The organism is Acidovorax sp. BLS4 (genome assembly GCF_032929295.1).
Classification (GTDB): Bacteria; Pseudomonadota; Gammaproteobacteria; order Burkholderiales; family Burkholderiaceae_C; genus Paracidovorax.
On sequence record NZ_CP136797.1, the window covers coordinates 1,849,330 to 1,906,402 of the forward strand.

The window sequence follows — 57,073 nt, forward strand, 5'->3', positions numbered from 1 at the left end:
AATCCCGGTGGGCGCATTGGGCGCAGGCGTGGGGTCGGGAATGGCCACCGGCATGGGCGCCGGACGCGGGGCAGGCGCTTTTGGGGCTGGTTTTGGCGGAGGCGGCGGCGCCGGCTTGGGTGGCGGTGGAACGGGTGGAGCAGGGGGCGCTGGCGGCGTGATGAATTCGCTCAATACCTCGGCAGGCACGATGACCTCTGCGGCCTTGCGCAGCAGCCCCGACTGCAGTGCCCACAACCCGGCCACGTGCAGCAGCACGACGGAGCCTGCGATCACGGCGTTGCGGCTCACACCCCGAGAGGAGCCATATCGATCAAATTGGGACATAAAAATGATAGCTGCCAACGCCCACAGGACAAGCGCCAGAGGCCTAGAAGGCCAAGTTACTTACGGAAGATCCACCACACGGAGCCGATGACGAGAATCAGGCTGCCTGCGAGGGTTGAGAGCAGTTCCATGCTTTGCTTTCCAGGATGGAGTTGGCAAGCTGGATCGTCTGCGAGGCGATCTCTTTGTGCAGCGCGGCGACCGGATGCGAAACGCTGCATTGGGCCACGACATCCCGTGCGCAGCTTTCGCAACGGCCGCATTGGGTGGCCACGCCCAGCTCGAACTGGATCTCGTCGAAACTCATGCCAGCATGTGCATGGCGTGCAATTTCGCGGTCAGAAACCCGGTGGCAGACACAAACGATCATGGTGCAGGCAGTGTTGGCTGGCTGTTGACAATGGGGTATTATAAATGCGAATTCATCGCATTTGCAATCCTTTGGTTTTTTGCTTGTTGAAAAGCAGTGGATTGACACACCGGCAGCACATGGGTTCCCGGTGGCCCAGGCGAAAAAAAGCCGGCAGTGGTGCCGGCTTCGTTTTTCATTCGCCGCCTGCTGAAACTGCAGACGATGGAATGCTTACTTCACGTGCTTGCCGATCAGGCCAGCCATTTCGAACATGGAAACCTGGGGCTTGCCGAACACTTCCTTGAGCTTGGCGTCGGCATTGATCATGCGCTTGTTGCTGGCGTCTTGCAGGTCGTTGGCCTTGATGTAGACCCACAGCTTGCTGATGATCTCGGTACGGGGCAAGGGCGTGGAGCCCACGACGGCAGCCAGGGCAGGGCTGGGCGTAAGGGCTTTCATGAAAGCGGCGTTCGGGGTGCGCTTCTTCGCGGGAGCTGCGGCCTTGGCTTCGGAGGCCGGCGCTTTCTTTGCAGTTGCCATGTTGGGTTTTCCTTGTTGGAAGTGAAATATCGTCACCAGCGAAAACCTGCTTCTCCACTGGCCCGCAGATGCTACTGGGAAAAAAACGCGTTTCCAAGCGAGGCAGGGCTTTTTTTGCCTCCATTTGTTGCTTGGGTACCGCGCAAGCGCCACGGTGCTGACGCCCGTCACCGTCATTGCAATGGGATGCGCACGATCTTCGGTGGCGCATCGGCTGCGATCTCAGCGCGATCGCCGCGAGACAAAAATGGCCGCGACCGCGGACAGGATCAACGCGCAGGCGCCCCATTCGCCGGCGGTCAGATGCTCGCCAGCGATGGCGCTGCCGAGCAGCAAGGCGATGAGCGGGTTGACGAAGGCATAACTCGATGCCAGTGCCGGCGTCGCATGGCGCAGCAGATAAAGGTAGGCGCTGAATCCCACCAGCGAGCCCAGCGTCACCAGGTAGAGCCATGCCAGCAAGGCTTCGGGTCGCGGCGGCCACGCGGGCTTCTCGCCCAGCGCCAGGGAGACGGCCATCAGCACAGCGCCTCCGCACAGCATTTCGCTGGCGAAACCACTGGCCCCGTCGGCCAGCGGAAAGCGCGTGGTGGACAGCACAGACCCCAAAGACCAGCACAAGGTCGCCGCGAGGATGCAGACCATGCTGAGAGGGGATGCGGAAAAGCTGGCACCTTGCACCAGTACCAACACACCCAGGGCCCCCAGCAGCATGCCCACCGTCTCGCCACGGGTCGGGCGCCTTCCCCACAAGAGTCCCCATGCGGCGATCATCATCGGCACCACGGCCACGCAGGCCGCGATGAGGCCGGAGCCGACGTGCACGCTGGCGGTGGCCGTTAGCCCCATCCCGCCGCCCAGCATCAGAGCGCCGACGATGAGGGCATGCATCCATTGCCGCTTCGTCGGCAGCTTCGGTGCGCTGCCGCTTTGGGGCTTGCGCCACGCCACCCATGCCATCAGCAGTGTGCCTGCAGCGAGAAAGCGGGTTCCCATCTGGAAAAACGGTGGAAAGCTTTGGAGGGCCACCTGGATGGCCAGATAGGTCGAGCCCCAGATGAGGTAGCAGGCCAAAAGGGCCAGGAGCAGCACCGTGGGCAGGCTGCGTGCAGCAGGGCTGGCGGGGGAGGTGGAAAGTGAAGTCATGCCGCAAATGCTATGCAGGCTCAGCGTGCTTTTCCATGGTATTTGAAAGGCTGGAAACATAGATTGCCTTTGTTTCAATGGTTAAATAACGCCATGACCGAAGTTTCTCAATTGGATGCGCACGACGGCAGAATCCTCGCTGAATTGCAGCAGGATGCCCGCATTTCGATGGCCGAACTGGGCCGCCGGGTGCACCTCAGTCAGCCTGCAGTGACCGAGCGGGTTCGCAAACTGGAAGCCTCGGGGGTGATCCGGGGCTACGGCGTTCGTCTGGACTACGCCCGCTTGGGCTATGGCATTCGCGCCATCATCCGCGTGGGCCGGGCGGAATATGCCCGGGTGGTTCGACTGATCGAAGAGACGCCCGAGGTCTTGAATGCCTACAACGTCACGGGGGAAGACAGCTGGGTCTTGGAAATCGCAGTGATCGATGTCAGCCACCTGGATGCCGTGGTCACGGGGTTCTGCCTGCTGGCGGAAACCTCCACGTGCATCGTGCTCAACGCCCCTCGCGAGCATGCGCAGGTGTTGCCGGCGCGGCGCGACAGCATCAAGCCCCCCATCCGCAAAGTGACAGGGCGTTAGCCCCTGGAGCAGAAGGCGGAATCAATGTCGAGGTGATTGCGAGTCCATCGCTTTGGCATTGGCTTCGGATGAACGCTGGCGCACTGAAGATTTTTCAGGAAGCGTGGCCAGGACGACGCTGGCGATCGCAATACCGAAAGCGATCAGTTGAACCGGTGCAAGGCGCTCTCCGAGCACCAGCACCCCCACCAACGCCGCGCTGATGGGAAGCATCACCGTAAAGACGCCGCCTTGTGCGGCAGGCACCGCCTTGAGCCCCGTCATCCAAAGCCACACGGTCCACATGCTCGCGGCCAGTGCGTAGAAGACGAGCAACGTCCAAAGACCGGGTGTGAGGCTGGCAAAGTCAAAATGCCATGCTGCGTACAGTCCCATGGGGGTGGCCAGCGCGAATCCCCAAAGGTTGATCAACGAAGTGATTCGGCGCGGCCCCAGCGTGCCCGTCAGTTTCTTGCCGATGACCGAATAGGCTGCCTCGCATAGAACGGCGCCCAGCAAGAGCAATTGCCCAAGCCAAACCAGGTTGGGAGCGTTTTCGCCCTCAGGCCGGGAATTTGATTGGGTGTGATGCTCTGAATTTGATAGCGAAAAGAGCGCGATGCCGACGACGGCGCACCCGACCGCGATCCAGGTCCTCGTAGAGACCTTTTCCTTCAGGAAGAACCAGCTCATGACTGCCACTGCGGCAGGTATTCCGGCCATCGTCACCCCTGCCGATACGGCGCTGGTGAGACTCACACCCGAGATCATGCAAAGGGTGAAGAGGAAGTTACCCAGAAAAGACTCGAGAAACAGCAGGCGCCGCACCTGCGGTGTCATCGGGCCCTCATCCGCCGGTTTCTTGAGCCAGTGGAGCATTCCCAATCCCCCAATGCCGAACCGCATCCAAGCCAGTAGGAAGACCGGCAGCGCGGCCGCCAGTGGCTTGGACAAGGCGACATAGCTGCCCACGAGCGACATGCTCAATGCAAGGCAGAGATAGGCGATGGGGCGGCTTGGCATGTTCGCGTGTTGGCTAGACTTTGCGGGTAGTACCCTGGAGCGCGCCATCATGCCCGACGAAACCCTTCATCCTTTTTCACGCTACGTTTTTGTCTATGGCACCTTGCGCCGTGGCGGCAGCAATGACATCACCCGCTTGACGCCTCGCGCGGCCTTTCTGGGGGAGGCCACCGTCTGCGGAACGCTGTACGACCTCGGTGCCTATCCCGGCATTGCGCTGCATTTGGCGGACGTGCGGGAGCCGGGCGATTTTTCGGTGCACGGGGAGGTCTATGCGATTTCGCCCGAACTGGAGATCCAGTTGGACGAAATCGAGGGGCTGCTGCCCGAACCCAATGGCGAGTACGAAAAACGCGAGATCTCGGTCTCCGTCGGGGGGCAGGAGCTGGAATGCCTGGTGTATGAAATCAACTCCGAATACTTGCAGAACGCAACCCGGATCGTGCATGGCGACTGGATGACCGATCGCCGGACCTGATTTTTTGTATCGCAAAATTTGATTTTCACATTGCAAAAATACATGATGCTGCGCTGCGGAAAAATTTCTTGATATGAGAAATTAAATTTCGCAATAAGAGATGGTGTGAATAAGTTGTTGATTTAAAACAATAAATTTTATCTCTTATATAAGACATAAGAGCTTGATCAAGTCTTGTACAAGACTTAAAGTGATCTCCAAGGGCGGCCTCTTGCAGCCCGGCTCATCAACCAACCCACGGAGTGACTTATGCCGCAATCCTTCAATGAACAGCTCAGCCGCGAACAGCAAATTGCCGCCCTCGAAAAAGACTGGGCACAGAACCCGCGTTGGAAGGGCATCAAGCGCGGTTACAGCGCTGCGGATGTCGTACGTCTTCGGGGCTCCTTCCAGGTGGAATACACGCTGGCACGGCGTGGCGCCGAAAAACTGTGGGGTTTGGTCAACAACGAGCCTTATGTGAACTGCCTGGGCGCGCTCACGGGGGGCCAGGCCATGCAGCAAGTCAAGGCCGGCATCAAGGCGATCTACCTGTCGGGCTGGCAGGTCGCGGCAGACAACAATGAATACGCGGCGATGTATCCCGACCAGTCGCTGTATCCCGTCGATTCGGTGCCGAAGGTGGTGGAGCGCATCAACAACGCTTTCACCCGCGCCGATGAAATTCAGTGGTCCAAAGGGGCCAATCCTGGCGACGCAGGCTTTGTCGACTACTACGCGCCCATCGTGGCCGACGCGGAGGCAGGCTTCGGCGGCGTGTTGAACGCTTACGAGTTGATGAAGGCCATGATCCGCGCGGGGGCCGGCGGTGTGCATTTCGAAGATCAGTTGGCGTCTGTGAAGAAGTGTGGCCACATGGGCGGCAAGGTGCTGGTTCCCACCCAGGAGGCAGTGCAGAAGTTGATTGCTGCACGCATGGCTGCAGACGTCTACGGCGTGCCGACCCTGGTGATCGCGCGGACCGATGCGGAGGCCGCCGACCTGATCACCAGCGATTACGACGCCAATGACAAGCCGTTCCTGACGGGTGAGCGCACGGCCGAAGGTTTCTACAAGACCAAGAAGGGCTTGGATCAGGCCATCAGCCGCGCCGTTGCGTATGCGGATTACGCGGATCTGGTGTGGTGCGAGACGGGCACGCCGGACTTGGAGTTCGCGAAGAAGTTTGCGGATGCCGTGCATGCCAAGCATCCCGGCAAACTGTTGGCGTACAACTGTTCGCCATCATTCAACTGGAAGAAGAACCTCGACGATGCCACCATCGCCAAGTTCCAGCGCGAATTGGGTGCCATGGGCTACAAGTACCAGTTCATCACGCTGGCCGGCATCCACAGCATGTGGTTCAACATGTTCGATCTGGCGCAGGATTATGTGAAGCGCGGCATGTCGGCCTATGTCGAGAAGGTGCAGGAGCCTGAATTCGCGGCACGCGAGCGTGGCTACACCTTCGTGTCGCACCAGCAAGAAGTGGGCACCGGTTACTTCGACGACGTGACCACGGTGATCCAGGGTGGCAAATCCAGCGTGACGGCACTCACGGGTTCGACCGAAGAAGAGCAGTTCCACTGACCTGGCGCTGTCGATGGGTCTGGGGCGTCAAGGCCCCAGGCTTTTTCCATTGGGGGCAGGTTAGAATTCCGCGACCACCCATCAGCACAAGAGCGAGAAAGGCACATCTGGTTATGACACCGCGAACTACAACGGAGATGTTGACCGGCCTTTAAGGCTGCCTGTTCGCGCCTGCACAGATTTGCACTCTTCTTCCAAAAGCGCGGACTTCGTTCCGCGCTTTTTGCTTTGTGGCACCGCGCGCCACCCCCTCGACAAGGATTCTTCAATGATTCAGATCACGCTCCCCGACAATTCTCAACGCGAATATCCTGGCCCGGTGACGGTGGCAGAGGTGGCCCAGTCCATCGGTCCAGGACTGGCCAAGATGACGGTGGCAGGCAAAGTGGATGGGCGCCTGGTGGATGCCAGCGATGTGATCGACCACGATGCCCGCCTGCAAATCATCACGCCGCGCGATGAGGAAGGCGTGGAGATCATCCGCCACTCCTGCGCTCACTTGGTCGGCCACGCCGTGAAGCAACTCTATCCGACGGCCCGGATGGTCATTGGCCCCGTCATCGACGAAGGCTTTTACTACGACATCGCCTATGAGCGCCCCTTCACGCCCGACGACATCGCTGCCATCGAGCAGCGCATGAAGGAGCTGATTGCGCAGGACTACGACGTGATCAAGAAGATGACCCCGCGGGACGAGGTGATCGAGGTGTTCAAGGCGCGTGGGGAAGACTACAAGCTGCGCCTTGTGGAGGACATGCCCGAAGAGAAGGCCATGGGTCTGTACTACCACCAGGAGTACGTGGACATGTGCCGTGGCCCCCACGTACCCAACACGCGATTCCTGAAGGTCTTCAAGCTGACCCGGGTGTCCGGTGCGTACTGGCGTGGCGATGCCAAGAACGAGCAATTGCAACGCGTCTACGGTACCGCGTGGGCCGACAAGAAAGACTTGGATGCATATGTCAAACGCATCGAGGAGGCCGAGAAGCGCGATCACCGTCGCCTCGGCAGAGAGCTGGACCTGTTCCACATCGACGAGCACTCGCCCGGTACCGTTTTCTGGCACCCCAAAGGTTGGACGATCTGGCAGGGCGTCGAACAGTACATGCGTCAGGTGTATCGCGACAACGGCTATCAGGAGGTGAAAGGCCCGCAAATCCTGGACAAGCACCTGTGGGAAAAAACGGGGCACTGGGACAAGTACCGCGAGAACATGTTCACGACGGAGAGCGAAAAGCACGACTACGCGCTCAAACCGATGAACTGCCCTGGGCACATCCTGATCTTCAACCAAGGCGTGAAGAGCTATCGCGATCTGCCTTTGCGCTTCGGCGAGTTCGGTCAGTGCCATCGCAATGAGCCGACGGGCGGCCTGCATGGAATCATGCGGGTGCGTGCGTTCACCCAGGATGATGGACACATCTTCTGCACCGAAGAACAGATCCAGCAGGAGTGCATCAACTTCACGACGCTGCTGCAAAAGGTCTATAAAGACTTCGGCTTCACCGACATCATCTACAAAGTCGCCACGCGTCCCGAAAAGCGCATCGGCTCCGAAGAAAGCTGGGACAAGGCAGAGAGTGCACTGATTGAAAGCCTGAAAGCCTCTGGTTGCGACTATCAAATCGCCGTTGGTGACGGCGCTTTCTACGGCCCCAAGCTGGAGTACACCTTGCGCGATGCTATTGGCCGTCACTGGCAATGCGGCACCATTCAGGTCGATCCTTCCATGCCTGAGCGGCTGGGTGCCGAATACGTGGGAGAAGATGGTGCCCGGCATCGCCCCATCGTTTTGCACCGTGCCATCGTTGGCAGCCTGGAACGCTTCATCGGAATTCTGATCGAACAGCACGCAGGCGCGTTGCCAGTCTGGTTGGCTCCAGTGCAGGTGGCCGTGCTGAACATCACGGGTGCACAGGACGATTACTGTCGTGAAATCGCCGCAAAGCTTCAAAAAGCACTGCCGAATCAAGACCTTAGGGTGGCGCTTGACCTGCGTAACGAAAAGATTACGTATAAAATACGAGAGCATTCGTTGCAAAAGCTGCCTTACATCATCGTCGCCGGTGAGAAAGAAAAGGCAGCAGGAGCTGTCGCAGTGCGCGCCCGGGGCAATCGAGACCTCGGTGTGATGTCCCTCGAAGCGTTCGTAGCGCTCATCGCCCAGGACATCGCTTCTAAAGCTTGATTTGGTGTCAAACTTGGCTTTAGCCCGCGTGAGCTGTGCGGTACTCGCTACGTTATCCGTAGCATTTTGATTGAAGGAAAATAGCCATCGCTACTGAATTTCGTGATCGTCGCCAGCGCGAAGAGCGCAAGCACCGCCTGAACCGTGAAATCATGGCCCCTGAGGTTCGCCTCTCTGGCCCTGAGAACGAGCCGCTCGGGGTCGTGAGCCTCATGGAAGCCCTCCGCATGGCGGGCGAGCTGGATGTGGACTTGGTGGAGATTGCCGCCACGGCCAACCCTCCCGTGTGTCGCCTGATGGACTATGGCAAGTTCAAGTATCAGGAGCAAAAACGCGCGGCAGAGGCCAAGGCCAAGCAGACGGTCATCGAGATCAAGGAAATCAAATTCCGTCCCGGTACGGATGATGGTGACTACAACATCAAAATGCGCAACATTCGCCGCTTCCTGGCGGAGGGTGACAAATGCAAGATCACCTTGCGCTTTCGCGGCCGGGAGATCACCCATCAGGAATTGGGCTTGGCCTTGCTCAATCGCATTCGCGATGATTTGGGTGACACCATCCTGATCGAGCAGTTTCCCAAGCTCGAAGGCCGGCAAATGATCATGATGATCGCGCCGGGCAAGAAAAAGCCCGCTGGCAAACCTGCAGCGGAAGGCGCTACCACCACTGCTTGAGGTGGCTGGTGGGCCAAGTGGTTAAGTGAATTGACCGGGCCAGCCTCAAGGCTGGCTCGGGCATAGGGGCCGCGCAAGCGGCACCGAACGGCAGGCCAAGGCTTGCCGTCAAAAAGTGACTCGGGGCCAACAAGGTTGCGGATCGGTTCGCAAACGCCTCGCGAGCACAAACAAAAGGAGCATTCACATGCCCAAAATGAAGACCAAGAGCAGCGCGAAAAAACGTTTCCGCGTTCGTCCCGGTGGCACCGTCAAGCGCGGTCAAGCCTTCAAGCGTCACATCTTGACGAAGAAGACCACCAAGAATAAGCGCCATCTGCGTGGTGCAGTTTCTGTGCATGAGACCAATATGGGCTCCATTGCACAAATGCTGCCTGGTGCTGGCCTTTAACAACGACGAACAAGGAGTACTCACATGCCTCGCGTCAAACGTGGTGTAACGGCCCGTGCCCGTCACAAGAAAGTTCTGGCCCTTGCAAAGGGTTTCCGTGGTCGCCGCGGTAATGTTTTCCGTATCGCCAAACAGGCGGTAATGAAGGCTGGGCAGTATGCCTACCGTGACCGCCGCACCAAGAAGCGCGTGTTCCGCCAACTGTGGATCGCCCGTATCAACGCCGCTTCGCGCGAATTGGGTCTGACCTACAGCCAATTCACGAACGGCCTGAAGAAGGCTGCCATTGAGATCGACCGCAAGATGCTGGCCGACCTCGCGGTGCACGACAAGGCTGCCTTCGGCAGCATCGTGGAGCAAGTCAAGGCCAAGCTGGCTGCTGCTTGAGTTCACGACTGGTAGCTATCTTATTGATAGCTGCTTGCGCAATAAACGCAAGGGCTAGGGCTTGAAAAGGCACTAGCCCTTGTTCATTTCCAAGAGACGATGAGAGCTGGTATGAACGAGTTGGACTCCCTGGTCGAAAGCGCGCGGAACCTGTTCGCGCAAGCCGTCACCCCTGCCGATCTGGAAAATGCCAAGGCGCAGTTTCTGGGCAAGTCGGGGCGAGTGACCGAGCTCATGAAAGGCATGGCCCAGCTGTCTGTTGAGGAAAAGAAATCTCGCGGTGCCGCCATCAATGTTGCCAAGCAGGCCATTGAAGCGTCCCTGAACGCAAGCCGAAAAGCGTTGGCAGATGCCGAGCTGGAAGCACAATTGCAGGCGGAATCGTTGGATGTCACCTTGCCCGGTCGTCAACGGGGGCAAGGTGGGTTGCATCCCGTGTCCTTGACCCTGGAGCGCATCGAGGGCATTTTCGGCTCGATGGGTTTTGACGTGGCCGAGGGGCCCGAGATTGAGTCCGACTGGTTCAATTTCACGGCGTTGAATACGCCTGAAGACCATCCGGCGCGCTCCATGCACGACACGTTCTATGTCGAGGGCGGCACAGCCACCGCTCCGAACTTGTTGCGCACCCATACCAGCCCCATGCAGATCCGCCATGCCGTTCAGCATGTCAAAAAACATCGCGCCTTGATCGACTCGGGCCAGGCCATGCCGGAGATCCGCGTCATTGCCCCGGGCCGTACATACCGGGTGGACAGCGATGCCACGCACTCACCCATGTTCCACCAATGCGAAGGCCTGTGGATCGGCGAGAACGTGAGCTTCAAGGATCTGAAGGTCGTCTTCACCGACTTCTGCCGTACTTTCTTTGAAAGCGATGATTTGGTCTTGCGCTTTCGGCCCAGCTTTTTCCCTTTCACCGAGCCCAGTGCCGAAATAGACATCCAGTTCCAGACGGGCCCTTTGGCCGGGCGTTGGCTTGAAGTGGCGGGCTCCGGACAGGTGCATCCGAACGTGGTCCGGAACATGGGCCTCGATCCAGAAAAATACATCGGCTTTGCGTTCGGCATGGGGCCTGACCGGCTGACGATGCTGCGCTATGGGGTCAATGATTTGCGCCTCTTCTTTGATGGCGACATTCGTTTTCTTTCGCAGTTCCAGTAAACCGCACGCCGCGTTCCACACAGGCGGCCCACCTAACGAGGGCTGCTGCGCTCAAGAATCACCGAAGACTGAATATGCAATTTCCAGAATCCTGGCTGCGCGAGTTCTGCAATCCTCCACTTTCGACCAAAGAATTGGCCGAGACACTGACCATGGCAGGGCTCGAAGTGGAAGAGCTGCAGCCTGTGGCGCCTCCTTTCACGAAGATCGTGGTGGGAGAAATCAAGGAGGCGGTGCAGCATCCAAATGCTGATCGCCTGCGCGTTTGCCAGGTCGATACGGGGCAGGGTGCTTTGCTCAACATCGTGTGTGGTGCGCCCAATGCACGCGTCGGTATCAAAGTGCCTTGCGCGCTTGTCGGTGCGGAGTTGCCTCCCGGGGAGGATGGCAAACCGTTCTTGATCAAGGTGGGCAAGCTTCGCGGTGTGGAAAGCCAGGGCATGCTGTGCTCCGCCAGGGAGTTGAAGCTCTCGGAAGACCATGGAGGCCTTTTGGAATTGGCGGCCGATGCTCCGCTCGGGCAGGACATTCGGACTCATCTGAACCTGGACGACACCCTGTTCACCCTCAAGCTCACGCCCAATCTGGCACATGCCTTGAGCGTTTACGGCATCGCGCGTGAAGTCTCTGCCCTGACTGGAGCGCCGCTGAAGCCGCTGCAGTTTCCGGCGGTACCGGTGGGTCATGGCGACGTTTTGCCAGTCAAGATCAGCGCCTCGGATCTGTGTGGGCGATTCTCGGGACGTATCGTTCGCAACATCAACACGCAGGCTGCGACTCCGCAGTGGATGCTGGACCGGCTTGCACGTTGCGGGCAGCGAAGCGTCTCCCCGTTGGTCGATATTTCCAACTATGTGATGTTCGAGCTGGGCCGCCCCTCTCACATTTTCGATCTGGACAAAATTCACGGCCCCCTGGATGTGCGTTGGGCGCGTGCGGGCGAAGAACTCAAATTGCTGAATGGCAACACCGTCGCCCTCGATGAAAAGGTGGGCGTCATTGCGGATGCAAGCCAGGTCGAATCGTTGGCGGGCATCATGGGGGGAGATGCGACGGCCGTGTCGAACGACACCCGCCATATCTACATCGAAGCGGCTTTCTGGTGGCCCAAGGCCGTGGCTGGCCGCTCGCGCCGCTATAACTTCTCAACCGATGCCGGACATCGTTTCGAACGTGGAGTGGATCCGAGCCAGACCGTGGAACACATTGAGCGCATCACCCAGTTGGTGATTGACATCTGCGGCACGCCTGAGACCGTTTGCGGGCCGATGGACGACCAGCGTCCGAACGTGCCTGAAGCCAAGCCCGTCACGCTCCGCGTTGCCAGGGCCGTCAAGGTGATCGGCATGCCATTGACGCAAGAGCAGTGTGCCGATGCGCTGAAGCGCCTGGGACTGCCGGTGATTTCCGGCGAGGGCACATTGACGGTGCTGCCGCCGCCCTATCGATTCGATCTCGCGATCGAGGAAGATATCATCGAGGAAGTGGCTCGCATGGTGGGCTACCAGCAATTGCCTACCACGCCGCCGCTGGCGCCCATCACGCCCAAGCTGCGTGCCGAAGAGCGTCGGGGGCCTTTTGCCGTGCGTCGTGCATTGGCGGGGCTTGGATACCAGGAAACCATCAATTTCAGCTTTGTGGAAGAGCATTGGGAGCACGAACTGGCGGGCAATCCACAGCCCATCCGGTTGTTGAATCCCATTGCCAGTCAGATGAGCGTGATGCGCTCTTCGCTATTGGGCTCCTTGCTGCAGGTCTTGAAGTTCAACCTGGATCGCAAGGCGTCGCGCGTGCGGGTTTTCGAGTTGGGCCGGGTCTTTCTGCGCGATGCGTCCGTTGCGGAGTCTGATACCACGGTAGAAGGTTTTCATCAGCCCATGCGCGTGGCTGGACTTGCATATGGCGCATCCGACGTCCTCCAATGGGGACGCAAAGAGCAAGGGGTGGATTTCTTCGATGCCAAAGGCGATGTCGAGGCGCTGCTTGCTCCCCTGAAGCCCGTTTTTGAGCCTGCAACGCACCCTGCCATGCACCCTGGCCGTTGTGCCCGCGTGCTGCTGAATGGCCAAGCCATTGGGTTCATTGGAGAGCTGCATCCTCGGTGGCGCCAGTCCTGGGAGCTTCCCCAGGCCCCAGTCATGTTTGAGCTGGAACTCGATGCGGTCATGCAGCGGCAGGTCCCTCATTTTCATGCAGTGGCCAAGCATCAAGCGGTAGAGCGGGATCTGGCCGTAGTGGTTGCCGAGCGGATCACGCACGCCGATGTGATGGCAGCCATTCAGGCTGCCGTGCCTCCCACACGGCTTCGCGCGGCGGTGCTGTTTGATGTGTTCCGGCCCAAGCCTTTGCGTGATGGCGAAGCCTCTGTTGGTGGTCTCGCCAGCGGTGAAAAGAGCTTGGCCGTGCGCCTGACGCTGGGGGCTGATGGCGCCACGCTGACGGATGCTGAAATCGAAGCGACGATTCAGTCGGTGGTCGAACAACTGTCGAGCCGTACCGGTGCGAGGTTGCGGTGATGCCGATGCTGAACGGGAGCGCTGACGTGATGGAATTTGCGGTAGAAAGCCTGGAAACCCCTGCGTTGACGAAGGCGCAGCTGGCGGACCTTCTGTTCGACCACATTGGTCTGAATAAACGCGAATCGAAAGACATGATCGATGCTTTTTTCGATCTGATTGCGCAGCGCCTGGTGGACGGTCAAGACGTGAAGCTGTCGGGCTTCGGTAACTTTCAGATCCGTACCAAAGCCCCGAGGCCGGGGCGAAATCCCCGCACGGGCGAGGCGATTCCGATTCAGGCCCGCCGTGTCGTGACTTTCCATGCCAGCAGCAAGCTCAAGGAGCAGATCCAGAACGCGGGCGCTGCTGGCTGAAGCGCTGTCTCTTTCCCGCCTGCCACTGAACGGAAGTGGCTGGCGCCTTTGTTCCGGCTGCAGTACGCTGCTTGTTTATTCGCTAGAAACCGCGTCCCATGGGCACACCGCTTCCTCCCATCCCGGCCAAACGGTATTTCACCATTGGAGAGGTGGCCGCGCTCTGTGGCGTCAAACCGCACGTACTGCGCTATTGGGAGCAGGAGTTCACGCAGCTTCGGCCCATGAAGCGCAGGGGAAATCGCCGCTACTACCAGCACCACGAGGTGCTCATGATCCGTCGTATCCGGGACCTTCTGTACGAGCAAGGCTTCACGATCAGCGGAGCGCGCAATCGCCTGCAAGAGGGCGATTCGTTGTCGCCGGAGTTGGATGGCAGCTCCTCTTTTGCTCTGCAAGCGTCACATGGGGCCGACTTGTCGAGCCCATCGGCGACTTTGTCCTCGATTGCGCTTTTGGATACACAGATCCTGCGGCGGGAATTATTTGAAATTCGTGCGCTGCTTTCCTTGAACTGAGTTTTTTGTGCATATAATCTAAGTCTTGTCGGCGTGTAGCGCAGCCTGGTAGCGCACTTGCATGGGGTGCAAGGGGTCGCGAGTTCGAATCCCGCCACGCCGACCATTTATAAAAAAATCAACGGGCTATCGCCAAAAGCGGTAGCCCGTTTTTTCTTTGTCTTGCAGCATGCACTGGCTGCATGGGCTTTGCGGGATCTCACAGCCCCAAAGCCCACCTCTCCATTTTTCCTTTGCACCTGCGTTCACCGTTTCTGATTCAGTAGCCGCTGGAGCGCTCTATGGCCTCATGCGGGCAAAGGGCACGCCAGGAAGCCTGCCTGGGCTTTGAGCCGCTCCCATACCTTTGCGAAGGATTCATCAACCAAGCCGTAGAAAGCTCGCGAAACGTTCAGCAATGCCGGCGTCGCTTCGCAATACGCTTGGCCCCCTACAAAAAAGGGAGGGCATGGATGAACGATCGGGTGATATGGCCGGCGAGCATGGGCGCGCTGAACCGTTTCGAGGCGCATGGCTGGAGGGTGCACGCGACACAGGAGGTTTCATACGAAGTGCGACAGATCGATGGCATCTTCAGGCTCGATGCCCTCGAATTGATCACCTGCGGCAGGGCACAGCCTGGTTTGCGCCAAGCCCTCGTGATCGATGCGCACGTGGACCAACTTTATGGCGAAGAGATGCGCGCCTACTATGCTCACCATGGAGTAGACGTTTCCATCCTGAGCCTTTCCGTTTCGGAAGAAACGAAAGACCTGGATATGGCCATGACAATCGCTCGCCACCTCGAATCGGCAGGGGTGCTGCGCCGTTCTGAGCCCGTGGTTGCCATTGGCGGTGGTGTGTTGCTGGACCTCGTCGGTTTCGCGGCGGGGCTGTATCGGCGAGGAATTCCCTACGTCAAGGTTCCTACCAACGCGATGGCGCTGTGGGATGCCGCGGTCGGTATCAAGACCGCCGTGAATGCAATGGATCGTCGCAACCGCCTGGGTTCATACCATGCGCCTACCGTTGCCTTGCTGGATCGCAGCTTTTTGTCGACGGTGGAGTCCCGCGAGCTCTCCAATGGGATGGGAGAGTTGCTCAAGCTCGCGGTGATCAAGAGCCCTCGGTTGTTCGACCTGCTGGAGCGGCACTCCGAGATGCTGCTGCTGACCCGCTTTCAGGATGCGATCGTCGCTCCAGAGGTCATCGGTCTGGCGGTGGAGGGCATGCTGGAAGAGTTGGCTCCCAACCTGTGGGAGCTCACGCTGGACCGATGCGTCGATTTCGGACACTCGTTTGCTCCGCTGATCGAGATGAAAGCGCTGCCAGAATTGCTGCATGGCGAGGCTGTCGCTTTGGATGTGCTGTTTTCTTGCCGCCTGGCACGGGCGAGAGGGCTCCTTGCAGACCAGGATGTACGTCGGGTCGTGCGTGTCATGAAGTCCATGCAATTGCCTTTGCGGCATCGCTTTTTCGAGCAGCCCGGCCTGCTGCAGGAGGCGCTGGCCGACACGATGCGTCATCGCGATGGCCGGCAGCGACTGCCACTGCCCGACGGGATCGGCGCATGCCGCTTTGTAAATGATGTGGACGCCGATGCCATCCGCATTGCTGCCGAGGAGATGGCGCATGCAGATGCCTGAAACCGGTCTTTCGCGGCTGAGCGCCAGTCAGGCGCAGCAATTGGTGCAGAGCGCGCTGATCACAGGCCTGGACGAAGGCCTGGCCGTTTCGGCGGCGGCAGTGGACAGCTCGGGACACCTTCTGGCGTTTGCCCGTGCGGACGATGCCTTTCTGGGATCGATCGACGCGTCGATTGCGAAGGCGCGGACAGCGGTTTATTTCCGCAGGGACACCGCCGCGATGCAGCAGGCGCTGGAACAGGGCAAGACGGCCTATCTCGCCCTGGCCGACGTCCTGCCCCTGGAAGGCGGTGTTCCGCTGCTGGTGGGAGGAACCTTGGTGGGCGGACTCGGAATCAGCGGTGCCGCGTCTGCCCAGGATGGCGTGCTGGCCCGGGCCATCGCATCGTTGCTGAACTCGTTGTCAGGTTGGACCCCATGAACGCTTTCAAGGACAGGGTGGTGCTGGTGACAGGCGGAGGCACGGGCATCGGGAGGGCGACGGCGCTTGCTTTCGCCAAGCAGGGCGCCCAGGTGGCCATCGCGGGCCGCACGGTGTCTTCTTGCGCTGAGACCGCCAAGATGATTCTGGACGCCGGCGGCATCGGCTTCGCGGTGGCCTGCGATGTCGGCAGCGAGAACGACGTGATGAACCTGATGGACGAAGTCGAGCGCCGTCTTGGCGTGGTGGATATCGCCTTCCTCAATGCGGGCGTTGGAACGGCATCGGCCATCGTGGACCAAGACATCGATGCGTTTGAAGCAGTGATGCGCACCAATTGCACCGGGCTCATGCTGTGCATGAAGCATTTGCTCAGACCGATGTACGAGCGGCGCTCGGGCTGCATCGTCAACAACCTTTCCGTGCATGCCCATCGCACGATTCTGGAAGGCACGGGCGCGTACACCGCTTCCAAACATGCAGCGCTTGCGCTGACGAAGGCGGCCGCAGTCGAGGCGGCGCCTTATGGCGTGCGCGTGAATGCCGTGTCCCCCGGGCCGATCTCCACGGAGATGCTGGCCCGCTCCAGTGCTGTCTCCGGCGGGCTGGAGGGATGGGCCGAGCGCCTGCCCATGAAGCGCGTCGGCGAGTCGCATGAGGTCGCACAAGCCGTGCTTTGGCTCAGCAGTCCCCAGGCATCATTTTTGACGGGCGCAGTGGTTCCCGTGGACGGCGGCTTTCTCGCACTTTGATGCCCGAACATGACATGGATTGCCTTGGGCCTGCTGGCCGGGTTGGTGCTGGGAACCTACGACTTTTTGACCAAACTCGCCCTCAGGGAAAAAACGGTCCTGGAGGTGGTGCTGTGGTCGTCCGTTCTCGGGGCGCTGATCTGGGCCCCTTTCTTTTTCCTTCCGGCTGCCTGGGCCGACACACTGCAGCCCCTGGGCTTGCACCCTGCAGCGTTGACCCGGGCCGAGCAGCTGGCGTTGCTGCCCAAATCGGCAATGATGGTGGTCACGTGGATTCTTTCGTATTACTCGGTCAAATCCTTGCCGTTATCGATCTCCGCGGGCGTGCGCGCTTCCGGGCCGCTTTGGACGGCGGTAGGCGCCATCGTTTTCCTGTCCGAGCAACTCAACTGGTGGCAATGGATGGGGCTCGCTGTCTCCATGGGTTCCTACTATCTGTTCTCCCTGATCGGGCAAAAAGAGGGCATCCGGTTTCAGCGCAACGGGTGGGTGTTTTGCATGCTCGCGGCCACGTTGCTGTCTTCGGCCAACGCCCTTTACGACAAGCACATTCTGGCAACCCTGCATTTGGATCTGGCCGCCGTCCAGGCGTACTCGGCCATTCAGCGTGGCGGCATGGCGCTGCTTTTATTGCCTTGGGTTTTTGGGGCCATGGAATGCCGAAGCCTGCTGTCCCGAAATTGGGCGGTCCCTGCGATTGCTGCCGCATACGTATTGGCCGAGTTCATTTATCTCACGGCCGTGCAGGCCGAGGGTGCGCTGATCTCGGTGATATCGGTGCTTCGGCGCACCAATCTCATCATGGTGTTCGCCTTGAGCGCGCTGTTCTTTGCAGAGCGATTCATCCGCCAAAAAATGCTGGCGATTTCAGGTGTGTTGATCGGCATCGTGCTCACCATCGTTCATTAGCCGTCTTGCACCAAGGCACGGATCCAATGGATCACCGTGCTGCCGTGGCGAGAGATCAGGGCCCGCTCCGATGCGAGCAGGAAATAAGCTTGCTCCGACGGAATGGCGATGTCGGAGATCCGCACCAAACTGCCGTTTTGCAGAAGGCCTTTCACCAGAGAACGCCGACCCAGTGCGATCCCTTGCAGATTGAGGGCTGCATCCAGCATGAAGCCTGTGTCGGAATAGGTCAGCGTGCGCTGCGCCGGCGAAATCTGTATGCCGGCCTTCTTCAGCCAGGGTTCCCAGGGCTGCCTGCTATGGGACAGGAACACCGCGCGTTTGAACAGAGCCTCGATGCCGGGTGCATCGCACCGTTTCAGATAGGCGGGAGCTGCCACTGGAAACCACTCGTCCTCCAGCAGCGGTTCGCAATGGTGGGCCTGGGGGCGGGCTTTGGCGAACCGGATGGCAATGTCTGCCTCTCCCTGATCGACGTCCACCTTGCATGTCGTTGGCGACACCTCGATGGAGACGGCCGGGTGCAGGCGCTGGAATTCGGTGAGGGCTGGAACCAGCCGAAAGCGCGCAAAAGAAGGCAACACGCTGATCCGGATCACGCTTCGCTCCTGTGTGAAGCCGGAGAAGGCCTCCTCAAGCGTCTCCAATGCGTCTTTCATCTGCTGGTGCAAATACTCGCCTTCAGGGGTCATTGCGACCGAGCGGGTCGTTCGTGTGAACAGGCTATTGCCCAGCAATCGCTCCAGTTCACGAATCCGATGGCTGACGGAACTGTGGGAAATATTCAGCTCGTCTGCCGCTTTGTTGAAGCTGCGCATGCGTGCCACAGCGTCGAACGCAAGAATCAAATGGATGGGGGGTATCTTTCGCATGGACGCGGATAAGGAAAATTCGAAGGAAAGATTCCATATCGGGATCGATCTGGGCGGGACGAAAATCGAAGGCATCGTACTCGACCATCAATATCGAGAATGTCGGCGAATCCGAATGGAGACCCGGGCCAGCGATGGCTATCTTCAGGTGCTGCAGCGCATTATTGAAATGCACTGCCAATTGGCCACTGTGGTTTTGGGGGCAGAAACGACATTGGGAATCTGCACCCCTGGGTCCATTTCGAAAACCACCGGTTTGCTGAAAAATTGCAATGCAACCGAGCTGAACGGCCATCCTCTGCACGCGGATCTGCGCCAGCGGCTGGGCCGCCCCTTCAACATGGAAAACGATGCCAACTGCTTCGCGATGGCCGAAGCCCGTCATGGCGCAGGCAGCGGGCACGGTTGCGTGCTCGGGCTGGTGCTCGGCACGGGGGTGGGTGCAGGCATCGTGGTGAATGATCGTTTGTGGGGCGGGCGCCATGGCATCGCCGGTGAATGGGGCCATATGTCCATTGATCCGGACGGGCCTGCCTGCTACTGCGGCCGCCAGGGATGTGTCGAGCGCTACCTGAGCGGAACCGCGCTGGAGGCCCGCTACCAGCAGTCCACCGGGAAGTCTGCCGATGCGGCCCGCATCGTTGAAATGGCGCGCCATGGCGATGGCGCGGCCGTCGAATTGCTGGACCGATTTCTCAGCCAATTTGCCGGCGCGGTCGCCAATGTGGTCGCCGTGCTGGACCCGGATGTGATCGTCATCGGCGGGGGGCTTGCCAGCATGGATGAACTGTATGAGGAGGGCGCTCTTCGGCTGCAGCGCATGGTCTTCAACGATGAGTTCCACACCCCCGTGCTGCGCAACAGGCTGGGCAATTCGGCGGGTGTGATCGGCGCTGCCATGGTCGGGGTCTGACGTGCGTGTCCTGACGATTGGCGGTGCCACGCTCGACATCGTGGTTGCAGGGGTGGACGTGGTGCGAGGCCCCGGAGCCAAACACGACGTGGCCAGCGTGCGATGGTCCAGCGGGGGCGGTGCCGTGAACGCGGCGCTCGGATTTGCGGCCTTTCACGCACAGGTCACTGCCTGCTGCGCTGTCGGCGCGGATGTGGAAGGGCGATGGCTGCGCGACACGTTGGACCGGCAAGGCATCACGGTGGAACGTGTGCAGACCATCCCCGGATGCCCCACGGGAAAGGCCGTGATCCACCTGGACCCGCAGGGCGATGCCACCGTGTTCGCGCAGCGCGGTGCCAGTACCCGACTGTCGTTGGCGGATGCCTCTGCAATGCTCATGCAAGCCGAGCTTGTCTATGTGTCCGCGTTGTCCGATGCCGCCACCGACGAGTTGAACCACGCGTTGGCGGGCCTGCCGTCCCGGCCTTTCCAACTGGTGGTCAATCCGGGCGCACGTTCACTGCGCCAATCGCCCGACTCCTTGGAACGGTTGCTAAACGCGGCAGACCTGGTCTGCCTGAACGCGATCGAAGCGCAGTGGCTGGCCGCCCACCGAGGACTGGCCTGCACCCCGGAGCTGGGTGCCGACGAGGCTGTGGCGCTTGCCACGGCCCTGGCACGCCCACAGGGACAGGGGGTGCTGGTCACCCTCGGCGCTGGCGGTGCGGCGTTCTTCGATGGGCTGCACGGCCACCACCACCCTGCAGCGCGCACCACCGTCGTGTCCACACTGGGTGCAGGAGATGCCTATGCGTCGGCGTTCGCCTTTCACTGGTTTTCGGGGAATGGGGCCCGCGCCTCGCTGGAGGCGGCCAATCGCCGTGCGGTGGAGGTGCTTGGCGTCGCGGCTGCGAATCTCGCCATCTTGGTCATGTAGGGGCCAACGGGGTGTCAGCACTTCGGTGCCGCATGCAATAAAAAAGCCACCCGAGGGTGGCTTTTTTATTCCTGACTGGGAATCAGGACTGTCTTTGGCGGAGAGGGCGGGATTCGAACCCGCGGTGGGGATTAGCCCACACACGCTTTCCAGGCGTGCGACTTAAACCACTCATCCACCTCTCCGAAGCCCGCGATTGTAGCAGTGGTTTTGGCTCGTTTTTGGAAAAACCGTTGAAGCGCCGTTCAAGGCGCGCGTTGGGTCGTTTGAACCATCTTCATGGCGGAGCCGATCAGGGCGGACACTTCGCTCATGTTGCTGGGCACGATCAGCGTGGTGGTCGCATCGGCGGCCACCTTGCCGTACGCGTCCACGGCGCGCTCGGCCACCTTCAGCTGCACGGCCTGTTCGCCGCCCGGCTGGCGGATGGCCGCGGCGACTCGTTCGATGGCCTGGGCGGTGGCTTCGGCCACGGCTGTGATGGAGGCGGCCTCGCCCTGGGCGTTGTTGATCTGCGCCTGCTTTTCGCCCTCCGACCGTGCGATGAACGCTTCGCGCTCGCCGGTGGCGATGTTGATCTGCTCCTGGCGGCGGCCTTCCGAAGCGGCGATCAGGGCGCGCTTTTCGCGCTCGGCCGTGATCTGCGCCTGCATGGAGCGCAGGATTTCGGCCGGCGGCGTGAGATCCTTGATTTCGTAGCGCAGCACCTTCACGCCCCAATTCAACGCGGCCTCGTCGATCGCCTGGACCACCTGGGCGTTGATGATGTCGCGCTCTTCGAAGGTCTTGTCGAGTTCGAGCTTGCCGATCACGCTGCGCAGCGACGTTTGGGCCAGTTGGGTGACGGCCATGATGTAGTTGCTGGAGCCGTAGCTGGCGCGCATGGGGTCGGTCACCTGGAAGTAGAGGATGCCGTCCACCTGCAGCTGGGTGTTGTCGCGCGTGATGCAGACCTGGCTGGGCACGTCGAGCGGAATTTCCTTGAGGCTGTGCTTGTAGGCCACGCGGTCGACGAATGGCACGAGGAAGTTCAGCCCCGGCGTGAGGGTGCCGGCATATTTGCCCAGCCGCTCCTTGACCCAGGCGTTCTGTTGGGGAACCACCTTCACCGAGCGAGCGATGAAGATGCCGGCGATGACGACGATGACGAGGGCAATGATTTCCATGGGGTCCTTTGCGATGGTGAAGATTGGGGTGGGTGCTTGGCGTTGCGTTGTGGCGGTGCGTGAGGGGTCCGGCCTCAGAGCTTGTCGACCAGCAGCCGGTTGCCGATGACTTCCGCCACGCGGTGCATGCCGGAGGAGGGGGCATTGCCGGGGCGCAGGACCACCGTCCATTGGGCGCCTCGGTAGCGCACCTGCGCGGTGCCGTCGGCGTTCCAGATCTCCACGTTCACGGACTCGCCCACATCCATGTTCACGTCGCGGTTGCTCGATGCGGGCTGGGCGCCCGGGTTCTTTTTACGGAACACATAGCAGCCCACCACGCCCGCGGACCCGACCGCGGCCGCGGCCAGCAGCTGCGCCGCGACCGAGCCGCCCGCGTGGGCCGCAAGGGCGCCGGCGGCCAGGCCGATGGCCAGCATGAGCAGGTAGAACGTGCCCGTGAACAGCTCCACGGCGACGGCCCCTCCCGCCATCAGCCACCAGAGGGTGGATTGCTCTATCACTGCGCGCTCCTCGTTGTGTTTAGTGCACCACATTCTGGGTCAAAAGACCGGACCGTCAAAGGCGTGACAACGTTATTCCTTACACTTCGCGCCTGTTTCGTTTTTTGGGCCCGCTCGCTCGGAGGCTGCGCATGAAATTCCGCTTTCCCATCGTCATCATCGACGAGGACTATCGTTCCGAGAACACGTCGGGCCTGGGCATCCGCGCGCTGGCGCAGGCCATCGAGTCGGAGGGCTTCGAGGTGCTGGGTGTCACGAGCTACGGCGACCTGTCGCAGTTCGCGCAGCAGCAAAGCCGCGCGAGCGCGTTCATCCTGTCGATCGACGACGAGGAGTTCACCCTCGGCTCGGGCCTGGACCCCATCGTGCTGAGCCTGCGCACCTTCATCGCCGAGGTGCGCCGCAAGAACTCCGACGTGCCGATCTACGTGCACGGCGAGACCAAGACCAGCCGCCACCTGCCCAACGACATCCTGCGGGAACTGCACGGCTTCATCCACATGTTCGAGGACACGCCGGAGTTCGTGGCCCGCCACATCATCCGCGAAGCCAAGAGCTACCTGGAGAGCGTGCAGCCGCCGTTCTTCAAGGCGCTGCTGGACTATGCCGAAGACGGCTCGTACAGCTGGCACTGCCCCGGCCACTCCGGCGGCGTGGCGTTCCTCAAGAGCCCCGTGGGACAGATGTTCCACCAGTTCTTCGGCGAGAACATGCTGCGCGCCGACGTGTGCAATGCGGTCGAGGAACTGGGCCAGCTGCTGGACCACAACGGCGCCATCGGCGAGAGCGAGCGCAATGCCGCGCGCATCTTCAATGCGGACCACTGCTTCTTCGTGACCAATGGCACCAGCACGTCCAACAAGATGGTGTGGCACCACACGGTGGCGCCCGGCGATGTGGTGGTGGTGGACCGCAACTGCCACAAGTCCATCCTGCACAGCATCATCATGACGGGCGCCATTCCGGTGTTCATGAAGCCCACGCGCAACCACTTCGGCATCATCGGCCCGATCCCCCAGTCGGAGTTCGAGCCCGAGGCGATCCAGGCCAAGATCCGCGCCAATCCGCTGCTCAAGGGTGTGGATGCCAAGGCCGTCAAGCCGCGCGTTCTCACGCTCACGCAGTCCACCTACGACGGCGTGCTCTACAACACCGAAACCATCAAGGGCATGCTCGACGGCTACGTGGACAACCTGCATTTCGACGAGGCCTGGTTGCCGCACGCGGCTTTCCATCCGTTCTACGGCAGCTACCACGCGATGGGCAAGAAGCGCGCGCGGCCCAAGCACTCGGTGGTGTATGCCACGCAGTCCATCCACAAGCTGCTGGCCGGCATCAGCCAGGCCAGCCATGTGCTGGTGCAGGACTCGCAGACGGTCAAGCTCGACCGGCCGCTGTTCAACGAGGCGTACCTGATGCACACCTCGACCTCGCCGCAGTACAGCATCATCGCCAGCTGCGACGTGGCCGCCGCGATGATGGAGCCGCCCGGCGGCACGGCGCTGGTGGAGGAAAGCCTGCTTGAAGCCCTGGACTTCCGCCGCGCGATGCGCAAGGTGGAAGAGGAGTTCGGCAAGGACGACTGGTGGTTCAAGGTGTGGGGCCCGGACAAGCTCGTGGACGAGGGCCTGGGCCGCGCCGAGGACTGGGTCATCCGCAGCGACGGCAAGGGCAAGAAGAACCACGCCAGCAAGTGGCACGGCTTCGGCCAGCTGGCCGACGGCTTCAACATGCTGGACCCGATCAAGTCCACCATCGTCACGCCCGGCCTGAACCTGGACGGCAAGTTCGACGAGAACGGCATTCCCGCCTCCATCGTGACCAAGTACCTGGCCGAGCACGGCGTGGTGGTGGAGAAGACGGGGCTCTACAGCTTCTTCATCATGTTCACCATCGGCATCACCAAGGGCCGCTGGAACACGCTGCTGACGGCGCTGCAGCAGTTCAAGGACGACTACGAGAAGAACCAGCCGATGTGGCGCATCCTTCCGGAGTTCTGCCAGCAGCACAAGCGCTACGAGCGCATGGGCCTGCGGGACCTGTGCCAGCACGTGCACCAGCTCTATGCCAAGTACGACATCGCGCGCCTGACCACCGAGATGTACCTGTCGGACCTGACGCCGTCGATGAAGCCCAGCGACGCCTATGCGCACATCGCGCACCGCAAGACCGAGCGCGTGGAGATCGATGCGCTGGAAGGCCGCATCACGACCAGCCTGATCACGCCGTACCCACCCGGCATTCCGCTGCTCATTCCGGGCGAGGTCTTCAACAAGAAGATCGTGGACTACCTCAAGTTCTCGCGCGAATTCTCCAAGCTGTGCCCGGGCTTCGAGACCGACATCCACGGCCTGGTGGAGATCGAGGACGACAACGGCAACGTGCGCTACTACGCCGACTGCGTAGCCGCCGCACCGCAGCCGACGTCCGCTCGCAAGAGCCGCAAGAACGCGCCTGCCGCCGAAGACATCGTGCAGGTGGGCAGCGACGGACCGTTCGGCCGCAAGGTCTGATCGCCGCGCAAGGCCGTGGGCCTTGACTCCGAAAGCCCGGCTGCGCGACAGCGCCTCCGGGCTTTTTGTATGGGAATGTCACGGGATTGAATCCAGGCGGCTTCCTGCACCGTATCAGTGTTCAGCCGCGCGAATTTTCGGGCGGCATCCACCCACTGACACAACGGAGATTTCCATGACCTTTCGCATGAATGCCCGCCTGGCCGCCGCCAGCCTCACGCTCGCCCTGTCTGCCGCTGCGATGCCCGCTTTCGCGCAGGTGACCGTCGGTGGCGCGCCGATGTACCCGACCAAGGACATCATCGACAACGCGGTGAACTCCAAGGACCACACCACGCTGGTCGCCGCCGTGAAGGCCGCCGGCCTGGTGGACACGCTGAAGGGCCCCGGTCCGTTCACGGTGTTCGCGCCCACCAACGCCGCCTTCGCCGCACTGCCTGCCGGCACGGTGGACACGCTGTTGAAACCCGAGAACAAGGCCACGCTGACCAAGGTGCTGACTTACCACGTGGTGGCGGGCAAGGTCGATGCGGCGGCGCTGTCCAAGATGATTGCCGACGGCAAGGGCTCGGCCAGCCTGAAGACCGTCGCCGGTGGCACGCTGACGGCCAAGGCCAGCGGCTCCTCGATTGCGCTGACGGATGAAAAGGGCGGCATGTCCAACGTGACCATCGCCGATGTGTACCAGTCCAACGGCGTGATCCACGTCGTGGACAAGGTGCTGCTGCCCAAGTAAGCCGCGCCGGGCGGTCCGCATCGCTGGCACCCGATGGCGCCAGCCGATGCGGGCCTTGCCCCAAGGCATCCAGGAAAGCCGCAAGGGCACCCCGGAGGGGCCTTGCGGCTTTTCCGTGGGAGCCCGGCGCCAGGCCTGCTAGGGTGCGGCGGCGTGCATGTCCTCGCGCACGCGCAGGAAGCTGGCGAAGCGCGGCAGGCCGCCCTCGTGCGTGCCGCGAAAGCGGTAGGTCACCCAACTGCCCAGGGGCGGTGGATGCGCCCGGTCCGCATCGGTGAAGCCGGCGCCGAGCCGAAAGCGCTGGCCGCCGTGCATCTCCACCAGCAAGGCGCCCATGCGGCCCCGGTGCCGGCCTTTGCCGGGCACGTAGCCCACGACCCGCGCCTCGGTGTCTTCATGGGTCTTGAGTTTGATGAGATCGTCGCTGCGGCCGGCCTGGTAGAGCGACGCCCCACGGTGCAGCATCAGCCCTTCGCCCCCGTCGCGCACCGTGCGGTGCAGCAGGGCCTGCAACCGGGCGTCGGTGGCGATGCGCTGCTGGGGAACGGCCTGCACCCAGGGCTGGCCGATGCCGGCCACGGCGGCCTGCAATGCCGGCAGGCGCTCGTCGAACGGGCCGCCCTGCGCGGGCAGGTCGAACACCATGAACTGCAGGTGGCGCCAGGCCGCATCGTCAGGCCGCTGCTGCCGCACGGTGGACTGTGCCTGGGCGAAGCGGCCCCGGCCGGCCCACAACTCGCCATCCATCGGCATCGCGGGCCAGCCCTGGGTGAACCAGGCGGGCGCATTCACCCGCTCGCCACCGCGCGTGCGCAACTGGTGGCCGTCCCAGTAGCCGCGCACCCCGTCGTACTTTTCGCTCACCCAGTAGTCCGCCAGCGGCAGTCCGGTGCGGTAGACGTTGGCCAGCAGCAGGGGCGGCGGCGAGGCGGTCGATACCGTTGCTGGGGGTTGCGCCCAGGCCGGCAGCGCGCCGCAGACCAGCAGGACGGTGATGGCGATGCGGCGAAGCATGGGATTATCTTGCTATTGATTTAATAGCGTGATGCCCTAGAGAAATATGCGCTGGCGGCCGATTCGGCTTGAATCTCAGGACAGCTCGGCGCTTTCCCGGCTGATGCCGCCCGTCTGGCTGAAGCCGCCGTCCACGTACATGATCTCGGCCGTCACGCCGCTGGCCAGGTCCGACAGCAGGAAGGCGGCGGCATTGCCCACGTCTTCGATGGTCACGTTGCGGCGCAGGGGCGAGGCGCCGGCGACCACGCCCAGCAGCTTGCCGAAGTCCTTGATGCCGCTGGCCGCCAGGGTCTTGATGGGACCGGCGCTGATGCCGTTGGCGCGCATGCCGCGCGGGCCCAGCGATTCGGCCAGGTAGCGCACACTGGCCTCCAGACTGGCCTTGGCCAGGCCCATGGTGTTGTAGTTGGGCACCGTGCGCAACGCGCCCAGGTAGCTCAGGGTGACCACGGACGATTTTTCGTTGAGGTAGGGCAGGGCGGCCTTGGCCATGGCGGGAAAGCTGTAGGCGCTGATGTCGTGCGCGATGCGGAATGATTCGCGCGACAGCCCTTCGAGGAAGTCGCCGGCGATCGCCTCGCGCGGGGCGAAGCCGATGCTGTGCACGAAGCCGTCGAACTTCGGCCAGGTCTGCGACAGGTCGGCGAACATGCGGTCGATCTGCTCGTCGCTGCCCACGTCGCAATCGAAGATGAGCTTGGAGTCGAACTCGGCGGCGAAGTCGGTGATGCGGTCCTTGAAGCGCTCGCCGACGTAACTGAAGGCAAGTTCTGCGCCTTGCGCGTGGCAGGCGCGGGCGATGCCGTAGGCGATCGAGCGGTTGGACAACACGCCGGTGATAAGCAGCTTCTTGCCGGTCAGAAAACCCATGTTTCTTCTCCTGTGGAATGCGGGGGATTGGGGGCGTGGCGGCGGCGCGTGCGCCGCTGACGGCCCACCGGGGCATGTGACATGCGACCCGTCGGGGCGCCGCCAGCGTAGTGCAGAATTGTCGCATGCGTCTTTGGCCGATCTTGTTGCTGTGGGGGAGTGCGATGCCCGTGTGGGCGGGACACGCCTATGCGCTGTGGGGCGAGCCCCGGATGCCTGCGGGCTTCGACCACTTCGGGTACGTCAACCCCGACGCGCCCAAGGGCGGCGAGCTGCGGCTGGTGAGCAACCTGCGCGTCTCCACCTTCGACAAATACAACCCGTTCACCATCAAGGGCAATTCCCCGGCCTACCTGTCGGACCTGATGTTCGATACGTTGCTCACCGGCTCGCTCGACGAGACCGCCACCGGCTACGGCTTGCTGGCGCAGGACGTGGAGGTGGCCGCCGATGGCCTCTCGGTGGTGTTCCGCCTGCGGCCCGAAGCGCGCTTTCACAACGGCAAGCCGGTGTTGGCGCAGGACGTGAAGTTCAGCTACGACACGCTGATGGGCCCCTACACCTCGCCGGCCTACAAGACGGCGCTGTTCGACGTGGCGGGCATCGACGTGATCGACGACCGCACGGTGCGCTACCGCTTCAAGCACCCCAACCGCGAGCTGCCGCTCACGGTGGGCGGGCTGCCGGTCTTCAGCCGCGACTGGGGCGTGGAGAACGGCAAGGCCAAGCGCTTCGATCAGGTGGTGATGGACATCCCGATCGGTAGCGGTCCCTACAAGATCGGGCCGGTGCGCTTCGGCAAGGACATCACCTACGTGCGCGATCCCGGCTACTGGGCGCGCGATCTCAACGTGCGCAAGGGCACCGCCAATTTCGACCGCATCCTGGTGAAGATCTACCGCGACAACACCGCGCGGCTGGAGGCGCTCAAGGCGGGCGAGTTTGACCTCATGCGCTTTTTCAGCGCGGGCGACTGGGCGCGCCGCGTCACGGGGCGCAAGTTCGATACCGGCGAGCTGGTCAAGGGCAACTTCGAGCACAAGCTGCCTTCGGGCTTCCAGAGCTACGTGCTCAACACGCGCCGGCCGCTGCTGCAGGATGCCCGCGTGCGCGAAGCGCTGGGACTGGCCTACGACTTCGAGTGGATGAGCCGCCAGCTGTTCTACGGCGCCTACCAGCGCATCAACGGCCTGTTCGGCAACACCCTGTGCGAGACCCGCGGCACGCCCACGCCCGAGGAGCTGGCGCTGATGGAGCCCTGGCGCCAGAGCCTTCCCGCCAGCGCCTTCGGCCCCATGACCACGCCGCCGCGCACTGAGGGCGTCACCACGCTGCGCGACAACCTGCGCCGTGCCCAGGCCCTTTTGAAAGAGGCGGGCTGGGAGGTCCGGGACGGCGCGCTGCGCAACGCGCAGGGCCAGGCCATGGTGCTGGAGTACCTGGACAGCAGCGAAGGCGGCGTGCGGTCGCTGTCGTCGTGGATCCGCAACCTGCAAAAGCTCGGCATCACGCTGAACTTCCGGGCGGTGGATTTCGCTCTGTACCAGCAGCGCCTGAGCAAGTTCGACTTCGACATCACCACCATCGCGTACCAGGGCACCAACAATCCGGGCCAGGAACTGGCCGACATGTTCGGCTCGCAGGCGGCGGACACGGAAGACTCGGGCAACTTCCCCGGCGTGAAGAGCAAGGCCGTGGACGCGATGATCCGCAGCATCGTGTCGGCCAAGACGCTGGACGAATTGCTGCCCGCCTGCCATGCCCTGGAGCGCGTCATCGCGCACGGGCACTACCTGATTCCCCAGTACACCGCGCCTTCGCACCGCATGGTCTACAACGCCTGGCGCCTGGAGCGGCCGGCCACGCTGCCGCCGTATTCCACGGGCGAGGCCTGGGCCATCGACACGTGGTGGGCGCGCATGCCGCCCCAGACGGCGCCGGACCCCGCACGGCGCTGATCCGCCCGCAGCCCCGGCCCACCGTCCAGACCCCGCTCACTTTCCGACCCCCACCGCCGCCATGTTCGCCTACATCCTCAAGCGCGTGCTGCTCATGCTGCCCACCCTGCTGGGCGTGCTGCTGCTGACCTTCGTGGTGATCCAGTTCGTACCGGGCGGGCCCGTCGAGCAGTACCTGGCCGAGTCCAAGGCCGGGATGGGACGCGGCGGCGGCGGGGCCGAAGGCGGCGGCCTGGCCTACCGGGGCGCGCAGGGCGTGGACCCGAAGCGGCTGGAGCAGATCAAGGCGCTCTACGGTTTCGACAAGCCGGCGCACGAGCGCTTTTTCCAGATGCTCGGGCAGTTCGCGCGGTTCGACCTGGGCCGCAGCTTCTTTCAGAACAAGGACGTGTGGCAACTCGTGAAGGAAAAGCTGCCCGTGTCGATCAGCCTGGGCTTGTGGACCTTCTTCATCAGCTACCTCGTGGCCGTGCCGCTCGGCGTGGCCAAGGCGGTGCGGGCGGGCTCGCGCTTCGACTTCGTCACCACGCTCATCGTGCTGGTGGGCTATGCCATCCCGGGCTTCGTGCTGGGCGTGGCGCTGCTGGTGATCTTCGGCGGGCAGCTGCAGTGGTTTCCGCTGCGGGGGCTCACCTCGGCGAACTGGGACGAGATGACCTGGGGCGCGCGCATCGTGGACTACCTTTGGCACATCACGCTGCCGGTCACGGCCATGGTGCTGGGCAGCTTTGCGGTGACGGCCATGCTGACCAAGAACGCCTTTCTCGAAGAGATCCGCAAGCAATACGTGCTCACGGCCCGCGCCAAGGGGCTGTCGGAGCGGCAGGTGCTGTGGAAGCACGTGTTCCGCAATGCCCTCATTCCCATCATCACGGGCTTTCCTGCAGCGTTCATCGGGGCGTTCTTCGCCGGCTCGCTGCTGATCGAGACGCTGTTCTCGCTCGACGGCCTGGGCTTGCTGAGCTACGAAAGCGTGATCCGGCGCGACTACCCCGTGGTGCTGGGCACGCTCTATCTCTTCACCCTCATCGGGCTGGTGACCAAGCTGGTGAGCGATCTTTGCTACGTATGGGTGGACCCGCGTGTCAAGTTTGACTAACCCCCCCGAGCCGGCCGATGGCCGCCCCCCGCGCGGCGCGGTGCCCGTGGCTCCGTCGCTCTCGCCCGGCCGCCGTGCGTGGAGGCGCTTCAAGCGCAATCGGCTGGGCTACTGGAGCCTGATCCTGTTCAGCGCGCTGGTGGCCCTGAGCTTGGTGGCCGAGCTGATCAGCAACGACCGTCCCCTGATCGTGCGCTACGAAGGGCAGACCTACCTGCCCATGCTGCACGACTATTCCGAAAAGACCTTCGGCGGCGATTTCGACACCCCCACCGATTACCTGGACCCGTTCATCCGGGAGCGCCTGCAGCAGGGCAGCAACTGGGCGCTATACACGCTGAACCCCTACGGCCCGGACACGCTGAACTATTTCGCGAAGTCGCCCAACCCGTCCGGCCCCACATCGCAGAACTGGCTGGGCACGGACGACCGGGGCCGCGACCTGCTCGCGCAGCTGATCTACGGCTTTCGCGTGAGCGTGCTGTTCGGCATCGCGCTCACGGTGGTGGGCGTGCTGCTGGGCGTCATCACCGGTGCGATCCAGGGGTTTTTCGGCGGCAAGACCGACCTGGCGTTCCAGCGCTTTATCGAGATCTGGGGTTCGATGCCCGAGCTGTACCTGCTCATCATCTTCAGCGCCGTGTTCGCGCCCAGCGTCGGGCTGCTGCTGGTGCTGCTGTCGCTGTTCGGCTGGATGGGCCTGTCGGACTATGTGCGCGCGGAGTTCCTGCGCAACCGGCAGCTCGACTACGTGAAGGCCGCCCGCGCGCTGGGCGTGCCCAACGGGCAGATCATCTGGCGCCACATCCTGCCCAACAGCATGACGCCGGTGGTGACCTTTCTGCCGTTTCGCATGAGCGCGGCCATCCTGGCGCTCGCCTCGCTCGACTTCCTGGGCCTGGGCGTGCCGCCTGGCACGCCGTCGCTGGGCGAGTTGCTCAACCAGGGCAAGAACAACATCGACGCCTGGTGGATTTCGCTGTTCACGTTCGCGGCGCTGGTGGTCACGCTGCTGCTGCTCACCTTCATGGGCGACGCGCTGCGCGATGCGCTCGACCCCCGCAAGGCAGACCATTCATGAGCGACGCACGCATGCGCGGCACCGCGCCGATTCCACACTCTGCTGCTTCATCGTCTTCGGCCGGCACTTCGCCTGCCGCCTCGTCGGCGCCGCTGCTGCAGGTGCAGGACCTGCACGTGCGCTTCGGCGACAAAGAGGTGGTGCGCGGGGTCGGCTTCGACATCGCGGCGGGCGAGAAGCTCGCGCTGGTGGGTGAATCGGGCTCGGGCAAAACCATCACCGCGCTGTCGATCCTGCGGCTGGCGGGCGATGCGCACATCACCGGCCGGGCGCTGATGGACGGGCAGGACCTGCTGGCCCTGTCCGAGCGCGAGATGCGCGGTGTGCGCGGCGGCGACATCGCCATGGTGTTCCAGGAGCCCATGACGGCGCTCAACCCGCTCATGGCGGTGGGGGACCAGGTGGCCGAGGTGCTGCAGCTCAAGCAGGCACTCTCGCGCGCCCAGGCCCGCCAGGCGGCCGTCGAACTGCTGGCCAGCACCGGCATTCCCGAGCCGGCCCGGCGTGCGGACGCGTTCCCGCACCAGCTGTCGGGCGGGCAGCGCCAGCGCGCGATGATCGCCATGGCCCTGGCCAGCCGCCCGCGCCTGCTGCTGGCCGACGAGCCCACCACCGCGCTGGACGTGACGCTGCGCGGCCAGATCCTCGATCTGCTGTCCGACCTGCAGCGCCAGACCGGCATGGCCGTGCTGCTCATCACCCACGACCTGCACCTGGTGCGCAAGTTCGCGGACCGCGTGGCGGTCATGGAGCACGGGGTGCTGGTGGAGTCCGGCGCCGTGTCGGACGTGTTCCGCTCGCCGCAGCACGCGTACACGCAGCGGCTCATCGGCAGCGTGCCGCGCCGCGACGTGCTGGAGCCGGAGGCCTCGGCCACGGCGGTGCCCGCCGCGCAGGCGCGCGCGCTGCGCGTGGCCTATGCCACGCCGCTGCCCGGCATCCGCGGCTGGTTTCGCCGCGGGGAGTTCGTGGCGGTGAAGGGGGCCGACTTTTCCATCGCGCCAGCCCGCACGCTCGGCGTGGTGGGCGAATCGGGTTCGGGCAAGTCCACGCTGGCGCAGGCGCTGCTGGGGCTGCTGCCGTACCAGGGCGACCTGCGGATCGCAGGGCAGGGCTGGCAGCTGCCGGCCCAGCGCAATACCCCGGCCAATCAGGCCTTGCGCCGGCAGGTGCAGGTGGTGTTCCAGGACCCGTTTTCGTCGCTGTCGCCGCGCCTGACGGTCGAGGAGATCGTGGGCGAGGGCCTGCGGGTGCACGAGCCCGGACTGCCGCCCGCCGACCGCCGCGCGCGCGTGGAGTCGGCGCTGGAGGACGTGGGACTGACCGACGCGCAGTTCCCGGGTCTGCTGGCGCGCTATCCGCACGAGTTTTCCGGAGGGCAGCGCCAACGGCTGGCAATTGCCCGTGCGCTCATCCTGAGCCCCCGGTTGCTGGTGCTGGACGAGCCCACCAGCGCGCTCGACGTCACCATCCAGCAGCAGGTGCTGGCACTGCTACAGCGCCTGCAGAAGGAGCGCTCGCTCAGCTACCTGCTCATCACGCACGACGTGGCCGTCATCCGCGCGATGGCGCACGACGTGATCGTGATGAAGGACGGCGAGGTGCTGGAGTCGGGCCCGGTGCAGGCGGTGCTGGATGCGCCCCGGCACCCCTACACCCAGCGGCTGGTGTCCGCTGCCGGGCTGGAAGGGGTGGGTTGAGCCGATTTTGGGTGTTTTCGGCCCCATGCCGGCGTATCGATTGTCCTGTTTGCTATCAATTAAATAGCAAATCGCCGGCTTGAGGCGTTGGGGTGCGCCGCGCGTTCGTGCGGTCTGTCTGGGCGCCGTGTGCGGCGATCAGGCGAAGGTATCGACCTGCGTGCCCAGCGTGGTGGAGGCGGCGGGCGGGGTCTTCTTCTGGTCGGCCGACTGCTGCTGCTCCATGGCCTTTTCCATGGCCTTTTGCTGCTGCTCCTGCTGCTGGGCCTGCTGGATGGCTGCGATCTGCTGCTGCACGAGCTGGATCTGGTTCTGCAGTGCCTGCAGCCTCTGCTGCTTGGCTTTGGCGTCGTTGGGGTCGGATGCCTGGCTGGCTTCTGCCGACGCCTGCTTGAGATCGGCCGTGAGGTCCTTGAGCTGCTTCTGAAGCGCCGCGATGTCACCGCTCGATTGGCCCGAAGAGCGGCTCCCCGAAACGCTGGTGGAGGAGGTGCTGGAGGCGGAGGAGATGGACAGGGACATGAGGGAGGTATCGGCTGATTGGGGATGGAACTGTAGGCCTTGCCGGCGTTTATTCCGTCATTTCTTGTCCGCCGGCACGATGGTGGGCTCCTGGTCGGGCCCGGCATACAGCCGGAAATGCCCCCGCCCCGCGCGCTTGGCCGCGTACATCGCCATGTCGGCGCTGCGCGACAGCTCCTCGAAATTGCGGCCATGCTGCGGAAACAGCGCGATGCCGCCGCTCAGGCCGATCTGCCGGACCTCGCCCTGCAGATCGAACGGCGGTTCGCACGCGGCCATGATCTTTTGCGACACCAGGCAGGCCTGGTCGGCGTTGTCCAGCTTGGGCAGCAGCACGACGAACTCGTCGCCCCCCTGGCGGCACACCGTGTCGGAATGCCGCACGGCGCCCTTGAAGCGGCGGGCGACCTGCACCAGCAGCAGGTCGCCGGCATCGTGGCCGAGGGTGTCGTTCACCTGCTTGAACCCATCCAGGTCGATGTACATCAGCGCCAGGCTGCGGTCATCCCGCAGGGCGTGCGCGATGGCCTGCTGGGCGCGGTCCTGCAGCAGCACGCGGTTGGGCAGGTCGGTCAGCACGTCGTACTGCGCGAGGTGGGCCATGCGGCGCGACATCTCCATGGCCTCGGTCACGTCGCGCAACACCATCACCGTACCGGTGACGTGCCCGTGCCGGTCGGTGATGGGGCTGACCGATTTCTCGATGTCGATGCGCCGTCCGTCGCGGCACTGGAGCACCACGCCGCGTTTCGAGGGCTGGGCCCGGCCTTCGGCCAGCGCCTTGCGGGTGGGGCTCAAGCCGCTGTCGCTGCCGGCCTCCTGCAGCGGCACGACGTCGTCGATGTCCGATCCCGCGGCATGAAAGGCCTGCCAGCCGGTCATCTTTTCGGCCACCGGGTTGATGTAGGTGACGCAGCCCTCGGCATCGGTGCAGATGACCGCATCGCCAATGGACTGCAGCGTCAGGCGGATCAGCTCCTTTTCCTCGAACAGCAGGTCTTCCATGCGCTTTCGGTCGGTCAGGTCGTCGATCTGCACGAAGATGCCCTGCACCTCGTCGCCTTCCTTGTCCGGGATGTACGACACCAGCGTGTGGCGCACCTCGCCGGAGGGCAGGGGCATGGTCCGCTCGAAGACCTGCTTGTGGCCCTTGAGCGCCTGCCGGATGTGCGTCAACGCGTGTTCGTAGGTTCCCCGGTCGAGCACGTCCAGCAGTTTCACGTTGGGCATGCGCTCGCGCGAGACGCCCAGCCAGTCCATGTACGCCTGGTTGGCGAAGCGGTTGTGCTGGTCCTTGTCCCAGTAGCTCACCATGGAAGGCAGGTTGTCCAGGATGGTGCGCGTGTCGTGCTCGGCCTGCTTGAGCTGGGCCGCGATGGCCTGGCGGCGCTGCAACTCCCGCGCGAAGAGGGCGGACAGGCCCAGGCAGGCCGCCATCAACAGCACTGCGAACGCGCCCAGCACCTTGGCGCTGGCGCGCCACTTGGCCAGGATGGTGTCCGCCGACTGCCCGACGCTCACCGCCAGCGGGTAGTTGCCGATGCGGCGGAAGGTGTGCAGCCGCTCGGTGCGGTCCTGCGGGTCCTGCGCCGTGTAGCTGCCGCTGTCGACCGTTTGCAGCCGGGCCAGCAGGCTGGCGTCGTCCATCGGCTGGCCGACATCCCCTTCGGCGTAGGGAAATCGCGCGACGGTGGTGCCGTCGCGGGTGCTCCACAGCTCCACGCGGCTCATCGGCCCGACATCGATGGAGGCGAACAGCTCCTTGAAATAATTGATTCGCACGGTGCCCACCACGACGCCGCCGAAGCTGCCGTCGCCGCGGAAATACGCGCGGCTGATGGGCAGGCTGTACGAGCCCGAGACCCGGCCGCGGATGGGATGCCCGATGTAGAGCCCCTCGCGTTGGCTGGTCTGGTGCACCTGGAAGTAATCGCGGTCGGCCAGGTTGAGGTTCAGGGGCTCCAGGCTGGTGGAGCGCGTTATCAAGTTGCCCTTGTCATCCAGCACCGCGACCGCGCCCAGGCCGGGCGTGTGCAGGGAGTGGTCGAACAGGAAGGTGTTGCGCATCTGCGGGGTGAGGCTCGGAAGGCCGGGGTCCGACAGGCTCTTGGCCACCCCGACCAGCGAGTAGTCGAAGCCGTTCAGGGTGCGCTGGATGTTCTGCTCGATGGTGCGTGCCAGGCTGCTGTTGGTGTGCAGCGCGTACGACCAGGCGTCGTCGCGGATCGTGAGGATCGCCCGCACGAAGAGCGCACCAATGCCTGCCGACAGCACGAGGGCCAGCAGGACGATGCGACGGGGCGAAATCTGGGGCATGGCGCAAGGCGGCCGGCACGCAGGCCGGCGGATGCTGCGCGATTACTTTATCGGGGAATCGGTGGGTTGGGAGAACAAATCCCAGGTGGCGATGAAGAGTGCTGCGATCACCGGGCCGATGACGAAACCGGTCAGCCCGAACAGCGCCATGCCGCCCAGGGTGGAGATGAGGACGATGTAGTCCGGCATCTTCGTGTCCTTGCCCACCAGCACCGGGCGCAGGGCGTTGTCCACCAGCCCGATCACGCAGACGCAGAAGGCCACCAGCACCGAACCCTGCCAGATGGCGCCGGTTGCGAAGAAATAAATGGCCACCGGGCCCCAGATCAGGCCCGCGCCGATGGCGGGCAGCAGCGACAGGAAGGCCATCAGCACGCCCCAGAGGATGGGGCCCTGGATACCGAGGATCCAGAAGATCACCCCGCCCAGCGCACCCTGCACGGCGGCCACCACGATGTTGCCCTTGACGGTGGCGCGGATCACCGTGGTGAACTTGCTGGCCAGTTGCCGCTTGTGTTCCTCGTCGAGGGGCACTGCCTGTCGGATGCGGTTGACCAGCGAACTGCCGTCACGCACCAGGAAGAACAGCAGGTACAGCATGATGCCGAAGCTCACGATGAACTGCAGCGTGTTCTGGCCCACGTCCAGCGCCTTGGTGGCCAGGAACTGGCCGGCCTGCACCGACACGGACGAAAGCTTGGCCTCCACCTCGGCGGCCGAGGTCAGGTTGAAGCGGTCCAGCAGGCCCAGCAGCCAGGAGGGCAGGGCGCTCAGCACCTGCTGCACGTAGGCGCCGAAGTTGAGCTGCCCCGACTTCATGCGTTCGTAGATGAGCCCTGCCTCCTGGACCAGCGAAATGCTGATGAAGGTCATGGGCAGGATCACGATCACCAGGCACAGTCCGAGGGTGCACAGGGCGGCCAGGTTGCGCCGCCCCCGCATGCGCCGCAGCAGCCGCCGGTGCAGCGGCGTGAACAGGATCGCCAGGATGACGCCCCAGAAAACCGCCCCGTGGAACGGCCACAGGATGGCGAAGAACGCGACAGTGACCGCGATGAGAAGAAGCAACAGCGTGCGGCTCTGAAGGGTGGGTGAATTCATAGAGGCGGGGTACGGATAATGACGAAATGTAAGCGACCGCCATGACACGGCGGCGAAGGAACACGCGCTTACGCCGTGTAGGGCTCGCTCCTGGGCGTTCGGTGGCACAATGGCGCCCGCACCCCCGGCCCTTCCCCAGCCACAGTCGCATCCGCCAATCGGTTCAGCCGTGTCGCGGAAGGTTTCACCCACCAGCTAATGCTTCCCTCAGGGAAGCGGAGGTCAGCGGAATATGAGCGATACGACATCCGTATACCAAGCCTACCAAGGCAACACCTATCTTTTCGGCGGCAATGCGCCCTATGTCGAAGAGATGTACGAGAACTATCTCGTCAACCCCGGCAGCGTGCCCGACACGTGGCGCGAATACTTCGATGCCCTGCAGCACGTGCCTGCCGTCGATGGCTCGAACGCCAAGGACGTGCCCCACCTGCCCGTGGTCAATGCCTTCGCCGAGCGCGCCAAGCAAGGCGGCACGAAGGTCGTCGGTGCCACCGGCGCCGACTCCGAAATGGGCCGCAAGCGCACCGCTGTCCAGCAACTGATCTCGGCCTACCGCAATGTCGGCCAGCGCTGGGCCGATCTGGACCCCCTGAAGCGCACCGAGCGCCCTGAGATTCCGGAACTCGAAGCCTCCTTCTACGGCTTCAGCGACGCCGATCAGGAAACGGTGTTCAACACGAGCAACACCTTCTTCGGCAAGGAAGCCATGCCGCTGCGCGAGCTGATCAACGCGCTGCGCGAAACGTACTGCGGCTCGATCGGGGTCGAATACATGTATGCCACCGACCAGAACCAGAAGCGCTGGTGGCAGGAAAAGCTCGAGACCATCCGCAGCAAGCCCAGCTTCGGTCCCGACAAGAAAAAGCACATCCTGGACCGCCTCACGGCCGCTGAAGGCCTGGAGCGCTTCCTGCACACCAAGTACGTCGGCCAAAAGCGCTTCTCGCTCGAAGGCGGCGAAAGCTTCATCGCCGCCATGGATGAACTCATCCAGGCCGCCGGCACCAAGGGCGTGCAGGAAATCGTGATCGGCATGGCCCACCGCGGCCGCCTGAACGTTTTGGTGAACACGCTGGGCAAGATGCCCAAGGACCTGTTCGCCGAGTTCGACCACACCGCTCCGGAAGACCTGCCGGCAGGCGACGTGAAGTACCACCAAGGCTTCAGTTCCGACGTCAGCACCCCTGGCGGCCCGGTGCACCTGTCGCTGGCCTTCAACCCCTCCCACCTGGAAATCGTGAACCCCGTCGTGGAAGGTTCGGTGCGCGCCCGCATGGACCGCCGCGCCGACCCGCATGGCAAGCAGGTGCTGCCCGTTCTGGTGCACGGCGACGCGGCCTTCGCCGGCCAGGGCGTCATCCAGGAAACGCTGGCGCTGGCCCAGACCCGTGGCTACTCCACGGGCGGCACGGTGCACATCGTGATCAACAACCAGATCGGCTTCACCACCTCCGATCCGCGCGACAGCCGCTCCACGCTGTATTGCACGGACGTGGTCAAGATGATCGAGTCGCCCGTGCTGCACGTGAACGGCGACGATCCCGAAGCGGTCGTGTTCGCCACGCAGCTCGCCCTCGAATTCCGCATGGAGTTCCAGAAGGACGTGGTGGTGGACATCATCTGCTTCCGCAAGCTGGGCCACAACGAGCAGGACACGCCCGCGCTCACCCAGCCGCTGATGTACAAGAAGATCGGCGCGCACCCCGGCACCCGCAAGCTGTACGCCGACAAGCTGGCCACGCAGGGCCTGGGCGAGACCCTGGGCGACGACATGTCCAAGGCCTACCGCGCCGCCATGGATGCGGGCAAGCACACGGTCGATCCGGTACTGACCAACTTCAAGAGCAAGTACGCGGTGGACTGGAGCCCCTTCCTGGGCAAGAAGTGGACCGATGCCGGCGACACCGCCATCCCGCTGGCCGAGTGGAAGCGCCTGTCCGAAAAGATCACCACCATCCCTGAAGGCGTGACGCCGCACCAACTGGTCAAGAAGGTGTACGACGACCGCGCCGCCATGGGCCGTGGCGACATTCCGGTGGACTGGGGCATGGGCGAGCACATGGCCTTCGCCTCGCTGGTGGCCAGCGGCTTCCCCGTGCGCCTGTCCGGCGAAGACTGCGGCCGCGGCACGTTCACCCACCGCCATTCGGTCATCCATGACCAAAAGCGCGAGAAGTGGGACACGGGCACCTACGTGCCGCTGCAGAACGTGAGCGAGAACCAGGCTCCGTTCGTCGTGATCGACTCCATCCTGTCCGAAGAGGCGGTGCTGGGCTTCGAATACGGCTATGCCTCCAACGACCCCAACACGCTCGTGATCTGGGAAGCGCAATTCGGCGACTTCGCCAACGGTGCGCAGGTCGTGATCGACCAGTTCATCGCCTCCGGCGAAGTGAAGTGGGGCCGCGTGAACGGCATCACGCTGATGCTGCCGCACGGCTACGAAGGCCAGGGTCCCGAGCACAGCTCGGCCCGCCTGGAGCGCTTCATGCAGTTGTCGGCCGACGCCAACATGCAGGTGGTGCAGCCCACCACCGCCAGCCAGATCTTCCACGTGCTGCGCCGCCAGATGGTCCGCCACCTGCGCAAGCCGCTGATCATCATGACGCCGAAGTCGCTGCTGCGTAACAAGGACGCGACCTCGCCGCTGTCCGAGTTCACCAAGGGCAGCTTCCAGACGGTGATCCCGGAGCAGAACGAAGCCATCGAGAAGAAGGCCGAGAAGGTCAAGCGCGTGATCGCCTGCTCGGGCAAGGTCTACTACGACCTGGTCAAGAAGCGCGAAGAGAAGGAAGCCGACGACGTCGTCATCCTGCGCGTGGAACAGCTCTATCCGTTCCCGCACAAGGCCTTCGCCGCCGAGCTGAAGAAGTACCCGAACGCCACCGACATCGTGTGGTGCCAGGACGAGCCGCAGAACCAGGGCGCCTGGTTCTTCGTGCAGCACTACATCCACGAGAACATGCTCGAAGGCCAGAAGCTGGGTTACTCCGGCCGTGCCGCCTCGGCATCGCCCGCGGTGGGCTATTCGCACCTGCACCAGGAGCAGCAAAAGGCCCTGGTGGACGGCGCGTTCGCCAAGCTCAAGGGGTTTGTCCTGACCAAGTAAGGCCGGAAACCCGAACACACAAAAAGCAGAAACAAACCCCGAAAGAATTCCCATGGCTATCGTTGAAGTCAAAGTCCCCCAACTGTCCGAATCCGTGGCGGAAGCCACGATGCTCACGTGGAAGAAGAAGGCCGGCGAGGCTGTCGCCGTCGATGAGATCCTGATCGAAATCGAGACCGACAAGGTCGTGCTCGAAGTGCCTGCTCCCTCGGCCGGCGTGCTGGCGGAAATCGTGCAAGGCGACGGCGCCACCGTGGTGGCCGACCAGCTGATCGCCAAGATCGACACCGAAGGCAAGGCCGGCGCAGCCGCCCCTGCCGCTGCAGCTGCCCCTGCCGCCGCACCCGCAGCTGCGGCGCCCGCACCAGCCGCTGCAGCCCCCGCTGCCGCAGGCGGCTCCAAGGGCGATGTGGCCATGCCCGCCGCCGCCAAGCTGCTGGCCGACAACAACCTGTCCGTTTCGGCCGTGGCCGGCACGGGCAAGGATGGCCGCGTGACCAAGGGTGACGTGCTGGGTGCCGTGGCATCGGGCACGGGCAAGGCCGCTGCGGCCGCACCGAGCGCGATCCCCACCGGCGTGCCCACCAAGGCGCTGCCGCAGGTGGCTGCGCCCACCGCCAAGGAAGACCTGAGCGGCCGCCCCGAGCAGCGCGTGCCCATGAGCCGCCTGCGCGCCCGCGTGGCCGAGCGCCTGCTGCAGTCGCAATCGACCAACGCCATCCTGACCACGTTCAACGAAGTGAACATGGCCCCGGTGATGGACATGCGCAAGAAGTTCCAGGACGCTTTCACCAAGGAACACGGCGTGAAGATCGGCTTCATGAGCTTCTTCGTGAAGGCGGCCGTGCATGCCCTGAAGAAGTACCCGGTGCTCAACGCCTCGGTCGACGGCAACGACATCGTCTACCACGGCTACTTCGACATCGGCATCGCCGTGGGCTCGCCCCGCGGCCTGGTGGTGCCCATCCTGCGCAATGCCGACCAGATGACGTTCGCCGACATCGAAAAGAAGATCGCCGAGTTCGGCCAGAAGGCCAAGGACGGCAAGCTGGGCATCGAAGAGATGACCGGCGGCACGTTCTCGATCTCCAATGGCGGCACGTTCGGCTCCATGCTGTCCACCCCCATCATCAACCCGCCGCAGTCGGCCATCCTGGGCGTGCACGCCACCAAGGACCGTGCCGTGGTGGAAAACGGCCAGATCGTCATCCGCCCGATGAACTACCTGGCCATGTCGTACGACCACCGCATCATCGACGGCCGTGAAGCCGTTCTGGGCCTGGTGGCCATGAAGGAAGCGCTGGAAGACCCCTCGCGCCTGCTGTTCGACATCTGATCCCCCTGGATGGACCCGCCCGCGTGGCCCGGCCGTTGGCCGCGCCCGCCGGTGGGTCTTTCTTCAACTGATTGAGTGAGATTGACATGAGCAAACAATTCGACGTGATCGTGATCGGCGGCGGCCCCGGCGGCTATATCGCTGCCATCCGTGCCGCGCAACTGGGCTTCAACGTGGCCTGCATCGACGAGTGGAAGAACGGCAAGGGCGGCCCCGCACCGGGCGGCACCTGCACCAACGTGGGCTGCATTCCCTCCAAGGCGCTGCTGCAGTCGTCCGAGCATTTCGACCAGGCCAACCACCACTTCGCCGACCATGGCATCGAGGTCAAGGACGTGCGCATGGACGTGGCCAAGATGATCGCCCGCAAGGACAGCGTGGTGAAGCAGAACAACGACGGCATCCTGTACCTGTTCAAGAAGAACAAGATCACGTTCTTCCACGGCCGTGGCTCGTTCGTGAAAGCCGCCGACGGTGGCTATGAAATCCGCGTGGCCGGCGCTGCCGAAGAGTCCATCACCGGCAAGCAGATCATCCTGGCCACGGGCTCCAACGCCCGCGCGCTGCCTGGCGTGCCGTTCGACGAAGAGCATATCCTCTCCAACGACGGTGCCCTGCGCATTGGAGAGACACCCAAGAAGCTGGGCCTGATCGGCGCCGGCGTGATCGGCCTGGAAATGGGCTCGGTCTGGCGCCGCCTGGGTGCCGAAGTGACGGTGCTGGAAGGACTGCCCACGTTCCTGGGCGCGGTGGACGAGCAGATCGCCAAGGAAGCCAAGAAGGCGTTCGACAAGCAGAACCTCAAGATCGAGCTGGGCGTGAAGATCGGCGAGATCAAGACCGGCAACAATGCCGTGAGCGTGGCCTACACCAATGCCAAGGGCGAAGCCCAGACGCTGGAAGTGGACAAGCTCATCGTGTCCATCGGCCGCGTGCCCAACACCATCGGACTCAACGGCGAAGCCGTGGGCCTGCAGCTGGACGAGCGCGGCGCGATCGTGGTCGATGCCGATTGCAAGACCAACCTGCCGGGCGTGTGGGCGGTGGGCGACGTGGTGCGCGGCCCGATGCTGGCGCACAAGGCCGAAGAAGAGGGCGTGGCCGTGGCCGAGCGCATCGCGGGCCAGCACGGCCATGTGAACTTCAACACCATCCCCTGGGTGATCTACACCAACCCCGAGATCGCCTGGGTGGGCCGCACCGAGCAGCAGCTCAAGGCGGACGGCGTGAAGTACAAGGCCGGCACGTTCCCGTTCCTGGCCAACGGTCGCGCCCGCGCGCTGGGCGACACGACCGGTATGGTCAAGTTCCTGGCGGACGCGGCCACGGATGAGATCCTGGGCGTGCACATCGTCGGCCCGATGGCCAGCGAACTGATCGCCGAAGCCGTGGTCGCCATGGAGTTCAAGGCCAGCGCCGAAGACATCGCGCGCATCTGCCACGCCCATCCGAGCTTGAGCGAAGCCACCAAGGAAGCGGCCCTGGCCGTGGACAAGCGCACGCTGAACTTCTGACCCCGGGACTTTGGGTAAAAATGGCTGCCTGCGCTTGAAATACTAGCGCAGGCAGCTATCTTTTTTATAGCGTTTGGAGTGTGCGTGTGAATGTGAAGCAGGCGTATGAGGCGGAACTGGCCAGCAAGGGCTACCAGAGCGATCCGGCCCAGTTGCGCGCCGTCGAGGCGTTGCAGCGGTGTGCCGACGATTGGGCGCTGTACAAGGAGCGCCGCTCCAACGCCTTGAAGAAGCTCATCAACCGGCCCGAGGTGCCGCGCGGCGTGTACATGTACGGCGGCGTGGGGCGGGGCAAGAGCTTTCTCATGGACTGCTTTTTCAACGCCGTGCCCATCCGCCGCAAGGTGCGGCTGCATTTCCACGAGTTCATGCGCGAAGTGCACCGCGAACTGGCGGGCCTGCAGGGCACCGTCAATCCGCTGGACGTGCTGGGCGAGCGCATTTCCAAGCGCTACAAGCTCATCTGCTTCGATGAGTTCCATGTGGCGGACATCACCGACGCGATGATCCTGCACCGCCTGCTGGCGGCGCTTTTCGACAACGGCGTGGGTTTTGTCACCACCTCCAATTTCGAGCCCGACGGGTTGTACCCCGGTGGGCTGCACCGCGACCGCATCCTGCCCGCCATCGAACTGCTGAACCAGCGGATGGAGGTGGTCAACGTGGACAACGGCACCGACTACCGCCGCCGCACGCTGGAGATGGTGCGGCTGTACCACACGCCGCTGGGACCCCAGGCCGATGCGGAGATGTCCGAGGCGTTCGACCAACTGGCCGAAGTGCGCGACGAAGACCCGGTGCTGCACATCGAGGCACGCGAGATCCGTGCGCGCCGCAAGGCCGGCGGCGTCGTCTGGTTCGATTTCAGCGTGCTGTGCGGTGGCCCGCGCTCGCAGAACGACTACCTGGAAATCGCCACGCAGTTCCACACCGTGCTGCTGTCGGACGTGCCCCACATGCCCGTATCGATGGCGTCGCCGGCCCGGCGCTTCACGTGGCTGGTGGACGTGCTGTACGACCGGCGCGTCAAGCTCATCCTGTCCGCCGCCGTGCCCCCCGAAGCGCTGTACACCGAGGGCCCGCTGGCCCATGAATTTCCGCGCACCGTCTCCCGGCTGAATGAAATGCAGTCCAAGGAATTCCTGGATCTGGAGCGGCGCGTGGTGGACACCGGATTGACGTAACCTCTTTTCTCGCCATGTCATCCTTCCAACGCCTTTTCCTTGCCACCGCACTGGCGCTCGCCTCGACGCTGGCTGCGGCCCAGTCACCGCTGGCCGCATCGCGCGCCGCCGCCGATGCCGCGCAGGCCGAGCGCCGCACCGAGCGCGACCAGATCCAGCGCGACCGCCGCGCGCTGGAGGCCCGGCGCATCAAGGAAGAGGCCGTCTGCTACCAGCGCTTTTCCGTCGAGGACTGCCTGATCGGCGTGCGGGCGCAGGTGCGGGACCAGGAAAGCGCACTGCGGCAGCGCGAAGTGGCCCTGAACGACGCCGAGCGCCGTGAAAAGGCGGCCTTGCGCGTGCAGTCGATCGAGCAAAAGCAGCAGGAGCAGCGCGAGAAGCTCGAAGCCGGCGAACGCCCCGCACCCATGCAGGCCGCCTCCCGGGCTCAGGCGCAAGCGCAGGGCCGTGCGGAGCGCGAGCACGACGCGCAGCAGCGCGCCGCACAGCAGCATTCGCGGGAGCAGTCGCACGAAGCCGCCAAGGCCGAGCGTGCGGCAGCGCAACCCGGCCAGATTTCCGAAGCGCGTGCCCGGTACGAGGCCAAGCAGAAGGCCGCCCAGGAGCGGCGCGAAAAGCACGAGAAGGCGCGGGCCGATGCCGAAGCCCAGGGCCGCAAGCCGGCAGCGGCGCTGCCACCGCCACCGCCGGTTCCACCGGCCAGCGCTGCCCCCTGAAGGCGGCGCCAAGGCGCACGCCTTCCACCAGGCGCGGGCAACTGCCATGGGGCACCCCAACCCTGTGGCGCGGGGCAGGTGCGCGCTGTTGACGCCTTCCTCAGCGCACCAGCCGGGCCGGTTTCTTTTCTTCCACCAGCGCCTCGATCTTCACGATGGCGAGCGAGAGGTTGTCCCCGCCGCCACGGGCCCGTGACCGCGCTTTCTCGATGAGGAATTCCGTGGCCTCGCGCGGCGACAGCGAGTCCACCACCGACGCCAGCTCCGTGGGCGAAAAATAGTGCCACACGCCGTCGCTGCACGCCAGGAGCACATCGCCCGGCAGCAGTTGCGGAATCATGTGCTGGGCCACCGGCGGATCGCTCTCGGTGCCCAGGCAGCCCACCAGGATGTTGGAGTGCGGATGGGTGTTGGCCTCGGCCTCGGTGATTTCGCCGCGGTCGACCAGGGCCTGCACATATGAATGGTCGCTGGTGCGGTGGGCCAGCCGCGCGCCCTGGAAGTGATAGATGCGTGAATCGCCGGCATGCGCCCAGTGGCAGTCGCCCCGGGGGTTGATGATGAAGGCCGCCACCGTGCTGTGCGGCTCCTGCTCTGCTGAGATGGCGGTGAGGCGGATCACGATGTGCGCCTCTTCCACCATGTGCTTGAGCATCGTCGCGGTGTCGTCGGTGTCCGGCGAGTACCGCTCGAACCATTGCCGGGCCGTGAGCATCACCTGGTCGGACGCCTTGCGGCCCCCGCTGCGCCCTCCCATGCCGTCCGCCACGACACCGAGCACGCAGCCGTTGTAGCGGGGGTGGGCGATCAACGCGACCTGGTCCTGCTGGTATTCGCGATCGCCTTTGTGGATGCCGGTTGACGCAGTGAGGCGAAACGGTTTGGTCATGGCAGAAATGGTGGAAGGCGCGGGCCGGCCGAAGGGCCGGGCGAAGCACGTATTATCGGGCGCCCTTTGGCGGTTTTGCCATGCGACGCCTCTGCTGCCTTCTTTCCTTGCACCGCCTTTTACCCTGTCCATTTCCTCCCGGTCCCACCATGCGGTCCGGTGCGGTCGCCCGTGAGCGCAACCAGGAATGACCGGCATGGAATTGCCCCGCATCGAATCGCTCGTCCATGGCGTGCAGGCCGCGTTCGAAGCGGGCGGCGTGCTGTCGCTGGCCCAGACGCATTTCTCGCCCCGCGCTGGCCAGACCGAGATGGCGCTGGCGGTGGCCGAGACCATCGAGCAGGGAGGGGGTCTGGTGGTGGAGGCGGGCACGGGCGTCGGCAAGACGTTTTCCTATCTGGTGCCGGCGCTGCTCAGTGGCGAGCGGGTGCTGGTGTCCACCGCCACCAAGGCGCTGCAGGACCAGTTGTTCGCGCGCGACCTGCCCCGCCTCGTTCAGGCACTGGCGTTGCCCGTGCGCACCGCGCTGCTCAAGGGCCGGGCCAGCTACCTATGCCTGCACCGCATGGAGTTGGCACGCCAGGATGCGGCCGCTCACGATGCAGCTGTGGCGCGGGTGCTGGCCCGCGTGGAAACCTGGTCGCAAGGGACGGTGAGCGGGGATTTGGCTGAGTTGCCGGGGCTGGATGAGCGCTCTCCGGTGATTCCGCTGGTCACCTCCACCCGCGAGAACTGCCTGGGCTCGCCGTGCCCGCGCTTTCGGGACTGCCATGTCCACCGTGCCCGGCGCGAGGCGCTGGCTGCCGATGTGGTGGTGATCAACCACCACCTCTTTTTTGCGGACCAGGCCGTTCGCGATTCCGGCATGGCCGAACTGTTGCCTTCCGTGCGCGTCGTCGTCTTCGACGAGGCGCACCAGCTGAACGAAACCGGCGTGCAGTTCATGGGCAAACAAGCCTCTACCGCGCAGTTGCTGGATTTTTCGCGCGACGTGATGGCGGCAGGCCTGCAGTTCGCCCGCGGGCTGGCCGATTGGCTGGGGGTGGCCGGCGCGCTGGACCGCGCCGGCCGCGATCTTCGTCTGGCCGCAGGCCGTGCCCCGGCCGGTTCGCGGTTGCGTTGGACAAGCGAGGTGCCCGACGGCGTGGACCCCGGCGAATGGCATGCGGCCATGCAGCAGGTGGTCGGCGCATGCCGCGCAGCCCTGGCGGCCCTGGACACCGTGAGCGAGATCGCCCCGGACTTCGTGCGCCTGCATGGCCGTGCGGTGCAGCTCATGGAGCGCATGGACGGCTTTTCCCAGCCTTGTGCCGCGGATGCGGTCCGATGGGTGGATGTGGCGGGCGCGTTGCGGCTCGTGGAAGCGCCGCTCGACATCGCGGGCCCGATGCGGTCCCTGTGGCAACTGCCCGCTGGCGAGCCCGAGCCTGAGGCCGAGGCCTCGGCCTGGGATGAGCCGGACGCGGCCGCGGTGCTGTCGCAGGGCAAGCCCCGTGCATGGATCTTCACCTCGGCCACCTTGGGGGACGATGCGAGCCTGCGCTGGTTCACCGAGCCCTGCGGTTTGCAGGACGCGCGCATCTTGCGGGTGGAGAGCCCGTTCGACTATGCGTCGCAGGCGGCCTTCCATGTGCCTTTGGAATTGCCCAAGCCTTCCGACCCCTCCCACAGCGCGGCATTGGCGGCCTGGGTGGGCAGCGCGGTGTCGGTGCTCGGAGGGCGCACCCTGGTGCTCACCACCACGCTCAAGGCCCTGCGGACCATCGGCGATGCGCTGCAGGCCCGGTTCGCTGCGGATTCCGGCATCGAGGTGCTGGTGCAGGGCCAGTGGCCCAAGCGGCGTTTGATGGAGCGGTTCCGCGAAGGCGCGTCCGAGGGGCGGGCAGGGTGCGTGCTGGTCGCGTCCGCCACGTTCTGGGAAGGGTTCGACGTGCCGGGCGAGGCCCTGCAACTGGTGGTGATCGACAAACTGCCGTTCCCGCCACCGGGCGATCCGCTGGTGGAGGCGCGCTCCCAGCGGCTGGAACAGGCCAAACGCAGCGCCTTCCGGTACTTTTCGCTGCCGGAGGCAGCGATCGCCCTCAAGCAGGGCGCGGGGCGGTTGATTCGCAGCGAAACCGATCGGGGCGTGCTGGTGGTGGCCGACACCCGCCTGGTCGAGATGGGCTACGGCAAGCGCCTGCTGTCAGCCTTGCCACCCATGCGGCGCCTTCACACGGCGCAGGAATTCGATGCAGCGCTGCGCGCGCTCACCACACCTTCCACCACGGCTCCGACTTGGCCTTGAGGCCATCGCGGTTCAACTCGCTCTGCGGGTAGGAACTTGCCATGACGCGCTGCGCATCGTCGCGCAACTGGGTCATGCCCAGCGCATCGTAGGACTTCACCAGGATGTACAGGGCCTCTTCCAGCGCAGGCACTTCCTTGTAGTCGGCCAGGGCGATCTGGGCCCGGCTGATGGCCGCCACATAGGCGCCGCGCTCGTAGTAGTAGCGGGCCACGTGCACTTCGTACTGCGCCAGGGAATTGACGATGTAGGTCATGCGCTGGCGCGAGTCCTGGGCATAGCGCGATTCCGGGAACCGCGTGGTCAGCTCGCGGAAGGACTCAAACGAATCCTTGGCGGCCTTCTGGTCGCGCTCGGACAGGTCCTGGCGTGACAGCCAGGAGAACAGCCCCAGGTTGTCGTTGAAGTTGACGAGCCCCTTCAGGTACAGCGCGTAGTCGTAGGCGGGGCTGGCGGGGTGCAGCTTCATGAAGCGGTCCAGCGTGGCGATGGCCTGGGCCTTTTCGCCGGCCTTGTACTGGGCATAGGCCTTTTCCAACTGGGCCTGCTGTGCCAGCGGCGTGCCGGCCGCGCGACCTTCGAGCTTTTCCAGCAGGGGCACGGCCTTGTCGTAGCCGCCACTGTTGAGTTCGTCGCGGGCTTCGGAGTAGATGCGATTGGGGCTCCAGCCGGCGGTCTTGTCTTCGGGGGTGCTGGAGCAGCCCGCCATCAGGCCGGCGGCCAGCAGGGCGGACAACAGGGGCAGGGGAAAACGCGGCATGGAGGCAGCTTTCAGGCAAAAGAAGGGCATCGGTTCCCGCTTCCGATCAGGGGCCGGGACGGCCACAGGGGGCTGGCCGCGGCGATCGGGCAGGAGCCGGATTGTACCGGCGTGCCAGCCGGCGGCCTGAACGAAACGCCGGGGCTCTGGCGCGGGGCAGGGAAGCGGGCGTTCCTACAATACCCGCCATGTTTGTCCATTTGCGCCTGCACACCGAATTTTCCGTCGTCGACGGCACCAACCGCATTGATGAAGTGGCCAAGGCGGCTGCCAAGGACGGCCAGCCTGCCCTGGCGATCACCGACCTCGGCAATCTTTTCGGCGCCATCAAGTTCTACAAGGAAGCGCGGGGCAAGGGCGTCAAGCCCGTGCTGGGCGCCGAAGTGTTCGTCGAACCCGAGGAGCCGGGCAATCCACCTTCCCGCATGATCCTGCTGGTGCAGGGCAAGCAGGGGTATCTGAACCTGTCGGAACTGCTCGCGCGCGCCTGGACGCGCAACGTGGTGAAGAACCAGCCCCTTTGCACCTGGGCCTGGCTGGAGGAACTGGGCGAAGGCCTCATCGCGTTGGCGGGCGCTCAGGCCGGTCCCGTGGGGCAGGCCATCGTGAAGGGCGACGACGCGGGGGCCGCGCGTCTGGCACTGCGGCTGGCAGGGCTGTTCCCCCATCGCTTCTACCTGGAGATCCAGCGCGCCGGCCGGCCCGACGACGAAGCCCATGTGGTGTCTGCCGTGCAACTGGCCGCCCGGCTGAACCTGCCCGTCGTCGCGACCCACCCCGTGCAGTTCGCCACGGCCGACGATTACGAGGCCCATGAAGCGCGTGTGTGCATCTCCGAAGGCGAAATCCTGGGCAACCAGCGGCGGGTGCGCAAGTTCACGCGCGAGCAATACTTCAAATCGAGCGCGCAGATGGAGGCGCTGTTCGCCGACGTGCCGTCCGCGATCGCCAATACGCTGGAGATCGCCAAGCGCTGCAACCTGACCCTGGTGCTGGGCAAGCCGCAGCTGCCGGACTTTCCCACCCCGGGCGGCATGCCCATTGACGAGTACTTCCGGGTGGCTTCGCTGGCGGGGCTGGAAGAGCGTCTGGCGCACCTGTACCCCAAGGAGGCGGATCGCGACAAGGAGCGCCCGCGCTACCTGGAGCGGCTGGAGTTCGAGATCAACACCATCCTGAAAATGGGGTTCCCGGGCTACTTCCTGATCGTGGGGGACTTCATCCAGTGGGCCAAGAACAACGGCTGCCCGGTGGGGCCGGGCCGGGGCTCCGGTGCTGGCTCGCTGGTGGCCTATGCACTCAAGATCACCGATTTGGACCCGCTGCAGTACAACCTGCTGTTCGAGCGGTTCCTGAACCCCGAGCGGGTGTCGATGCCCGACTTCGACATTGATTTCTGCCAGTCCAACCGCGATCGCGTCATCGACTACGTGAAGGACAAGTACGGCAAGGATGCCGTGAGCCAGATCGCCACGTTCGGCACCATGGCCGCAAAGGCCGCGATCCGCGACGTGGGCCGGGTCATGGACATGAGCTACACGTTCTGCGACGGCATTTCCAAGCTCGTGCCGGGCAAGCCCGGCATGTCGTACACGCTGCAGTACCCGCCCAACCCCAAGAAGGAGGGCGACAAGAACAATTACGCACTCGAACTGGAGCCGCTGCTGGCCGAGCGCGTGCAGAAGGAAGAAGACGTCAAGACCATCATCGAGATGGCGCAAAAGCTCGAGGGCATGACCCGCAACATCGGCATGCACGCCGGGGGCGTGCTCATCGCCCCGGGCAAGCTCACCGATTTTTGCCCCCTCTACCAGCAGCCGGGCAGCGATTCCGCCGTGAGCCAGTACGACAAGGACGATGTGGAAGCCATCGGCCTGGTGAAGTTCGACTTCTTGGGCCTGGCCACGCTGACCATCCTGGAGATCGCCAAGGAGTTCATCGTCAAGCGCCACAAGGGGCAGGAGAACTTCACGTTCGAGAACATTCCGCTGGACGATGCGCCCACCTACCGTCTCTTTTCCGACGGCAAGACCGAAGCCGTGTTCCAGTTTGAAAGCCGCGGCATGCAGGGAATGCTCAAGGAAGCACGCCCCAGCCGGCTGGAAGACCTCATCGCCCTGAACGCGCTGTACCGACCGGGTCCGATGGATCTGATTCCCAGCTTCGTGAACCGCAAGCATGGCAAGGAGGTGGTGGAATACCCCCATCCGTTGGTCGAGAAGGTGCTGTCGGAAACCTACGGGATCATGGTGTACCAGGAGCAGGTGATGCAGACCGCCCAGGTGCTGGGCGGCTACTCGCTCGGCGGCGCCGACATGCTGCGCCGGGCGATGGGCAAGAAGAAGGCCGAGGAGATGGCCGAGCACCGCGAGATCTTCCGTGCGGGAGCGGCCAAGCAGAACATCAGCCAGGAAAAGGCCGACGAAGTCTTCGACCTGATGGAGAAGTTCGCCGGGTACGGCTTCAACAAGTCGCACGCGGCGGCCTACTCGCTGCTGGCCTACCAGACCGGCTGGCTCAAGGTGCACTACACGGCCGAATTCTTCTGCGCCAACATGACGGTGGAAATGGACGACACCGACAAGCTCAAGGTGCTGTTCGAAGATGCCATGAAGAACTTTGGCCTGACGTTCGAGCCGCCGGACGTGAACCGGGGCATGTACCGGTTCGAGCCGGTCACGGACAAGGTCATCCGCTACGGGCTGGGCGCCATCAAGGGAACGGGCCAGCAGGCGATCGAAGCCATCATTGCGGCCCGGGATGGGCGCGGCGCGGGACCGCGCGGCGATACCAAGGGCCCTTTTACCAGCCTGTTCGACTTCTGCGTCCGCGTGGACCGCACGCGCTTGAACAAGCGCACGCTGGAGGCGCTCATCAAGGCGGGTGCGTTCGACACCATGAACATGAATCGGGCCTCGCTCGTCGCCTCGATCGACCGGGCGTTCGACTTCGCGAACGCCACGCTGGCCAATGCCAACCAGGGCGGCCTGTTCGACATGATGGGCGAGGACGCCCACGGCTCGAGCACGCAGGAGCCCGAACTCGTCGAGATGGTGCCCTGGGGTGTGAAGGAGCGCCTCACGCAGGAAAAGACGGCCGTGGGCTTCTACCTGTCGGGCCACCTGTTCGACGAGGTGGCCAGTGAGGTGCGCCGTTTCGTACGAACGCAGATCGACGAACTGCTCGACAGCCGCGAGCCCCAGATCCTGGCGGGCATCATCAGCGACTTTCGGGTGATCAACGGGCAGCGGGGCCGACTGGCCCTGTTCAAGTTGGACGACAAGTCGGCCACCATCGAAGCCTCGGCCGACGAGAACGTGGTCAACGCCCACCGGGACATGCTGAAGGACGACGAGTTCGTGGTCATGAGCGGCCGCCTGCAGCTCGACCATTTCAGTGGCGGGCTGCGGGTGAAGGTGCAGCAGGTGTGGGACTTGGCGGGGGCTCGGGCCAAGTTCGGACGCTACCTGCAGGTCGCCATCGGCAATACCGCGCCGGACGTGCAGCGCCTGGTGCGCGAATTCCCGCCCCGCCGACAGGAAACCGAGCAGGGCGAGGTGCTGGTGCACGGCCTTCGGGTGCGCATGGGCATCCGCTGCAAGGCCGGCCAAGGCCAGGCCGTGGCGGAGTTGCAACTGGGTGAGGGCAGCCGTTTCTTCCCCTCCGACGCCGCTTTGGCGGCCTGGAGCGCCCAGGCCGGCACCGGTTCGGTCAATGTGGTGTACGACGCAGGCTGACCCTGCGAGGATGGGGCTTGAAACACCGTTGGATGATCACTACATGGGAGAGGCTGCGTCGACCGCCGTGGCTCGCTAGAATGAAATCCATGGCAACTAAACCACCTTCCCCCACCCCCGCTCCGCCCACCAGGACGCCAGCGCGGGATGATGGCGGTTCGGTCGTGCTCGAACGTCGCACGCAAAAGACCCAGCCGCCGCAAATGTTTCAGGTGGTCATGCTCAATGATGACTTCACGCCGATGGAATTCGTCATCGTCGTGCTGCAGGAATTCTTCAGCAAAGACCGGGAAGCCGCCACGCAGATCATGCTGAAAATCCATTTGGACGGCAAAGGCGTATGTGGGGTGTATTCCCGCGATGTCGCCGCCACCAAAGTGGAGCAGGTCCGCGAGGCGGCCCACAAGGCGGGGCATCCGCTGCAATGCCTCAGCGAGCCTGTTGAATAAACGGCCTTTGGTCCCGATCTACAGTAATCCCTTCCACGCAAGCACAAAGGAGTTCACATGATTGCCCAGGAACTGGAAGTCAGCTTGCACATGGCCTTTGTCGAGGCCCGCCAGCAGCGCCACGAGTTCATTACCGTGGAGCATCTGCTGCTTGCACTGCTAGATAACCCCAGCGCAGCCGAGGTGCTGCGCGCATGTTCGGCCAACATCGATGATCTGCGTTCATCGCTGGCCAATTTCATCAAAGACAATACCCCTCAGGTCGCCGGCACCGACGAGGTGGACACGCAGCCCACGCTGGGTTTCCAGCGCGTGATCCAGCGCGCCATCATGCACGTTCAGTCCACGGGCAACGGCAAGAAGGAAGTCACGGGCGCCAACGTGCTCGTGGCCATCTTTGGCGAGAAGGATTCGCACGCCGTGTACTACCTGCACCAGCAGGGCGTCACGCGCCTGGACGTGGTCAATTTCATTGCCCACGGCATCAAGAAAGGCGAGCCGCCGGAACCCGCCAAGCCTGAGAACCAGGGAGAAGGCGAAGAGGGCGGTGGCGGTGGCGAGCGCAACGAGAAAGCCTCGCCGCTCGAGCAGTACACCCAGAACCTCAATCAGGCGGCCAAGGACGGCAAGATCGACCCGCTGATCGGCCGCCACTACGAGGTCGAGCGCACGATCCAGATCCTGTGCCGGCGCCGCAAGAACAACCCGCTGCTCGTGGGCGAAGCCGGCGTGGGCAAGACGGCCATCGCCGAGGGCCTGGCGTGGCGCATCACGCAGAACGACGTGCCGGAAATCCTGGCCGAGGCGGTGGTGTATTCGCTCGACATGGGCGCCTTGCTGGCGGGCACCAAGTACCGTGGTGATTTCGAGCAGCGCCTGAAGGGTGTGCTCAAGTCGCTCAAGGACAAGCCCAATGCGGTGCTGTTCATCGACGAAATCCACACGCTGATCGGCGCCGGTGCGGCCTCGGGCGGCACGCTGGACGCATCCAACCTGCTCAAGCCGGCGCTCTCCAGCGGCCAGCTCAAATGCATCGGCGCGACCACGTTCACCGAGTACCGCGGCATCTTCGAAAAAGACGCGGCCCTGTCGCGCCGGTTCCAGAAGGTCGATGTGGTGGAGCCGACCGTGCAGGAAACGGTGGACATCCTCAAGGGGCTCAAGTCGCGCTTCGAAGAGCACCACAGCGTGAAGTACGCCGCGGCGGCGCTGCAGGCAGCGGCCGAATTGTCGGCCAAGTACATCAACGATCGTCACCTGCCCGACAAGGCGATCGACGTGATCGACGAAGCCGGCGCAGCGCAACGCATCCAGGTGGCCAGCAAGCGCAAGAAGACCATCGGCAAGGCCGAGATCGAGGAAATCGTGGCGAAGATCGCGCGCATCCCGCCCGCGAACGTGTCCAACGACGACCGCAGCAAGCTGCAGACCATCGAGCGCGACCTCAAGAGCGTGGTGTTCGGCCAGGACAAGGCGCTGGAGGTGCTCGCTTCCGCCGTGAAGATGGCGCGTTCGGGCCTGGGCAAGGGCGACAAGCCGATCGGCTCGTTCCTGTTCAGCGGCCCCACTGGCGTCGGCAAGACCGAAGCGGCCAAGCAGCTCGCCTACATCATGGGCATCGAGCTGATCCGCTTCGACATGTCGGAGTACATGGAGCGCCATGCGGTGAGCCGCCTGATCGGTGCGCCTCCGGGCTATGTCGGGTTCGACCAGGGTGGGTTGCTGACCGAGGCAGTCACGAAGAAGCCGCACTCCGTGCTGCTGCTTGACGAGATCGAAAAGGCGCATCCGGACATCTTCAACGTGCTGCTGCAGGTGATGGACCACGGCACGCTGACCGACAACAACGGGCGCAAGGCCGATTTCCGCAACGTCATCATCATCATGACGACGAACGCGGGTGCCGAGACCATGAACAAGGCCACCATCGGGTTCACGAACCCGCGGCAGGCGGGCGATGAAATGGGCGACATCAAGCGCCTGTTCACGCCCGAGTTCCGCAATCGGCTGGATGCCATCGTGAACTTCAAGGCGCTGGACGAGCAGATCATCCTGCGCGTGGTGGACAAGTTCCTGCTGCAACTCGAAACCCAGCTGAGCGAGAAGAAGGTGGAGGTGACCTTCACCGACACGCTGCGCAAGCACCTGGCCAAGAAGGGCTTCGATCCGCTGATGGGCGCCCGCCCGATGCAGCGCCTGATCCAGGACACCATCCGCCGTGCCCTGGCCGACGAACTGCTCTTCGGCCGCCTGACCGAAGGTGGCCGCCTCACGGTGGACATCGAGGTGAAGACGGACGAAAAAGGCGTGGAAACGCCCGAGGTGCTGCTGGACATCCAGCCGCTGCCCAAGCGGGAGCGCTCGGCAAAATCCGAGCCGGCCGAGCCGGAAGAGGCCACGGCAGACTGATCGGCTGATGGATTACCCGGCAGTCCATGGTGGCCGCCTGATATGAAAAAGCCCGCGTTCGCCGCGGGCTTTTTCTTTTCCACCCTTGCCCTGGCTTGCAGGCCGCTCAGGGCAAGGTCAGGCGGCGCCGGCCCGCATCACGGCGCCATCAGCCGCTGCAGCAACTCCAAGGTGGGGTAGCCGTCGGCCACCACGCCGATGCTCTGCTGGAACTGGCGCAGGCCGGCGCGCGTGGCGGGGCCCATCACGCCGTCCGCCGTGCCGGCGGAAAACCCGCGCTGGTTCAATGCTGTCTGCAGGTCTTTCACCTGGCTGCGCGACAGGGGTTGCAAATCCCGCGGCCAGGGGGCCACCACGCCCGTGCCGCCCTCGATCTGCCGCGCCAGCAGGCCCACCGCCAGGGCGTAGTTCACCGAGTTGTTGTAGCGCAGGATGCTGCGGAAGTTGTCGCCCACCAAGAAGGCTGGTCCGCGCGCACCCGCGGGGGCGATGACATAGGCCGCACCCAGGTCGGGCAGGGGTTGCCGGTCGATGGCCACCACCCCTTCCGCGGTCCACTGCGCGGACGACTGGCGCACGGTGTTCTCGGCGCGGGCGTGATCGAAACCCGGCGGCAGCTGCACCTCGATACCCCAGGGCTGTCCGCTGCGCCAGCCGGAGCTGGCCAGGTAGTTGGCGGTGGACGACGCCACATCGGGGATGCTGCCCCAGATGTCGCGGCGGCCGTCGCCGTCGGCGTCGACCGCGTAGGCGAGGAACACGGATGGCAGGAACTGCGTGTGGCCCATGGCGCCCGCCCACGATCCGATCATGCGGTCGGCCGCGATGTCGCCCTGGTCCAGGATGCGCAGCGCCGCCAGCAGTTCGTTGCGGGCCCATTGGGCGCGGCGGCCCTCGAACCCCAGCGTGGCCAGCGCATCGACGGCACGGAAGGTGCCGAAATTGCCGCCGTAGTTGCTTTCCATGCCCCAGATGGCGGTGACGATCGAGGCCGTCACGCCGTACCGCGCAGCCGCGGTTTCGAGCGGCGCCGCGTATTCGGCCCGCTTGGCCTGGCCCTGGGCGATGCGCTGGGCAGAAACAGCACTGTCCAGGTACGCCCACGGGGTGCGCGTGAACTCGGGCTGCGCGCGGTCCAGCTCGATCACCCGCTGTTGCAACTGCGCGCCGGCCAGGGCCGTCTGCGCGGTATCGGGCCGGATCCCGGCCGCCAGTGCGTCCTGGGTGAAGGCCGTGATCCATGCGGCGAAACCAGCCTGTTCGGCCGCAGCGGCTTCTTCGGGGCTGACCGCAGGCGCCGCGGCGTCCTGGACCGGGGGAGGGGCGGAAGGTATCGCGGCCGGTGGTGACACTGCGGGCTGCGGAGGCGGAACGGCAGGGGCGGCGTGGGCCGGGGCGGTTTCCGGAGACTGGACGCGCGGCGCCGATGCACAGCCTGCGAGGGCCGCCGCGGCGGCCAGCGGAACCAGCCAGTGGGCTGCGCGGGTTCTG

At 64.0% G+C, this 57,073-nt stretch carries 49 protein-coding genes and 2 tRNA genes (2 of these 51 running past the window's edge); 33 read left to right on the forward strand and 18 right to left on the reverse strand.

The window, feature by feature from the left end:
- The 5 genes from R1Z03_RS08605 to yedA form a co-directional block, all read right to left on the reverse strand.
- A protein-coding gene (locus R1Z03_RS08605; protein ID WP_284430807.1) for an energy transducer TonB crosses the window boundary here: on the reverse strand, nucleotides 1-327 show its 5' end (the start). 375 nt of this gene lie to the left of the window's left edge; only the first 327 of its 702 coding nucleotides appear in the window; its start codon is at nucleotides 325-327; the stop codon falls past the left edge of the window.
- Nucleotides 328-424: 97 nt separating this feature from the next.
- Nucleotides 425-697, reverse strand: coding sequence for a (2Fe-2S)-binding protein (locus tag R1Z03_RS08610; RefSeq protein ID WP_317358716.1), 273 nt, complete (start codon nucleotides 695-697; stop codon nucleotides 425-427).
- Between the two features lie 38 nt (nucleotides 698-735).
- Nucleotides 736-876 (reverse strand): hypothetical protein, encoded by a 141-nt coding sequence (locus tag R1Z03_RS08615; RefSeq protein ID WP_317358719.1) that lies wholly within the window; start codon nucleotides 874-876, stop codon nucleotides 736-738.
- 34 nt (nucleotides 877-910) lie between these two features.
- On the reverse strand, nucleotides 911-1,219 hold the full coding sequence (locus R1Z03_RS08620) for an SWIB/MDM2 domain-containing protein (RefSeq protein WP_272552302.1): 309 nt from the start codon (nucleotides 1,217-1,219) through the stop codon (nucleotides 911-913).
- 222 nt (nucleotides 1,220-1,441) lie between these two features.
- Nucleotides 1,442-2,365 (reverse strand): drug/metabolite exporter YedA, encoded by a 924-nt coding sequence (gene yedA / locus R1Z03_RS08625; protein ID WP_317358722.1) that lies wholly within the window; start codon nucleotides 2,363-2,365, stop codon nucleotides 1,442-1,444.
- Between the two features lie 93 nt (nucleotides 2,366-2,458).
- Here yedA and R1Z03_RS08630 point away from each other — a divergent pair, with 93 nt between their 5' ends.
- Entirely contained in the window at nucleotides 2,459-2,950 is a 492-nt protein-coding gene (locus R1Z03_RS08630; protein WP_272563841.1) for an Lrp/AsnC family transcriptional regulator, read from the forward strand.
- 21 nt (nucleotides 2,951-2,971) lie between these two features.
- Here R1Z03_RS08630 and R1Z03_RS08635 read toward each other — a convergent pair whose 3' ends face one another.
- Entirely contained in the window at nucleotides 2,972-3,952 is a 981-nt protein-coding gene (locus R1Z03_RS08635; RefSeq protein ID WP_317358726.1) for a DMT family transporter, read from the reverse strand.
- 49 nt (nucleotides 3,953-4,001) lie between these two features.
- Here R1Z03_RS08635 and R1Z03_RS08640 point away from each other — a divergent pair, with 49 nt between their 5' ends.
- The 15 genes from R1Z03_RS08640 to R1Z03_RS08710 all read left to right on the forward strand — a co-directional run bounded on the left by R1Z03_RS08640 (nucleotide 4,002) and on the right by R1Z03_RS08710 (nucleotide 17,903).
- Entirely contained in the window at nucleotides 4,002-4,430 is a 429-nt protein-coding gene (locus tag R1Z03_RS08640; protein WP_317358729.1) for a gamma-glutamylcyclotransferase family protein, read from the forward strand.
- Between the two features lie 249 nt (nucleotides 4,431-4,679).
- Nucleotides 4,680-5,999, forward strand: coding sequence for an isocitrate lyase (gene aceA / locus R1Z03_RS08645; protein ID WP_317358733.1), 1,320 nt, complete (start codon nucleotides 4,680-4,682; stop codon nucleotides 5,997-5,999).
- A gap of 268 nt (nucleotides 6,000-6,267) precedes the next feature.
- Nucleotides 6,268-8,187, forward strand: a complete 1,920-nt coding sequence (gene thrS / locus R1Z03_RS08650) for a threonine--tRNA ligase (RefSeq protein ID WP_317358736.1) — start codon at nucleotides 6,268-6,270, stop codon at nucleotides 8,185-8,187.
- An 80-nt stretch (nucleotides 8,188-8,267) separates the two neighbouring features.
- A complete protein-coding gene (gene infC / locus R1Z03_RS08655) occupies nucleotides 8,268-8,864 on the forward strand; it encodes a translation initiation factor IF-3 (RefSeq protein WP_284430952.1) in 597 nt (198 codons plus the stop codon).
- Between the two features lie 187 nt (nucleotides 8,865-9,051).
- A complete protein-coding gene (rpmI, locus tag R1Z03_RS08660; RefSeq protein ID WP_092745026.1) occupies nucleotides 9,052-9,255 on the forward strand; it encodes a 50S ribosomal protein L35 in 204 nt (67 codons plus the stop codon).
- A gap of 24 nt (nucleotides 9,256-9,279) precedes the next feature.
- A complete protein-coding gene (gene rplT, locus R1Z03_RS08665) occupies nucleotides 9,280-9,642 on the forward strand; it encodes a 50S ribosomal protein L20 (RefSeq protein WP_092745027.1) in 363 nt (120 codons plus the stop codon).
- Between the two features lie 111 nt (nucleotides 9,643-9,753).
- Nucleotides 9,754-10,806: a phenylalanine--tRNA ligase subunit alpha gene (gene pheS, locus R1Z03_RS08670; RefSeq protein ID WP_272563836.1), complete on the forward strand. Its 1,053-nt coding sequence runs from the start codon at nucleotides 9,754-9,756 to the stop codon at nucleotides 10,804-10,806.
- 74 nt (nucleotides 10,807-10,880) lie between these two features.
- Nucleotides 10,881-13,322, forward strand: coding sequence for a phenylalanine--tRNA ligase subunit beta (gene pheT / locus R1Z03_RS08675; RefSeq protein WP_317358741.1), 2,442 nt, complete (start codon nucleotides 10,881-10,883; stop codon nucleotides 13,320-13,322).
- Entirely contained in the window at nucleotides 13,322-13,678 is a 357-nt protein-coding gene (locus tag R1Z03_RS08680; protein ID WP_317358743.1) for an integration host factor subunit alpha, read from the forward strand. Before pheT ends, R1Z03_RS08680 begins: the two co-directional genes overlap by 1 nt.
- A gap of 98 nt (nucleotides 13,679-13,776) precedes the next feature.
- Nucleotides 13,777-14,196 carry a MerR family transcriptional regulator gene (locus tag R1Z03_RS08685; RefSeq protein WP_284430816.1) on the forward strand — a complete coding sequence of 140 codons (420 nt, stop codon included), beginning with the start codon at nucleotides 13,777-13,779 and terminating at the stop codon, nucleotides 14,194-14,196.
- A gap of 29 nt (nucleotides 14,197-14,225) precedes the next feature.
- Nucleotides 14,226-14,302, forward strand: a tRNA-Pro gene (locus R1Z03_RS08690).
- A 346-nt stretch (nucleotides 14,303-14,648) separates the two neighbouring features.
- The gene (locus R1Z03_RS08695; protein ID WP_317358746.1) at nucleotides 14,649-15,821 is read left to right on the forward strand and encodes a sedoheptulose 7-phosphate cyclase; all 1,173 of its coding nucleotides are present in this window, start codon (nucleotides 14,649-14,651) and stop codon (nucleotides 15,819-15,821) included.
- Nucleotides 15,808-16,242 (forward strand): heme-binding protein, encoded by a 435-nt coding sequence (locus R1Z03_RS08700; protein ID WP_284430818.1) that lies wholly within the window; start codon nucleotides 15,808-15,810, stop codon nucleotides 16,240-16,242. The genes R1Z03_RS08695 and R1Z03_RS08700 overlap by 14 nt, the downstream gene beginning before the upstream one ends.
- Nucleotides 16,239-16,994 (forward strand): SDR family NAD(P)-dependent oxidoreductase, encoded by a 756-nt coding sequence (locus tag R1Z03_RS08705; RefSeq protein ID WP_284430819.1) that lies wholly within the window; start codon nucleotides 16,239-16,241, stop codon nucleotides 16,992-16,994. The genes R1Z03_RS08700 and R1Z03_RS08705 overlap by 4 nt, the downstream gene beginning before the upstream one ends.
- A gap of 9 nt (nucleotides 16,995-17,003) precedes the next feature.
- A complete protein-coding gene (locus R1Z03_RS08710) occupies nucleotides 17,004-17,903 on the forward strand; it encodes a DMT family transporter (RefSeq protein ID WP_284430820.1) in 900 nt (299 codons plus the stop codon).
- On the opposite strand, the gene R1Z03_RS08715 is transcribed toward R1Z03_RS08710, so the two are convergent.
- The gene (locus R1Z03_RS08715; protein WP_317358751.1) at nucleotides 17,900-18,721 is read right to left on the reverse strand and encodes a LysR substrate-binding domain-containing protein; all 822 of its coding nucleotides are present in this window, start codon (nucleotides 18,719-18,721) and stop codon (nucleotides 17,900-17,902) included. The genes R1Z03_RS08710 and R1Z03_RS08715 overlap by 4 nt on opposite strands.
- On the opposite strand from R1Z03_RS08715, the gene R1Z03_RS08720 reads away from it, so the two are divergent.
- Both R1Z03_RS08720 and R1Z03_RS08725 read left to right on the forward strand, forming a co-directional pair.
- Complete coding sequence (locus R1Z03_RS08720; RefSeq protein ID WP_317358753.1) at nucleotides 18,720-19,688, forward strand: ROK family protein; 969 nt, start codon at nucleotides 18,720-18,722, stop codon at nucleotides 19,686-19,688. The two genes, R1Z03_RS08715 and R1Z03_RS08720, sit on opposite strands and share 2 nt — an antisense overlap.
- A 1-nt stretch (nucleotide 19,689) precedes the next feature.
- Nucleotides 19,690-20,607, forward strand: coding sequence for a carbohydrate kinase family protein (locus tag R1Z03_RS08725; RefSeq protein ID WP_317358756.1), 918 nt, complete (start codon nucleotides 19,690-19,692; stop codon nucleotides 20,605-20,607).
- 95 nt (nucleotides 20,608-20,702) lie between these two features.
- On the opposite strand, the gene R1Z03_RS08730 is transcribed toward R1Z03_RS08725, so the two are convergent.
- The 3 genes from R1Z03_RS08730 to R1Z03_RS08740 form a co-directional block, all read right to left on the reverse strand.
- Nucleotides 20,703-20,792, reverse strand: a tRNA-Ser gene (locus R1Z03_RS08730).
- A gap of 60 nt (nucleotides 20,793-20,852) precedes the next feature.
- Nucleotides 20,853-21,773 carry an SPFH domain-containing protein gene (locus tag R1Z03_RS08735; protein WP_272563823.1) on the reverse strand — a complete coding sequence of 307 codons (921 nt, stop codon included), beginning with the start codon at nucleotides 21,771-21,773 and terminating at the stop codon, nucleotides 20,853-20,855.
- Between the two features lie 74 nt (nucleotides 21,774-21,847).
- Nucleotides 21,848-22,273 (reverse strand): NfeD family protein, encoded by a 426-nt coding sequence (locus R1Z03_RS08740; RefSeq protein ID WP_284430953.1) that lies wholly within the window; start codon nucleotides 22,271-22,273, stop codon nucleotides 21,848-21,850.
- 134 nt (nucleotides 22,274-22,407) lie between these two features.
- Between R1Z03_RS08740 and R1Z03_RS08745 the strand changes: the two genes are divergently transcribed.
- A complete protein-coding gene (locus R1Z03_RS08745) occupies nucleotides 22,408-24,789 on the forward strand; it encodes an arginine/lysine/ornithine decarboxylase (RefSeq protein WP_317358758.1) in 2,382 nt (793 codons plus the stop codon).
- 175 nt (nucleotides 24,790-24,964) lie between these two features.
- A complete protein-coding gene (locus tag R1Z03_RS08750) occupies nucleotides 24,965-25,525 on the forward strand; it encodes a fasciclin domain-containing protein (RefSeq protein ID WP_284406391.1) in 561 nt (186 codons plus the stop codon).
- A gap of 138 nt (nucleotides 25,526-25,663) precedes the next feature.
- Here the strand turns inward: R1Z03_RS08750 and R1Z03_RS08755 are convergent, their stop codons facing one another.
- Together R1Z03_RS08755 and fabI are read right to left on the reverse strand one after the other, a co-directional pair.
- A complete protein-coding gene (locus R1Z03_RS08755) occupies nucleotides 25,664-26,539 on the reverse strand; it encodes a DNA ligase (RefSeq protein ID WP_317358761.1) in 876 nt (291 codons plus the stop codon).
- Nucleotides 26,540-26,614: 75 nt separating this feature from the next.
- Nucleotides 26,615-27,412, reverse strand: a complete 798-nt coding sequence (gene fabI / locus R1Z03_RS08760) for an enoyl-ACP reductase FabI (protein ID WP_317358764.1) — start codon at nucleotides 27,410-27,412, stop codon at nucleotides 26,615-26,617.
- A gap of 125 nt (nucleotides 27,413-27,537) precedes the next feature.
- Between fabI and R1Z03_RS08765 the strand changes: the two genes are divergently transcribed.
- The 4 genes from R1Z03_RS08765 to R1Z03_RS08780 all read left to right on the forward strand — a co-directional run bounded on the left by R1Z03_RS08765 (nucleotide 27,538) and on the right by R1Z03_RS08780 (nucleotide 33,250).
- Entirely contained in the window at nucleotides 27,538-29,370 is a 1,833-nt protein-coding gene (locus R1Z03_RS08765) for an extracellular solute-binding protein (RefSeq protein ID WP_284430825.1), read from the forward strand.
- Between the two features lie 61 nt (nucleotides 29,371-29,431).
- Nucleotides 29,432-30,469 (forward strand): microcin C ABC transporter permease YejB, encoded by a 1,038-nt coding sequence (locus R1Z03_RS08770; protein WP_272563817.1) that lies wholly within the window; start codon nucleotides 29,432-29,434, stop codon nucleotides 30,467-30,469.
- Entirely contained in the window at nucleotides 30,453-31,550 is a 1,098-nt protein-coding gene (locus R1Z03_RS08775; protein ID WP_372588246.1) for an ABC transporter permease, read from the forward strand. Before R1Z03_RS08770 ends, R1Z03_RS08775 begins: the two co-directional genes overlap by 17 nt.
- Nucleotides 31,547-33,250, forward strand: a complete 1,704-nt coding sequence (locus R1Z03_RS08780; protein ID WP_372588247.1) for an ABC transporter ATP-binding protein — start codon at nucleotides 31,547-31,549, stop codon at nucleotides 33,248-33,250. Before R1Z03_RS08775 ends, R1Z03_RS08780 begins: the two co-directional genes overlap by 4 nt.
- Before the next feature lie 138 nt (nucleotides 33,251-33,388).
- Here R1Z03_RS08780 and R1Z03_RS08785 read toward each other — a convergent pair whose 3' ends face one another.
- From R1Z03_RS08785 to R1Z03_RS08795, 3 genes are read right to left on the reverse strand one after another with little or no spacing between them, the layout of a single operon-like run.
- A complete protein-coding gene (locus tag R1Z03_RS08785; protein WP_284430827.1) occupies nucleotides 33,389-33,772 on the reverse strand; it encodes a FlxA-like family protein in 384 nt (127 codons plus the stop codon).
- A 57-nt stretch (nucleotides 33,773-33,829) separates the two neighbouring features.
- On the reverse strand, nucleotides 33,830-36,088 hold the full coding sequence (locus R1Z03_RS08790) for a diguanylate cyclase domain-containing protein (protein ID WP_317358767.1): 2,259 nt from the start codon (nucleotides 36,086-36,088) through the stop codon (nucleotides 33,830-33,832).
- 42 nt (nucleotides 36,089-36,130) lie between these two features.
- Nucleotides 36,131-37,189 carry an AI-2E family transporter gene (locus R1Z03_RS08795; RefSeq protein ID WP_284430829.1) on the reverse strand — a complete coding sequence of 353 codons (1,059 nt, stop codon included), beginning with the start codon at nucleotides 37,187-37,189 and terminating at the stop codon, nucleotides 36,131-36,133.
- A gap of 232 nt (nucleotides 37,190-37,421) precedes the next feature.
- Here R1Z03_RS08795 and R1Z03_RS08800 point away from each other — a divergent pair, with 232 nt between their 5' ends.
- The 5 genes from R1Z03_RS08800 to R1Z03_RS08820 all read left to right on the forward strand — a co-directional run bounded on the left by R1Z03_RS08800 (nucleotide 37,422) and on the right by R1Z03_RS08820 (nucleotide 45,051).
- A complete protein-coding gene (locus tag R1Z03_RS08800; protein ID WP_284430830.1) occupies nucleotides 37,422-40,301 on the forward strand; it encodes a 2-oxoglutarate dehydrogenase E1 component in 2,880 nt (959 codons plus the stop codon).
- A 52-nt stretch (nucleotides 40,302-40,353) separates the two neighbouring features.
- Nucleotides 40,354-41,637: a 2-oxoglutarate dehydrogenase complex dihydrolipoyllysine-residue succinyltransferase gene (gene odhB / locus R1Z03_RS08805; protein WP_284425474.1), complete on the forward strand. Its 1,284-nt coding sequence runs from the start codon at nucleotides 40,354-40,356 to the stop codon at nucleotides 41,635-41,637.
- An 86-nt stretch (nucleotides 41,638-41,723) separates the two neighbouring features.
- A complete protein-coding gene (gene lpdA / locus R1Z03_RS08810; RefSeq protein WP_317358771.1) occupies nucleotides 41,724-43,151 on the forward strand; it encodes a dihydrolipoyl dehydrogenase in 1,428 nt (475 codons plus the stop codon).
- Nucleotides 43,152-43,237: 86 nt separating this feature from the next.
- Complete coding sequence (gene zapE, locus R1Z03_RS08815) at nucleotides 43,238-44,335, forward strand: cell division protein ZapE (RefSeq protein WP_272563809.1); 1,098 nt, start codon at nucleotides 43,238-43,240, stop codon at nucleotides 44,333-44,335.
- Nucleotides 44,336-44,349: 14 nt separating this feature from the next.
- Nucleotides 44,350-45,051 carry a hypothetical protein gene (locus R1Z03_RS08820; RefSeq protein WP_317358775.1) on the forward strand — a complete coding sequence of 234 codons (702 nt, stop codon included), beginning with the start codon at nucleotides 44,350-44,352 and terminating at the stop codon, nucleotides 45,049-45,051.
- Between the two features lie 100 nt (nucleotides 45,052-45,151).
- Here the strand turns inward: R1Z03_RS08820 and R1Z03_RS08825 are convergent, their stop codons facing one another.
- Nucleotides 45,152-45,940, reverse strand: coding sequence for a protein phosphatase 2C domain-containing protein (locus tag R1Z03_RS08825; RefSeq protein WP_317358777.1), 789 nt, complete (start codon nucleotides 45,938-45,940; stop codon nucleotides 45,152-45,154).
- A 196-nt stretch (nucleotides 45,941-46,136) separates the two neighbouring features.
- Here R1Z03_RS08825 and R1Z03_RS08830 point away from each other — a divergent pair, with 196 nt between their 5' ends.
- Nucleotides 46,137-48,227, forward strand: coding sequence for an ATP-dependent DNA helicase (locus R1Z03_RS08830; protein ID WP_317358780.1), 2,091 nt, complete (start codon nucleotides 46,137-46,139; stop codon nucleotides 48,225-48,227).
- Here the strand turns inward: R1Z03_RS08830 and R1Z03_RS08835 are convergent.
- Entirely contained in the window at nucleotides 48,190-48,987 is a 798-nt protein-coding gene (locus R1Z03_RS08835; RefSeq protein WP_272563805.1) for an outer membrane protein assembly factor BamD, read from the reverse strand. The genes R1Z03_RS08830 and R1Z03_RS08835 overlap by 38 nt on opposite strands.
- Before the next feature lie 188 nt (nucleotides 48,988-49,175).
- On the opposite strand from R1Z03_RS08835, the gene dnaE reads away from it, so the two are divergent.
- The 3 genes from dnaE (at nucleotide 49,176) to clpA (ending at nucleotide 55,582) form a co-directional block, all read left to right on the forward strand.
- Nucleotides 49,176-52,724 (forward strand): DNA polymerase III subunit alpha, encoded by a 3,549-nt coding sequence (dnaE, locus tag R1Z03_RS08840; RefSeq protein WP_317358784.1) that lies wholly within the window; start codon nucleotides 49,176-49,178, stop codon nucleotides 52,722-52,724.
- 80 nt (nucleotides 52,725-52,804) lie between these two features.
- A complete protein-coding gene (gene clpS / locus R1Z03_RS08845) occupies nucleotides 52,805-53,173 on the forward strand; it encodes an ATP-dependent Clp protease adapter ClpS (RefSeq protein WP_272563803.1) in 369 nt (122 codons plus the stop codon).
- Between the two features lie 57 nt (nucleotides 53,174-53,230).
- A complete protein-coding gene (clpA, locus tag R1Z03_RS08850) occupies nucleotides 53,231-55,582 on the forward strand; it encodes an ATP-dependent Clp protease ATP-binding subunit ClpA (protein WP_284430838.1) in 2,352 nt (783 codons plus the stop codon).
- A gap of 137 nt (nucleotides 55,583-55,719) precedes the next feature.
- On the opposite strand, the gene R1Z03_RS08855 is transcribed toward clpA, so the two are convergent.
- On the reverse strand, nucleotides 55,720-57,073 hold the 3' portion of the coding sequence (locus R1Z03_RS08855; RefSeq protein ID WP_317358787.1) for a lytic murein transglycosylase. It continues 44 nt past the right edge of the window; the window shows 1,354 of its 1,398 coding nt (coding positions 45-1,398); the start codon falls outside the window, past its right edge — the gene reads right to left on this strand; its stop codon occupies nucleotides 55,720-55,722.

Coding starts and splice junctions, on each gene's coding strand:
- R1Z03_RS08800 (WP_284430830.1), top strand. CDS start 37,422: ATGAGCGATACGACATCCGTATACCAAGCCTACCAAGGCAACACCTAT.
- R1Z03_RS08820 (WP_317358775.1), top strand. CDS start 44,350: ATGTCATCCTTCCAACGCCTTTTCCTTGCCACCGCACTGGCGCTCGCC.
- R1Z03_RS08830 (WP_317358780.1), top strand. CDS start 46,137: ATGGAATTGCCCCGCATCGAATCGCTCGTCCATGGCGTGCAGGCCGCG.
- dnaE (WP_317358784.1), top strand. CDS start 49,176: ATGTTTGTCCATTTGCGCCTGCACACCGAATTTTCCGTCGTCGACGGC.
- rpmI (WP_092745026.1), top strand. CDS start 9,052: ATGCCCAAAATGAAGACCAAGAGCAGCGCGAAAAAACGTTTCCGCGTT.
- R1Z03_RS08700 (WP_284430818.1), top strand. CDS start 15,808: ATGCAGATGCCTGAAACCGGTCTTTCGCGGCTGAGCGCCAGTCAGGCG.
- R1Z03_RS08720 (WP_317358753.1), top strand. CDS start 18,720: ATGCGTGCCACAGCGTCGAACGCAAGAATCAAATGGATGGGGGGTATC.
- R1Z03_RS08715 (WP_317358751.1), bottom strand. CDS start 18,721: ATGCGCAGCTTCAACAAAGCGGCAGACGAGCTGAATATTTCCCACAGT.
- R1Z03_RS08705 (WP_284430819.1), top strand. CDS start 16,239: ATGAACGCTTTCAAGGACAGGGTGGTGCTGGTGACAGGCGGAGGCACG.
- R1Z03_RS08735 (WP_272563823.1), bottom strand. CDS start 21,773: ATGGAAATCATTGCCCTCGTCATCGTCGTCATCGCCGGCATCTTCATC.
- R1Z03_RS08790 (WP_317358767.1), bottom strand. CDS start 36,088: ATGCCCCAGATTTCGCCCCGTCGCATCGTCCTGCTGGCCCTCGTGCTG.
- R1Z03_RS08785 (WP_284430827.1), bottom strand. CDS start 33,772: ATGTCCCTGTCCATCTCCTCCGCCTCCAGCACCTCCTCCACCAGCGTT.
- R1Z03_RS08780 (WP_372588247.1), top strand. CDS start 31,547: ATGAGCGACGCACGCATGCGCGGCACCGCGCCGATTCCACACTCTGCT.
- rplT (WP_092745027.1), top strand. CDS start 9,280: ATGCCTCGCGTCAAACGTGGTGTAACGGCCCGTGCCCGTCACAAGAAA.
- R1Z03_RS08620 (WP_272552302.1), bottom strand. CDS start 1,219: ATGGCAACTGCAAAGAAAGCGCCGGCCTCCGAAGCCAAGGCCGCAGCT.
- fabI (WP_317358764.1), bottom strand. CDS start 27,412: ATGGGTTTTCTGACCGGCAAGAAGCTGCTTATCACCGGCGTGTTGTCC.
- aceA (WP_317358733.1), top strand. CDS start 4,680: ATGCCGCAATCCTTCAATGAACAGCTCAGCCGCGAACAGCAAATTGCC.
- R1Z03_RS08630 (WP_272563841.1), top strand. CDS start 2,459: ATGACCGAAGTTTCTCAATTGGATGCGCACGACGGCAGAATCCTCGCT.
- R1Z03_RS08750 (WP_284406391.1), top strand. CDS start 24,965: ATGACCTTTCGCATGAATGCCCGCCTGGCCGCCGCCAGCCTCACGCTC.
- R1Z03_RS08610 (WP_317358716.1), bottom strand. CDS start 697: ATGATCGTTTGTGTCTGCCACCGGGTTTCTGACCGCGAAATTGCACGC.
- R1Z03_RS08615 (WP_317358719.1), bottom strand. CDS start 876: ATGAAAAACGAAGCCGGCACCACTGCCGGCTTTTTTTCGCCTGGGCCA.
- R1Z03_RS08685 (WP_284430816.1), top strand. CDS start 13,777: ATGGGCACACCGCTTCCTCCCATCCCGGCCAAACGGTATTTCACCATT.
- R1Z03_RS08640 (WP_317358729.1), top strand. CDS start 4,002: ATGCCCGACGAAACCCTTCATCCTTTTTCACGCTACGTTTTTGTCTAT.
- yedA (WP_317358722.1), bottom strand. CDS start 2,365: ATGACTTCACTTTCCACCTCCCCCGCCAGCCCTGCTGCACGCAGCCTG.
- R1Z03_RS08835 (WP_272563805.1), bottom strand. CDS start 48,987: ATGCCGCGTTTTCCCCTGCCCCTGTTGTCCGCCCTGCTGGCCGCCGGC.
- odhB (WP_284425474.1), top strand. CDS start 40,354: ATGGCTATCGTTGAAGTCAAAGTCCCCCAACTGTCCGAATCCGTGGCG.
- R1Z03_RS08710 (WP_284430820.1), top strand. CDS start 17,004: ATGACATGGATTGCCTTGGGCCTGCTGGCCGGGTTGGTGCTGGGAACC.
- R1Z03_RS08695 (WP_317358746.1), top strand. CDS start 14,649: ATGAACGATCGGGTGATATGGCCGGCGAGCATGGGCGCGCTGAACCGT.
- clpA (WP_284430838.1), top strand. CDS start 53,231: ATGATTGCCCAGGAACTGGAAGTCAGCTTGCACATGGCCTTTGTCGAG.
- thrS (WP_317358736.1), top strand. CDS start 6,268: ATGATTCAGATCACGCTCCCCGACAATTCTCAACGCGAATATCCTGGC.
- R1Z03_RS08755 (WP_317358761.1), bottom strand. CDS start 26,539: ATGCTTCGCCGCATCGCCATCACCGTCCTGCTGGTCTGCGGCGCGCTG.
- R1Z03_RS08770 (WP_272563817.1), top strand. CDS start 29,432: ATGTTCGCCTACATCCTCAAGCGCGTGCTGCTCATGCTGCCCACCCTG.
- pheT (WP_317358741.1), top strand. CDS start 10,881: ATGCAATTTCCAGAATCCTGGCTGCGCGAGTTCTGCAATCCTCCACTT.
- R1Z03_RS08635 (WP_317358726.1), bottom strand. CDS start 3,952: ATGCCAAGCCGCCCCATCGCCTATCTCTGCCTTGCATTGAGCATGTCG.
- R1Z03_RS08765 (WP_284430825.1), top strand. CDS start 27,538: ATGCGTCTTTGGCCGATCTTGTTGCTGTGGGGGAGTGCGATGCCCGTG.
- R1Z03_RS08680 (WP_317358743.1), top strand. CDS start 13,322: ATGCCGATGCTGAACGGGAGCGCTGACGTGATGGAATTTGCGGTAGAA.
- lpdA (WP_317358771.1), top strand. CDS start 41,724: ATGAGCAAACAATTCGACGTGATCGTGATCGGCGGCGGCCCCGGCGGC.
- R1Z03_RS08795 (WP_284430829.1), bottom strand. CDS start 37,189: ATGAATTCACCCACCCTTCAGAGCCGCACGCTGTTGCTTCTTCTCATC.
- pheS (WP_272563836.1), top strand. CDS start 9,754: ATGAACGAGTTGGACTCCCTGGTCGAAAGCGCGCGGAACCTGTTCGCG.
- clpS (WP_272563803.1), top strand. CDS start 52,805: ATGAAATCCATGGCAACTAAACCACCTTCCCCCACCCCCGCTCCGCCC.
- R1Z03_RS08825 (WP_317358777.1), bottom strand. CDS start 45,940: ATGACCAAACCGTTTCGCCTCACTGCGTCAACCGGCATCCACAAAGGC.
- R1Z03_RS08745 (WP_317358758.1), top strand. CDS start 22,408: ATGAAATTCCGCTTTCCCATCGTCATCATCGACGAGGACTATCGTTCC.